The following is a 55,000-nucleotide window of genomic DNA, read 5'->3' as shown; positions in this document are numbered from 1 at the left end:
TGACGTCATCCCCGCCTTCCTCCGGTTTGTCACCGGCAGTCTCGTTAGAGTGCCCAACTAAATGCTGGCAACTAACAATAAGGGTTGCGCTCGTTACGGGACTTAACCCAACATCTCACGACACGAGCTGACGACAACCATGCACCACCTGTCACTCTGCCCCCGAAGGGGACCACTAATCTCTTAGTGTAACAGAGGATGTCAAGACTTGGTAAGGTTCTTCGCGTTGCCTCGAATTAAACCACATGCTCCACCGCTTGTGCGGGTCCCCGTCAATTCCTTTGAGTTTCAGCCTTGCGGCCGTACTCCCCAGGCGGAGTGCTTAATGCGTTAACGGCGGCACTGAAGGGCGGAAACCCTCCAACACCTAGCACTCATCGTTTACGGCGTGGACTACCAGGGTATCTAATCCTGTTTGCTCCCCACGCTTTCGAGCCTCAGTGTCAGTTACAGACCAGAAAATCGCCTTCGCCACTGGTGTTCTTCCATATATCTACGCATTTCACTACTACACATGGAGTTCCATTTTCCTCTTCTGCACTCAAGTTCCTCAGTTTCCAATGACCTTCCACGGTTAAGCCGTGGGCTTTCACATCAGACTTAAGAAACCACCTGCGCTCCCTTTACGCCCAATAAATCCGGACAACGCTTGCCACCTACGTATTACCGCGGCTGCTGGCACGTAGTTAGCCGTGGCTTTCTGGTAAGATACCGTCAAGACGATAGCAGTGACTCTATCGTTTGTTCTTCTCTTACAACAGAGTTTTACGATCCGAAGACCTTCTTCACTCACGCGGCATTGCTCCGTCAGGCTTGCGCCCATTGCGGAAGATTCCCTACTGCTGCCTCCCGTAGGAGTCTGGGCCGTGTCTCAGTCCCAGTGTGGCCGATTACCCTCTCAGGTCGGCTATGCATCATCGCCTTGGTGAGCTTTTATCCCACCAACTAGCTAATGCACCGCAAGGCCAGCGATAAGTGACAGCAGAGCCGTCTTTCAACTTGAAGTCAGGTGACTTCAAGTGTTATGGGGTATTAGCACCCGTTTCCGGATGTTGTCCCCCGCTTATCGGTAGGTTCCTTACGTGTTACTCACCCGTCCGCCGCTAACGTCCGGGGTGCAAGCACCCCTTCAGTTCGCTCGACTTGCATGTATTAGGCATGCCGCCAGCGTTCGTCCTGAGCCAGGATCAAACTCTCATGAAAGAAAGATTTTGATCAGCTCAAAATTTACTGACAGTTTTTTGTCTTGTCTAGACTTGAATTGTTGGGATTTGCCTCAAGCAAATTCCCTACACATTTGGTTCGTCTCTTTGTTCAGTTTTCAAAGGTCACATCTCGTCGCTCTCACGATGCGACTTATTAAGTATATAATACATGATAAGACTCTGTCAAGTCTTTTCTAGTATTTTTTGTGATTCATCATTGGGCGAGTGGCCCGTCTGAATCAACACATTTGATTATACTTAGCTTTCACCCAAAGGTCAACACTTTTTTAAATGTTTTTTACAAAAAAGTGTTTTTATCTTTTTAGGATCATGTTCCTACTACTATATAAGAAGATCGGACAAGGCAATAAAAAATCTAGGTAGTTGCAGATGCTTAACTACCTAGACTGTCATTTTTCACTATTCCTAAGAATAGCGCTTGGCTTGGAGAAAAATGTACCGACAAGGTTTAAGTGACTTGCGGCTAGGGTCCGTCGCCCTAATCAAAACTCTTCGCTTGGTTGGACTCAAACCGTATCCAATATATTTTTCCCTAATCCTATGATAGCCCGTTTACTAATTTTTTACAAGCCTATTTTTAAGAATTATTTTTAAGCTGTAAGCGTTGAGTTTTTCCCTTTTTATGGTATACTTTCATTATAGAAATTTTATTTCTATTTTAGCGAACAACTTACCCTTTGCTTAGGTAAAGGGCGATGTATGGAGAGAAAGGATGTTAGTATGTCAAGTAAACATTTACAAGAATTCCTTGAAAGCAATTTGCAAGAACTCAAGGATCATGGTCTCTACAACGAGATTGATACTATTGAAGGTCCTAACGGTCCAGTGATTACTATTAATGGTAAAGACTTAATTAACATGTCTTCCAACAACTACCTCGGTTTCGCCAATAACGAACGCTTGAAGAAAGCCGCTATTGACGCTACTGAAAAATATGGTGTTGGTGCCGGTGCCGTTCGGACGATCAATGGAACTCAAGACATTCATAACCGTCTCGAAGAACGTATCGCAAAATTCAAACATACTGAAGCTGCTATTGCCTTCCAATCAGGCTTTAACTGTAACATGGGAGCTATTTCTGCTGTTATGGGCAAGAAAGACGCTATCCTTTCCGATGAATTGAACCACGCTTCAATCATTGATGGTTGCCGCCTCTCCCGGGCCAAAATTATTCGCGTAAAACACCAAGACATGGATGACCTCCGTGCCAAAGCTAAAGAAGCTGTTGAAAGTGGCGAATACGAAAAAATCATGTACATCACCGATGGGGTCTTCTCCATGGATGGTGACGTCGCCAAATTACCAGAAATCGTCGACATTTGTGAAGAATTCGATATTATGACTTACGTCGATGACGCTCACGGTTCTGGGGTTATGGGTCACGGCGCCGGTACGGTTAAACACTTCGGCTTAGAAGACCGGATTGACTTCCAAATCGGTACCCTATCTAAAGCAATTGGGGTTGTTGGTGGTTACGTTGCTGGGACGAAGAATCTCATCGACTGGCTTAAAGTTCGCGGCCGTCCATTCCTCTTCTCCACGTCGCTTACCCCTTCCGCTGCTGCGGCTTGTATCGAAGCTTTCGATTTGATGACCGAATCTGATGAATATGTCGATACGCTTTGGGAAAATGGGGACTACCTCAAGAAAGGCTTGAAAGAGCTTGGCTTTAACATTGGCCACTCCGAAACCCCTATTACCCCATGTATCATTGGGGATGAAAAACTGACCCAAGAATTCTCCACTAAATTAATCGAAAACGGTGTGTATGCTAAATCCATCGTCTTCCCAACGGTTCCACGGGGTACTGGCCGCGTTCGTAACATGCCTACCGCTGCCCACACCAAGGAACAATTGGACGAAGTTCTTAAGATTTACGAAAAAGTTGGCAAGGAATTAGAAGTAATCTAAACGCTAATGAGCTTTTAGGAGGATTTTTATGGAAAAGATTTTAATTACCGGTGCCCTCGGTCAAATCGGGACGGACTTAACAGCTAAACTGCGCGAAAAATACGGCAAAGACAATGTCATCGCAACGGACCTAAGAGAAGATCCTGAATCAGCAGTTTGCACCGACGGAAAATTTGAAACCTTGGACGTTATGGACAAGGAAAAAATGCTCCGTATCGCCAAAGAAAACCAAGTGGATACCCTAATTCACATGGCTGCCCTACTTTCTGCCGTTGCTGAAGAAAAACCAGGCATGGCTTGGGACTTGAACATGGGGGGCTTGGTTAACGCTTTGGAAGTTGCCAGAGAACTTGATTTACTCTTCTTCACCCCAAGTTCCATTGGGGCATTCGGTCCGGACACCCCTAAAGACAATACACCACAAAATACTTTGATGCGTCCAACAACCATGTATGGCGTAACCAAGGTATCGGGTGAATTGCTCTGCCTTTACTACCATAAAAAATTTGGCGTAGATACCCGAAGCGTACGCTTCCCCGGCTTAATCAGCTACACTGCTCTTCCTGGGGGCGGCACGACCGACTACGCTGTTGATATCTTCTACAAAGCCTTAGAAGACAAGAAATATGCTTCCTTCATTGACAAAGGCACCTACATGGACATGATGTACATGCCTGATGCCATTCAATTAGTGATCGATCTCTTGGAAGCTCCTGAAGAAAACCTCAAAAACCGTATTGCTTACAACGTTTCGGCGATGAGCTTCGAACCCGAAGAAATCGCTGCTGAAATTAAAAAGCATATCCCAGAATTTGAAATGACCTACGATGTGGACCCTGTTCGCCAAGGCATTGCCGAATCCTGGCCTAACTCACTCGATGTCTCCAAGGCTAAAGAAGAATGGAACTTCTCCCCTCAATACGACCTCGAGAAGATGACTGCTGATATGTTAGAAAAACTCAGCGCCAAAATGAAATAAGCAAACTAATAAGCAAAAAAGGCCTCTGAAATTTCAGATGGCCTTTTTTATTTTTCATAACGAAGCATATTGTATATCCAGGTGCCCTGGTCGGAATGATTGCTATAGGTATGGCGTTGATTGCCGGAAAAACGAACTCCTTCACCCTTCGTGATTTCAAAGTCTCCTTCATCAAGCGTCAAGGTAAAATAACCCTCAATGACAAAGACATACTCCCAAACGCCCTCGCCATGACTCTCAAATTCCTTCGTCATGTGCGGCTCGATATAAATGGTTGACAATTCCATTGAGGAATCCATATCATAATCAAAAAGCATTTGGTACTTGAAATCGCCCTTATAATACGGCTTACTCCCGCGCGACACCTGCACCGTTTTTATCTGCGGCTGCAGCAATGCCTTAAAGGAAATATGAATGCCGGTACAAATCTTATAGAGAATATTAATAGTCGGGCTTTTAGTGCCCCGTTCAATCTCTGACAGCATACTTTTACTCACCTGCGACATCCGACTCACCTCTTCCAGGGAAAGATGCCGGGTTTGCCGGATATGACGTAAATTGCGACCAATGCGCTTGTTCATATCCAGACTATTTTCACGCTGATGCTCGGCCAGCCCTGCTTGTTTCTTAGCCATAAAACACCTCCTTGTTTTTAAGCATAGTCTTATTTTATAAAAGAATCGTCAAAGATGCAAAAATAGGAAGGCAGGCCCGCTACCTTCCTGCTTTGACGTGATGGACTAAGCTTTAGAAGCCTAGTTTTTAATTTTAGTCTGGTAAATTTGATCGACAAAAAAACCCCAAGCGCATGATCACCGGAAATATTAGCCGCCGTTTCAAAGCTATCTTGGGTAATGTACAAGGAAATCATCCCTTGCTGTATAGCAACCGACGTCATGCCTACCATCAACAAGAAAGGCAAGGCCGACATCATCGTGCCAGCTGGACCCCCCGGTGCAGTCACTATGACAACATCATGCATCATAATGAAACCCGGCACGCTGGTAAAGCCCTGCGGTTCTCATACATCAAAAGCAAGGTAAGGGAGCAGGAGACGACGGTAATCATGGAGCCCGTTAAGTGAATCGTTGCACACAGGGGAATGACGACATTTCGAATCACTTTAGACACGCCATTTTCCTTGGCGACTTCCACATTAACCGGAATCGTCGCTGCTGAGGATTGCGTACCGACTACAATAAGGTAAGCCTTCTGCTTGGCGATTGATTAAATGACGAGGATTTTTGCCACTATAGAGATTAAAGACCATAAAGATCAAGCCAATATCGATAAAATGCAGCAGCAAGACAAGCAAAAATACCTTCCAGAAGACCAACAGAAGTGCAAAGACCGCGCCCGTAAACTCGTATTGGAAAATGACCAAAAATATCAAGGGGCAAGAAAGGAATAATGATCAGATTTAAAACTTGGACAATAATATCACCAAAATAACAATAGCCCCTTTGCGTACCCATAAGCTGCTGAAATCGCCTCTTGAGCACAAAAAAGGTGATGAAATGCTTCACCACCTTTGCTATTCCATTCTCTAAGCTGGGGCAAATACCCAAACTTTATGGCTTCGTTTTAATTTTAGATTGGTAAATTTTATCCACGAAAACAGCAATGGCATTATCACCAGAAATGTTGGCAGCCGTCCCAAAGCTGTCTTGGGTAATATACAAGGAAATCATCAATTGCTGCATGGCTTCGGATGTAATTCCCACCATCGGCAAGAATGGCAAGGCGGACATAATTGCCCCCCCTGGAGCCCCGGGCGCAGCCACCATGGCAATCCCAAGCATCATAATAAAGCCAAGAATCATCGTAAAGCTATGCGGCATATCATACATTAAAAGCAATGTCACGGAGCAACTGGTGATCGTAATCATCGAACCGGCTAAGTGAATCGTCGCACAGAGGGGGATAACGAAATTCCGAATATCTTTTGAGACACCATTCTCACGTGCCACATCGACGTTCACTGGAATCGTTGCGGCTGAAGATTGCGTCCCAACCGCGGTCATGTAGCCCCGAGCTTGGTGCTTGATTAAATCCCAAGGGTTTTTCCCACCATAGATGCCCATGACCACAAACATGAGGCCAATGTAAACGAAGTGGAGAATTAAGACGACAAGGAAAACCTTCCAGAAAACCGATAACACGGCAAAGACGGAGCCCGTGTAGCTCATATTCGCAAAGTTCCCGAAGATATAGAAAGGCAGTAAAGGAATAATAATTAAGTTCAACACTTGGACAATGATATCCCCAAAGTCGGAGAAGCCTTCATACAAAACTTCCCCTTTGCCTTTAGAACGTAGCCAAGAGATGCCAAGGCCCATCATAAAGGCAAAGACAATGGCACCGGTCACGTCGAAGAAAGGCTCCAATGGGATAGTAAAGAATGCCTCTAAACCATCCCCCGCATCACTGATCGTCTTCACCAGGTCACTGGTGATGAACATAGGGAAAAGATTAATAGCGACTAAGTAAGCAAAGCAGCCGGCAATAATTGTGGACACATAAGATGTTAAGGCCGTGATACCGAGCAGTTTACCCGCACCTTCCGTTAAATCGGCAATCCCTTTGACCACAAAACCTAAAATCATGAAAGGAATAATAAAGTTCAAGAAAGCACTGAATAAGGACGAGAACGTCACAAAAATGCGCAGCACCCCCGCAGGAATAAAGGATAATTGACCTGCAATCACCCCTAAAACAATCGCAATAATCAGGCGGGGGACCAAGCCCAGGCCTTTCTTTTTCTTTTCTTCCGACATATTAAACCTCCTAAATATACACCATTTGGTCTGTCCACTATAATATACCAATTAACGCTTACAAATACAAGACGCCTGCCCAAAATGGTTCATTTTTAGGTTGTTTTTCGAATTCTGCCTTAAAAAGAAACAATAATTGTTTAAAAATAGCTAATTTAGCTTAAATTATTCTTTTAATGCATATATAAATGCTTATTTGTACAAAATATTGTTTATTTTTTCACAAATGCTTTTTCCACTTAAGTGAACAATTCTGCATATGAAAAAACCCAAGTCCAAAGACTCGGGTAGCATATTTCCTTATTTTAAGGCTGCTTTGGCTTGGTCACAGACGGCGGTGAAGCCTTCTGGATCATTGACGGCCAAGTCAGCAAGCATTTTACGGTTAATATCAATCTCAGCTTGTTTTAAGCCATTGATCAATTTGCTGTAGCTCAAACCATTCAAGCGAGCTGCGGCATTGATCCGGGTAATCCACAAGCGACGGAATTGACGTTTCTTTTGACGACGGTCACGATAAGCGTAGTTATGTGACTTCATCACTTGTTGCTTGGCTGTTTTGTAAAGTTTAGATTTTGCTCCAAAATAGCCTTTTGCTAATTTTAAATATTTTTTACGACGTTTACGTGTAACGGTTCCACCTTTAACTCGTGCCATTCAAAATTCCTCCTTTGTGCGATCTATTTGTAGGTATCAAGCATTTGCTGGATACGTTTTTGATCGGTCTTGTGTACCATAGCAGGTTGCTTGTGTTGACGACGTTGTTTTTTCGTCTTGCCATGGAAACGGTGAGAACGTTCAGAATGGCTGCGTTTAAACTTTCCAGACGCAGTACGTTTGAAACGTTTAACTGATGCACGGTGTGTTTTTTGTTTAGGCATAGTGATATCCTCCCATTTTTTGTTTTTAGTTTAGTCATCTTGACTAGGGGCCAGCATAAGTTGCATGGAGCGCCCTTCCATTTTTGGCTTTTGGGTCACGCTTGCCACATCGGCCATGTCCTTAGCAAAGCGTTCCAAAACCTCACGACCCAAGTCTTTGTGCGTAATAGCCCGGCCCTTAAAACGAATGGACACGCGCAATTTATTGCCCTTGTCGATGATGTTTTTAGCTTGACGCAATTTCGTTTCGAAATCATGGTCATCGATCGCTGGGCTTAAGCGAATTTCTTGGGTTTTAATGGTTTTTTGATTTTTACGCTGTTCACGCGCCTTCCGCTGTTGTTGGTAGCGGAATTTACCATAATCTAAGATGCGGGCAACTGGTGGCTTAGCTCCAGGTGAAACTAAGACCAAATCCAAATTAAATTTCTCCGCAGCTTTTAAGGCGTCTTCCTTCGATAAGACCCCTAATTGTTCGCCGTCAGGGCTAATGACGCGCATTTCCTTAGCTCTGATTGAGCGATTAACAATGTTATCATGCTCTCTTGCGATAATTATCCCCTCCATATAAACCAAGTAACAGCAATTTGGAGAATAAGGCAGCAAAAAACGGCGAGTCACCCCGCCGTTCCCAAGCACACCAAAAACAGTGGCTTCAATAGATTCAACCCGAGGACTCAAGCGTCAACTCAGGTGAGAAACGGCTGGTTTCTGCTTCTTTTCTCACGCTGTATAGTCTACCAGTCTAAGCCCTCGCTGTCAAGTCAAAATCTGATTTCATTCAGGTCAATGCTTAAATATCGAGCTTTAAGTCACCAAATTTAATCCAATTTATTTTCCGCATACCCTCACTAACGACCCAAGTAATGACCGCAGGTAGGAGGAAGCAGAGAACTAAAATCTTCAGTAAAATACTCCCTAAAGGCTCCCCTTGGCTAATCATATCCGAGTAAATCCCCAAAGGTGTGACAAAGCCTGAGGTACCGGTTCCACTGGCAGCAGCTAAGCAGGTAACCTTCATCACGGTTGTCGATAAGGCTCCCACGACCGCTGCAGCTATAGCGGGTGGCAGAAGGACAAGGGGATTGCGAATAATATTAGCAACCTGAATCATGGGTGAGCCTGGAATTTGAGCCCAGATTCCTTTCATGCCATTCTCCCGGTAACTCATTACCCCAAAGCCCACACAAACCGCACAGCAGCCGACTGCTGTCGCTCCCGTGGCTATGCCAGAGAGGTGAATCATGATGACAATGGCGGTGGAACTGGTCGGCATCACTAAAAGGATAGCCATGATAACAGCAACGATCATGCCCATAAAGAGCGGCTGAAGTTCCGTCGCATGTATGATCAGCTGGCCAATGCCCCGCATAAATTGGTCAATGGGCCCACCAACCCAATACCCTACAAGAGAACCCGTCAGCATAGTCACAATGGGCGTCAAAACGACATCAACACTTGTTTCACCAGCAATGGCTTTACCAAATTCCGCACCGACAACGGCGGCGATAAAGGCACCCACGGGCCCACCCAAAGCGGAGCCAATCATCCCATTAATAATGGAGCCATAAATGACTAATTTGGGGGCCTGCAAGCTCATAGCGACCGCAACAGCAATCCCGGCCCCACCTAATTCGACGGCTTTCGGGCCTAAAACATCCGTAAGAAAACTGATGCCTGCCTGCTCACCAATCGTTCTTAAAATCACTCCCGTAATGAGCGTGGCAAATAAACCCATGGCCATCGCCCCCATCGCATCGATTAGGTAGCGCTCAAAACTAATTTCAATGTTTTTCCGTTTGAGAAATGCTTTCATTCGAACCTCCCCTTTCTTCTCCCTCCAGCTTAGCAGAGTTTCTATTCAATAGAAATAGCCAAAGTGCCAGTCTTAAGCCGGCACCTTAGCCTCTCTTCACAAGCCGCTAGTTTCCCAAGAGGGAATTTTAGCGTATAGTAGTGTGGAGGTGATGCACATGACACATCGTTGCTCCTGGGTCGGAACCGATCCATTATTAAAAACTTACCACGATGATATTTGGGGCCGCCCTGTCCAAGACCCTGAAAAACTTTTCCAAGCCCTCTCCTTAGAAATCTTCCAAGCCGGCCTCAGTTGGCGAACCATTTTAGGGCGCGTAGGAGCTTTAAATTGCGCTTATGAAAATTTCAATATTGCAGCCGTTGCCCAATTCCCCCAACAGAAACTCACTCGTCTAGCTAAAGATCCCCAACTTATCCGCCATCCAAAAAAAGTTCTAGCTATCCACAATAATGCTCAAAAAGTCTTGGCACATTGGCCAGAGACCACAGCCTTTGCTGCTTATTTGTGGACTTTTGCCTTGCCCCAAACGGCCAGCCCAAAAGATAAACAGCAGCAGGCCAGACTAGCCGAAAAAAGCCTCAAGCGTCGCGGCTTCCGTTTCCTCGGCCCGACGATTTTGACCTCTTTTTTTGAAGCGGTGGGTATTTTTCCAGCCCACGAGCCGACTTGTGACTGGGCAAAATAAAAGCGCCCTAGCGGACGCTTTTTTAATTTACTTGTAGGCTTTGATATCAGCCAGCACTTTTTCCACAAAATCAGTGATCGCGACAGTTTCCATTTTTTTACTTCCGTAGCGGCGAACGGTGACAGTGTCTTCCGCAATTTCCTTGTCGCCAAAGACGAGTTGGTAGGGAATCTTATGGGTTTGAGCTTCACGAATCTTGTAACCCATTTTCTCATTACGGTCGTCAACACGCACGCGTAAGCCTTTTGCTTTCAATTGCTGTTGAATGTCATAGACATAATCCGCGTGAGCTTCTTCATTAACAGGAATTAAAACGGCCTGTGTGGGGGCTAGCCAAGTTGGGAAGGCACCTTTATACTCTTCAATTAACCAGGCCACAAAACGCTCCATGGTGCCGACGACCCCGCGGTGAATCACCACTGGCCGGTGGGTATTTTGCCCGTCCTCACCCACATAAGTGAGATCGAAGCGTTCCGGCAAGAGGAAGTCTAATTGGACGGTAGACATGGTCTCTTCATTGCCGAGGGCGGTTTTAAATTGCACGTCCAATTTAGGACCATAGAAAGCCGCTTCCCCTTCGGCTTCGTAGTAGTCTAGGCCTAAGTCATCCATCGCTTCCTTCAACATGCGCTGGGCATTGTCCCACATCTCATCGTCGTCAAAGTATTTTTCCTTGTCTTCTGGGTCACGGTAACTCAAACGGTAGCGGTAATTCGTGATGTTGAAGTCCCGGTAGACCTCCTGAATCAATTCCAAGACACGCGTGAACTCTTCCTTAATCTGATCGGGACGTACGAAAATATGAGCGTCATTAAGGGTCATTTCACGAACACGCTGTAAGCCACCCAAGGCACCTGATTTTTCATAACGATGCATCATGCCTAATTCAGCCAAGCGAATCGGTAATTCCCGGTAGGAGTGAATATCCCGTTTGTACACTTCCATGTGGTGGGGACAGTTCATGGGCCGTAAAACAAATTGCTCACCATCACCAAAATCCATCGGTGGGAACATGTCATCTTGGTAATGCTCCCAGTGGCCCGATTTCTTATACAAATCCACATTCGCCATGATCGGCGTGTAGACGTGCTCGTAACCGAGGGCAATTTCCTTGTCGACAATATAGCGTTCCAATAGCCGGCGAATAGTCGCGCCATTGGGGAGCCAGAAAGGCAGACCCTGGCCCACTTCAGGCGTGACCATGAAAAGGTCCAATTCCTTGCCTAAGCGGCGATGGTCTCTTTCTTTAGCTTCCGCTCGCATTTTAAGTTCTGTTTTCAGGGCTTTTTCATCGAAGAAAGCTGTCCCGTATACCCGCTGCATCATGGCGCGGTCAGAATCCCCCCGCCAGTAAGCACCGGCTAGACTTAAAAGTTTGAAATGTTTAATGTAGCCTGTGGAAGGCACGTGCCCGCCCCGGCAAAGGTCAAAGAATTCTCCTTGGCTGTAAACCGTAATGGGTTCATCAGCGGGTAGATCTTGAATTAATTCTTGCTTATAGGGATCGTTTTTGAAGAGTTCTAAGGCTTCTTCGCGCGTGACGACCCGACCCTTGATCGGGAAGTCCTCCTTGACAATTTTCTTCATTTCTTCTTCAATGCGCGGCAAGTCCTCGTCTCGAATCTGTGGGCCATCGGGATTGTCCGTATCGTAGTAGAAACCCCGTTCAATAGCCGGCCCAACCCCAAAGCACATGTTTGGGAATAGACGACGAATCGCTTGCGCCAGCAAGTGGGCCGCCGAGTGCCGTAAAATGGCTAAAGCCTCTTCGGGGGACTGTTTGGGGTCAATCAGTTCGATTTTCCCCCCTTTCTTAATGCCTTCGTCCAAGCCAAACAATTGGCCGTCCAAGCGATAGGCTAAGACCCGTTTCGCCAAACTATTACTGATGCCCTTGGCCACTTCCCGGCCAGTCACACCAGGCTCATAGGTTTTTTTAGCCCCATCAGGAAAAATTAGTTCCATCCTATCCACCTCATTTTTAAAAATCCTTAAGTTAAACAGCTAGAAAAGAAAAAGTCCCTATCGGCTACAGCCAATAGGGACGACTTTGCGTGTTTCCACCCTGATTCAATACAAGCATTGCATTCTCATTGCTGCGATATCGGCACAGGCCGGCTTGGTTACCCAAGCCTTCTCCAAGAGTGGTCCGCTCCTTATTTTGCAGATTTTCCACCAAAGCCTCTGTCTCTAGGTCAAAATAAGGTTAAGTCTCTTTTCAGCGAAGTTTGTTTATAATATTATTGAAGCATGTTTCCACCAAAAATGCAAATAATAATAAAAAAAGGTTAGTGTCAAGCAATGCTCGGTCAATCATAAAGAACTCTATCTCGTATCTAATTATTCAAAAGTCACTTCGTTTTTGTGCTAAAGGACGCTGCGTTGAAAAGCAGTGGCACCGGCTTACGCTTCATAGAAGCTTACGCCTGACCGTCCTATTCTGGCTCTATGTCGTTGGATAGGCCTCGCTACGCTCACCCTATCGGCACTCCGAGAGCCAGATATACGGACGGCCTGCTAACACTGCTAACGCAGGTCTTTAGCACGCACTCCGTGTCTTTTGGCGAAGCAGCTAACAAAATGTATGGTATAATTTCCCGACCATACTGCTTGACACTTCACTTGGAATCGTGCCCTGATGGGCACCACAAGAACTTTGTTGCGGCCTGTGACATAGTATTGCCCTAACAATCTCTGGATATTCGGGTATAAATGGGCTTGTATTAGCTTCAATATCTGATCGAACAGCTTCTTCAAAACAATGATTAGATTGAGCGGTGATAATGGCAGCCATTGCTGCTGCGCCTTGACGGGTCCAATTTCGTCCTTGCTTTTTCATGCGATAAGTATAAAGCCGATGGCCTGCTTCACAAACGCCACCGGAAAAATGGTTTGGTAAGCCTCGCTGCTCTGCTGGTTTAATGAGTAACCAATTCCTTTGAAGATAAGCTCTTAGAGCTTCAATTTCAGCCAAAAACTCCTGATGATGGTGCCAGCGACTTTCACAGGTCTCCAAAGTAACTTGAACTCCTTCGAAATCATAAGCCTTCACTTTTTTAATGACCAATTGACGTATTTTATGATCAAAAAATAGGCGCGTTCTGATTTTTTGAATGACATGAAATTTATCGCAGAAATGTTCATGCCGAAGGCATACCCCAATCATCTCGTTAAAATCTTCCTCCGTATAACCACTGCCACCATCCGAATTAGAAATCACAATCGTTTGATGTAAATCATAGTAGGAGTTAAGAAATCGGCTAACTTTTTCTCGAAGGGCTGCACTAGATTGAACAGAAGAAAAATAATGAGCTTGAATAAGTTGATGCCGCGAAGTGGATCGATCGACGCCTTCATAGAGAGTCACACGGTGTAGTTGAAGATGTTTTGTCCTTTTCCCTTTTTTCTTCTTCTTAGTGATTAAAAACCCATCCCCTTCAATGTACAGAAAAGGAACGGATCGTTTTTGAGAGTAAGCCAGTTCCTTCTCTTCTGCTTTTTTATTCTCAAAGCTTAAAATTTTTTGCCCAATTTCTTGAACAATATGATGTGCGGTCTGATGCGAAATACTAAAAGGCATTAAAGCATTGAAGGCTTCTGCAGTCGCACGAAAAGTTTGCTTCGTACAAAGCTGGGCAATTTTTTCTTTGACCTGAGAAGAAAGATGACTTCTTGCTTCTAGTCCTAAACACAAATCTAGGGGAAGAAAGCTAGAGTGACCTTCTTTTTTCATCCGACAGCGTCTGAAAGTGACGGCTCCAAACATAAAACATAGTGTTCGTGGTTCATAGCGAGCAATTTTCCAGCCTTCGGCTTGGTATCTTTGAATTAATTGCTGATCAAGTTGAGTAAAGGTCGCTGCAAGACATTCACAGCAAAAATTGCTTAATATCGGATAAACAAGATCTTCAAAGTCACCTAAAGATGAGCAATTTTCCGTCTTTTTTAGAATATCTGTGATAATATCATTCATGAGGACATCTTCTTTCTTTTTATTGTTCAACTTAAAGATAGATGTCCTTTTTTTTATTTTTCAAGTCTTACCGAGCATAATTTTACACTAAGTAAAAAAAGAAAAAAAGCTCCTAGGTAAAACCTAGAAGCTTGGTAGTTATTATTGGACGCGGGAGCCGTCAGTGTATTCACCGGATTGGTTGGCACGACGACGTTCTTCGGCAGCGCGACGTTCTTCTTCGTGTTGTTTTCTTTCGAATTCAGCACGGCTTACAACGTCGTTAACGTTCATGTTGACTTCAACAACTTTTAAACCTGTCATTTTTTGGACATTATCAGAAATTTGTTTGATGGCTTTTTCAAAAGCGGCAGGAATGTTTTTGCCGTATTCACCAACAACTTCTAAGTCGAGAGCCACTTCTTTTTGACCAACTTCAGCGTTAACACCTTTTGTGTCGTCTTCGCCTGTACCAGAGAAGAAGCCTTTCAAACCAGATGTTAAACCACCTTTAAGTTCGAGAATACCTTCGATTCCTTGTACAGAGTAGTTCGCAATTTTTTCGAGAACACGATTTTCAAAGGAAAGACGGTTCTCGTGTTGTACATGTTGTTGTTCAACATTTTTTTGTTCTGCCATTATCATCAACCTCCAAATTATTGATTAAGTTAATCATACCTGAAATTTAGAAAATTACAACTCATATCTCCCGTTATTTTTGGTCAATATAAGTACCGGCCCAATAGCCGAGTCCAGCGAGGATCATAATAAAAATCGCCTTACCTACACTCGTGTACGTTGCCAGTAAGATAAAACTTAAAGCCAAAGTAAGGCAGAGAATTCGGTAGCGATAAGGCTGCCAAGATTTGGGTGGTCGTCTCATCTTATTCCCTCCTTTAACGAACACGTGGTGCATTGCTATTGTGATCATCATGAATAGATTTCAGATGAACATTAATGCTTTTTGGCGAGGCGGCTAAGACACGCTCAACAGCTGTACTTGCCTTCTCTTGTAATTGCTGACTCAATTCATTTTGCTCAGTCTCTTCATCACACACCACATGCAAGTCAACGACAGTTTGTTCCGGTTGACGGCCGAGCTTAACGCTCGCTTGCGGTGCTTTCGCTCCTTCAACTTCACGGCAAGCGGCATTGATATCATTTTCCACCACCGAACGATCGACCGTAATCTCTCCGTTTTCAGTCGTTAAGCGCAGTTTTTTTGCCTTTGATTGGGCAAAGCAACTGTATAAAAAGAAAATAAATGCCAAGCAGGCCAACAAGCCAAGAATTACAGCAACCACCATGCTCACATCCCGATTCTGAAGAACATACTTCAGCACAAAAGGCGAAAGCCTTGGAACGGGATACAAGGTAGCCATCGCAATAACGAGAGCCGCTAGTGCGAGCAAGGCTGCAATTGCTTGGAGAAATTTTCGAAAACCAGGCATAGAAATTCCTCCCAACTTTTAATAATCTATAGACAAAGCATAGCCTTAAAAATTTTGATATGCAACTGATTAAACTCAGACAAAGGTAAATAATTTAGAAAGCTAGGAATGGCGACGATTTCGACCCGTTAAGGCCACAGGTTTAGCTAGCATATGGATCCGCTCCATAATGCGACTGGCCTTCACGGGTTCAATGGCCTGTGAGCCGGAGCGGGCCAGATGCTTTTCCAATTCCTCCAGGGTGAAATTAGAAGTAAACAAGGTCGGTAATTCCTCATTCATCCGGTATTGCAAAATAACCCCTAAAATGTCATCACGGACCCAGGCACTATTACTCTCTGCGCCAATATCATCCAGCATCAAAACAGGGGTTTTTTGGATGGCAGTTAAATCCTCCAAGGGGTCATCTTGGCCAATAGCTTGCTTTCTAAGGGCGACATATTGGGGGTAGTGAATCAGCGTGCTCTCATAGCCGGCTTTGGCCAAGTCGTTAGCGATTGCTCCCAGCAAATAAGTTTTTCCCACACCAAAAGGCCCATGAATATAGAGGCCTTGGTGGAAGCGGTGCGGTTCCTTTCGGAAGCCCTCCGCAAAATCAAAAGCCGCCGTTGCTGCCTCTTCTCGGCCTTCTTCAGCTAAGTCGAAGCGGCTAAATTCCGCCTTTTTCAAGGTTTTGGGTAGGGCAATTAATTGAATACGCCGCGCTTTAGCCCGTTCTTCTTGCTGACGCAACATTTTTTCTGTCGGTACATAGGTGACATCAATGTAATTGATATTCATGACTAGTTCAGGATAGTAGCCGGGAAATTTCTCATTTTGCTTCCCTTGAGCTCGGTCCTTTTCCTGGACAAATTCATAAAGTTTGGACAAGCTGCGCTCGACCACTTTGCTATCGGCCGTAAGCTCTTTTTGGGCTAGGAAGTCTCTGACATCCGAATCCGCGAGGACTTTTTCTTTAATACTTTTAAGCTCTTGATTCAAGTGCCCCCGGTCCAGCATATTTTGCATCGCTTCTCCTACATTTCTCATTCTTCCTCTCCCTCCCTTTCTCGTGCCTTAATGCGCTCAATGAGCGAGTGGCGTGCTTGCTCTTGGCTCGCCCTATCGGAAACTTCTCTTCGCGACTGGCCATTTTTTTGCTCTTTTTTTGCTTTAATGAGCCAGTCAGGTTGCGTTTCTTCATAAACATAGCGTTTTTTATAGCGTTCCGCTTGCTCCTTTTGCTGCTTTGTTTTTTGGTCTTGGCGGTTTTTAATATACAAAAAAGCCTCTAGGGAATTTTTCAGGCCCTGCTGCTGCCAATCATCGGCCAAGCGTTGGAGAAAGCCCCAATTTAAGGTTGAATTATCCAATTCAATTAAATAGTAGTAAATCATGGCATTATATAGACTCTCCGGCAAATGAAAGCGCGTCAATAAATCCGTGAGTAGCTTTCGCTCCTTGGGGAGGACTTGACCTTGACGCTGGCGTTTAATGCTAGTGAGAAATTCATCGGGCGCATAATTTTCACAGGCGGCCACGACTTGGCTAGCTGCTTGGGGTAAACCAGCTTCAGCCAAAGCGGCCTCAATTTGGTCAGTCTTAGTCTCTTCAGGTGCTATGGGAGAACTTTGCCTTCTGCTTGAACGTGTAGCTTCCGCATACTCCTGGGCTCGGCGTTTGAGCATGTCGGCATCCAGCTTTTTCTGGTGGAAATCATAGGCATCAAAACACAAGCGAAATAGCTCTGTCTCATCATAGCCGTAAAGCTTGTGCAGGGTTAGCACGAGATCTTGCAAGCTGCCAGTGAGTGCTTGCTGGGGAAGCAAGCTATCTTGGAACAAAGCTTTGAAGTAGGACCAAGAAAAAGTACGGGGACCCGAACTAGTAGTCAATGGCGGCCGGCCTTGGTTGGAATGCAGTAAGTGCTGACTCGCCGCTTCTTCCAGATGTTCGCTGGGCAAGCGGTAAACATCTTGGAAACTTAAAGTTTCTTCTTCCCAAGCTATGTTTTTCAAATGCTCAGGCCAGATATGGGAAAAGCGTGCCTCTAAGCGCTCATAAGTTTGCTGGCCCAGGCGGTCAAGGAGTAGAGTTGAAAGCAAACTATCCCGGAAAAAGCGTTCTGGGCGTAAGGGCGCATAAAGGTCATAGCGGTAAGCGAGTTGCTGGCCTGCCTCTTGTTGCCGGAAGACCCGTAAAAGCCCTAGGGCCTCAAGACGCGTCCTGGCCTCATAGTATATCTCTTTACTGATCACCAAACGTTCCAGAATATCCCGGTGCCTAGTTTCCAAAGACAAATGGCTTTCAACTTCCACCAAACTGAGTAAGGCCTGGTAGAGGGCATAGCCACTGGCATGGATTAAAGGTTGGTACAAGTAAGCCAAGACTTCCTGATCCAAGGCCTCTACCCATTCACGCTGGACGACAATAAAACTCGTTTGACTGTCCAAAGTTTGCCAGCCACGCTCCATAATCTCCTCCTAATTCTTGTCATCTAAATCTAAATTCGTTTGCCCATCGGCTTGATTTTACTGCAAATTTTTCAGACGTTCAATTTCATGCAGAAAAACGGTGGGGTCCTCGAAACGGCGGTAAACACTGGCATAGCGAATATAGGCGACATCGTCAATTTTAATCAATTTATCCATGACCATTTCACCGATATCTAAGGCCTTCACTTCTGTTTGACCTTGCTCTCTTAAGGTCGTTTCAATGTCAGAAACCACCCGCTCCAACGTCTCCAAGGCAATCGGCCGTTTTTCACAAGAGCGAATCAAGCCGCGCAGTAATTTCTCCCGGGAGAACTCCTGACGGTTGCCATTGCGCTTAATCACCAGTAAGGGTGACTGTTCCACCCGCTCAAAAGTCGTAAAACGGTAATCACATTGAGGGCACATCCGCCGCCGCCGAATGACTCGCCCTTCTTCTGTGGGGCGCGAGTCGACCACTTTGGTATTCGAATAATGGCATTTTGGACATTGCATCAATCCCCACTCACCTTCCGTTATTATTGGGATATCTTCTTCAGTACGCTAGCTTAATTATAGCATAGCTCGCCTTTATTCTGGCCAGTCTTCATAACCATTGAAGAGAATCCAAGCTTCGATTTGCCGTCTTAAATAGGCTTCATCTTCATTATTATCAATGACGATATCGGCCCACTCAACCTTCCGTTCAATATTAATTTGAGAGAAAATTCGCTCCAAAGCTTCCTTTCTCGCTAAATGATCCCGTGCCATGAGGCGCTCTAATTGAAAAGTTTCCCGCGTGTACACCACCATAACCTGGTCCACCAAACCCTGTAAATTTTTCTCATAGAGCAAGGGGATATCCATCACCACTAAGGACGGGTGATTGACTTTCGCTAAAGTGCGCTCCTTAATGAGCCATTGGCGGAGCAGAGGCTGCATGAGCTGATCTAACTGCTTGCGAGCTTTTTCGTGTCTGAAAATAAGCGCAGCTAATTTTTCCCGATTCAAACAGCCATTTTCAAACAGAAACTCTTCCCCAAAAATCGTTCGTATTTTATCCAAGGCGGGGCTAGGAGGCTCCACCAAGCGTCGAGCCCCTTCATCTGCCGAAATAACGGGGAAGCCTTTTTCCTGAAAAACACGTGCTGCACTGGATTTTCCGGTCGCTATCGAACCTGTTAGCCCTAATATGAGTGTCATGTTCTCCTCCTTGTGCTCCTAGATCATGGGTTTTTGGCAATGGGGGCAAAAGGTTGTCCCGCGCCCCGCTATTTTTTCCTTCACCAAGGGGCTTTTGCAAACGAGGCAAGGCTCACCAGCCCGACCGTAAACCTGCAACTGATGCTGGTATTGCCCGGCTCGTCCAAAGGAATTCGCATAAGTCCGAACGGTCGTCCCGCCTGCTTTTATTGCCGCTTTTAAAACACTTTGGATATGTTTGAGCAAAACTGCCACCTGGCTATCCCTTAAGGCCCGCGCTGGCGTAGCCGGATGCAAGCCAGTTTGGAAAAGAATTTCATCCGCATAAATATTACCGATGCCTGCGAGGACATGCTGGTCCAAGAGAACAGCTTTAATGTTTCGGCTTGTTTTCTGAAATTCCGTCTTTAAATAAGGCACTGTCAGAGCTTCTGGCTCCGGCCCCAAGCCTAAGGCCAAAACTTCTGCATCAGTTTCTTCCCTGGGGAAGGCTTTGAGCCGGCCAAATTTACGCACATCCCGATAGAGTAATTTTAAATCGTCATCTAAAGAGAAGCGCAAATGCGTATAAGCATCTTCGTCAGTTTCAGCGGCCACAAGCAGGAATTTACCTTCCATGCGCAAGTGAGCCAGCCAAGCCCAATGCGTCCAGTAAAAAATTAAATACTTCCCGCGGCGGTCGACTTCTTCTAATTTTTCTCCCACCATCAACTCTTTAAAACGTTCAAGTGCCGGTTTTTCAATAATTGGTGGCCAGCCGACCCAGACCTTCTGCACCTGATGGCCCCGGGCATAGGTGTTGAGGCCGCGCCGTACATTTTCAACTTCAGGTAATTCGGGCATGCGTCCCCTCCTTTCTTTTAATCGGCATCGTACCAGGTCGAACCATGCTTCGTTTCTACGGTCAGAGGGACGGTTAAGTCGACCGCTTCAGCCATCACTTGGGGCACGAGTTCTTCCAGGCGAGCAATTTCTTCGGCGGGGGCTTCAAAAATTAATTCATCATGCACTTGCAAGAGCAAGCGGGCCTGTAAATTTTCTTGTTTAAGGACTTCCGCCATCTTCACCATGGCCAGCTTAATAATATCAGCAGCGGTTCCTTGGATGGGTGTATTCATCGCCGTTCTCTCAGCAAAACGCCGGCGGTTAAAATTCTTGGCCTTGATATCTGGTAAGTAGCGCCGGCGATGGAATAAGGTCTCTACATAACCCGCCTCGCGGGCTTCTTCAACAATTGCCGTCATATATTTTTTTACTCCCGGGAAACTCTCGAAGTAACTATCGATAAAGTCCTGGGCTTTTGGCCGGCTAATCCCTAAGTTTTGACTCAAACCATAATCACTAATGCCATAAACAATGCCAAAGTTCACGGCCTTCGCACTCCGGCGTTCATTAGCCCCGACTTCAGCAGGTTCGATGCCAAAAACGCGGCTGGCCGTCGCCCGGTGTATATCCTTGCCCGCCTTAAAGGCTTCCTGCAAATGCTTGTCTCCAGAGATATGGGCCAACACCCGTAACTCGATTTGGGAGTAGTCTGAGCTATAAATTTCATAGCCTGGCTGGCTGGGGACAAAGGCTTGGCGAATTTGCCGGCCTTCTGGGGTTCGGATCGGAATGTTTTGCAGGTTAGGGTCCTTCGAACTCAAGCGCCCCGTCGTGGTTAGGGTTTGGGTGAAACGCGTATGAATCTTACCATCGGCTAAAATATAATCCTGCAAGCCTTCAATATAAGTCGACTGCAATTTAGCTAATTGCCGGTAGGTCAGTAGGTATTCGATAATTGGTGCCTGCCCGGCTAATTTTTCTAATTCTGCCTGGGCCGTTGAATAGCGGCCGCTCTTCGTTTTCTTGCCCCCAGGCAGGCCCAGCTCTTCAAACAAAACATCACTCAATTGCTGGGTGGAATTGACATTAAATTCATGACCGGCTTCTTGGTGAATGGCAGCAATTAATTCATCAAGTTTGGCCTGCAATTTTTCCTGCATGGCACTGAGGCAAGCCCGGTCCACCTGCACCCCAGCTTCCTCCATACCTGCTAAGACAAAGGCCAGCGGCAATTCCATCTTGGCATACAAGTCGTGCATATCTTGCTGCTTAAGTTCTTCCAAAATGGGCTCGCGAAGGTTTAAAATCGCCTGGCATTTCCTAGCCAAATGCTCAAGAAGCTCCGCATCTTCTGGCAATTGCTGTTTCTTTCCTTTGCCGTAGATCGTTTCATCATAGGCTAAGGCCTGCTGCTTAAATTCCCGGGCAACTTCAGTTAAGTCATCGGCATAGTCACGCGCGTGCAGTAAGTAAGCCCCAATTAAAATATCATCCGAAACCCCAGCTAAGGTTAAGCCTTGCCGGACAAGGAGAATAATAAGCCGCTTCACATCAAAAACGATTTTCTCCTGGCTGTCATCGGCCAGCCAGGCTTTGACACTAGGGCTTTCCCAGGCCAGGTCTGGTTCAGCCACGAGACAAGCCTCCTCGCTCGCAAAGGCCACCGCTAAGGGCTCCGCCACATGGTAATTGGCCTCAAAACTCTCAATGAAGAATGTCTTCACTACTTCTTCCTCAAAGAAAGCTTTTAAATCCGCTTCGTCTTCGGCCCTTTTGACATGAACGGGAGGCCGGTCCTCCATCTCGGGATCCTGAATATCGTGCTCTTCTAGCAAATTTGTGGTAAATTGCTCAAAATCCATCTCCTTATAAAAAGACAGGAGAGCTTCCACATCACTGCCCTCATAAGTGGTGTCGGCTAATTGAACCTTTACCGGGACGGACGTATCAATCGTCGCTAATTTTTTAGACAGGAAGGCCTGTTCTTTCTCCTTCCGCAAATTTTCCTGGCGTTTCTTCCCAGAAATATCAGCAAGATGCTCATATACCCCTTCCATACTGCCGTATTCATGGAGCAATTTCAGAGCCGTTTTTTCACCAATACCCGTAACACCGGGATAATTATCGGAGGAATCTCCCATTAGACCTTTCATATCAATGATTTGCTGGGGGCTGAGACCCAGTTCTTCCTCGATTCTCGCAGGGGTATAACTCTCCAAATGGGTCACCCCACGGCGGGTAATATCCACGCGAACCTGCTCGCCGGCTAATTGAATCAAGTCACGGTCCCCGGAAATAATCACCACTTCATAGCCGGCTTCGGCGCCTAAGCGAGCAAAGGTCCCGATAATATCATCAGCTTCATAATTGGCTAATTCCGTATGGCAAACCCCAAAAGCATCCAAGAGCACATTAAAATAAGGCATCTGCTCGCGGAATTCGTCCGGAGCACTCTGCCGGCCGCCCTTGTAATCGGCATACAACTCCGTACGGAAAGTAGTTCGTGAAGCATCCCAAGCCACTAGGGCGTGGGTCGGTGCTTCCTGCTCCAATACTTTTTGAAACATTAAATGAAAGGCATACAAGGCATTGGTATGTAAGCCTTCAGAATTTGTAAAACGCTCAATATCTCGAAAAGCATAAAAAGCCCGAAAGGCTAAGGAGCTGCCATCAAATAATAGAATTTTTTTCTTCATGGAAATTATATTCTCCTTCAAATACTAGCTCTCACTAGACCATAAAATTGGGGCATGAGCTTAGAAAAAATCACTGCTCCCTATTCTTACAGTTTAGCAAAGGCTGGCATTGAAAACAAAAACGAGCAAAAAAAGAGCCCGAAAGCTCTTTTTAAAGTTCTAGATTTGCTTATAGTGAAGGCGATGGAAGTCTTCTTCCTTCATAATGTTTTCAACACGCACCGTGATGTCCGCATCCCCATAGCCAGTTTTTTCGCGCAGGGCTTTTTGCACATTACTAATAATTTTTTCATATATTTGGGGAATATTTTCCCCATAGGCTACCACAATACCAATAGTCATGGTTAAACCACGGGTGGGCGTGCCCTGAACGTCAACACCAGACGTCATTTCCTCTTCTGAAATTTTCTTGTCCAGCTTCACCTCATCATACTGGGTGCCGCTCACTTCACGTTGTTTTTCTAGGGCTTTTTGCACCATTTCAGCTTCAGCTTCCTGGAAGGCAGAGCCGCGGGTCGCAAGCACCCCTTGAACCTCTAAGGCAGCTTTGGCAGCGAGGCTTTCCAATTCTTTAGGCGATAAATCTGTTGACATCTGCTTGGCTTCTACCATTGGCTTCACTCCTTATCGAGCTTTAGGCCGGCCTTTGCCAGAAATTTAGTCATCCAAAGATGACGGGTAAAGGCGGACATCAGCTTTCTCTTCTTCTGGTAATGCTTGCTTTAACTGTAACACAGTTTTGGAAAAGCCGGGCACTAGACGCTCAGGAAGAATATCCGCTAAGGGAAAGAGCACAAAAGCGCGCTCCTGCATGCGGGGGTGGGGGACGGTTAGCCGTTCGGTCTGATAGTGTTCCTGGCTATAGAGAATGATGTCTAAATCAATCGTCCGCGGCCCATTTTTAATGGTGCGTTTCCGGTGCAAGGCTTTCTCAATGGCCTGGCAGGCACTGAGCAAATCATTAGCCGGTAATAAGGTTTCGACTTCTACCACCATATTTAAGAAATCGGCTTGGTCGGCGTAGCCTTTTGGGACGGTTTCATAAATAGGAGAGCTTTGGCTTACTTCAACGCCCGCAACACGACGCAAATGGGCCAAGGCGTCCCTTAAATATTCTTCTCGAGGTTCAATGTTACTGCCCAAAGCAATAACGGCCGACTGCCGTGTTTTACGCATCCTTATCCTCCCCTAAGACGTCAGCTCGCTCTCGATTCAACTCGACAGCCACCTGGTCGTAGTGGCCAGGGATCGGCGGATCGGGTTTAATGACTTCGAGCTGCATGCTTTCTACGAGCGGCTGGCTTTTGAAAATTTCTTGGACGATACGACTGGCTAAAGCTTCGATCAAGGCAAAGCGCTCCTCTAAAACCACGGCTTGAATTGTCTCATAAACTTCCCCATAGTGAACCGTGTCCTTGACTTCATCACTCTCTCCGGCAGCTTTGAGATCGACTCCTAAATGCACATTAACTAGGAAACGCTGGCCGAGTTTTGCCTCCTCGGGGAAGACCCCGTGGTAGGCATAAAACTCTAGGCCTTCTAGATGAATAAAATCTTTTGCCATAAATTAGGACCGAATCATATCGAAGACTTCTTTACGCAATTCCTTATCTGTTTGGAAGCAACCCAGAGAGCACTTCGTGACGGTCTTCGCCCCTTCCTTATGCACACCCCGGATAGACATGCACATATGTTCCGCTTCCAGCACCACGAAGACGCCTTCCACCGGCAGATTATTAGCAATCGTATTCGCGACATCATTCGTAATACGCTCTTGCAATTGCAATTTCAAGCTAATATCTTCTAAAATGCGCGCTAATTTGCTCAAACCCACCACTTTATGATCTTTGGGGATATAGGCAATATGCCCTTTGCCGTAAAAAGGTAGCATGTGGTGTTCACACATGGAGTGGAAAGGAATATCTTTCACGAGCACAAACTCACTATCTGGCGCAGTAAACTGCTTCGCCATATGCTTAGCCGGCTCGCGGCGGTAACCATCGAGTAATTCCTCATACATACGAGCGACGCGTGCTGGTGTTTCAACCAGGCCTTCACGATCTGGATCTTCGCCAACCCCAATGAGTATTTCTCGTACGGCTTTTTCAATTTTTTCCTTATTCACTACGACCACCCTTTAACTGTTTAATAATCAATTCACGCATCAAACCAACATAATAGAAGGAGCCAAAGATCGTAATCATGCTGTCTTCAGCCGAATTTTGCTCCGCTTGAAGAGCGAGATCTAAGGCCTCCTGGTAGGTCGACGCTTCCGTAATTGTACCATATGATTTTTGGCTATAACGAACAATCTGCTTACGCAAATCTTCAGCACTCCAAGCTCGATCGGAATCGGAGCGCACGGTTATTATAGTATCGAAAACCGGCGCAATCTCGGCCACAATATGTTCCGTATCCTTATCCGCTAAGAGCCCCATAATCCCAATGCGACGCTTGTCCTTAAAATAGCGCAGCAAGCTGTCTTTTAAGCCGGTAATGCCATCTAAATTGTGGGAGCCATCGATAATAATATCAGGCTTCGTATGAATCCACTCAAAGCGAGCCGGCCAAGTCACCGTTGCGAGGCCTTCCTTAACTGCTGCTTGGCTAATATCATAACCCTGCTTTTGCAGTTGGGCAATAACTTCTAAGGCTACCGTCGCATTCCAAATTTGGTGCTCCTCTAAAAAGTTTAAGGTATACGTTTCACCGCGGTAAGTGAAGGTTTGCTTGGGCGCCACGTCCAAGTCATAAGACAAGGCGTCAAAATCAGGATAAATGAGCGGCGCCTCACAAGCGGCCGCCTTCTCCTCAAAGACTGGGAAGACGGTCTCATCTTGGCCAGGGTAGGCCACCACGGGGCGATGAGCTTTAATGATTTCAGCCTTTTCCCCCGCAATTTCCGCTAGGGTATGACCTAAAATATCCTCATGGTCCATGGCAATTTTCATAATAACCGATACCAAAGGCTGTTTGACTAAATTGGTGGCATCAATCCGACCCCCCATGCCGACTTCAAGCACGATTAGGTCAACGTCTCGCTTAGCAAAAATCAGCCAAGCCATGGCGGTATACATTTCGAATTCAGTAAACACCAAATCGGTGCCTGCGACCGCTTCACGAATTTCCTGGGCCGCCCAGAGGAGCTCCTCATCACTCACCTCGACCCCATCCACCAGCATGCGGTCATTGAACGTCATAATGGATGGTGAGGTGTAGAGGCCAACCGAATAGCCAGCTTCCTGGAGAATGGTTGCCAGCATTTTACACGTTGACCCCTTGCCATTGGTCCCCGCCACATGAATCGTGGGCAGTTTATTTTCCGGATGGTCAAACAAAGCCATCAATTGGTCAATGGTTTCTAAGCCTAAACGCATAACACCCTTATCCTTTAGAGGAAGGAGGGCTTGTAGTGTTTCATATTCCACTTTTTTACCTCTTCATTATTTATTTTTTGCTATTTCTTCTTGGAAAGCCTCCGCATCCCGAGCCGCTGCTTGGACACCGAGCCGCCAGAAATCAGGCTGGGTTAAGTCCACGCCCAAATGCTTCTTGGCCAAGTCTTCCACACTCATGGCTCCTGTGTCTTCCAGCAAGGCAATATAGCGCTCTTCAAAGGTGGACATGTCTTTCGTTAGAGTTTGGTAAATGCCCATACTGAAAAGATAGCCAAACGTATAAGGGAAATTATAGAAAGGCACATCATCAATGAAGAAGTGCAATTTACTGCACCAGAAATGCGGATGGTAAGTATCCAAAGCGCCGCCAAACGCTTCTTTTTGGGCGGCTTCCATCAGCTCGTTCAAACGACTCTCGCTGACAAAACCTTGGGCTTGCTCCTCATAGAAGGACTTCTCAAAGAGAAAACGCGCGTGAATGTCCATAAACATGGCCACCGGATTCTCTAATTTTCCGCTTAAAAGCTGCAAGTGTTCCTTCGCGGATTCACTGGCCGCTAAGCTCGCATTAGCCACGACCGTTTCCGCAAAGGTACTGGCCGTTTCGGCCACATTCATCGCATAGCCTCGCTGCCACCATGGCCGGCTCTCCCTAAGCATTTCCGTATGGAAGGCATGGCCTAATTCGTGGGCCAGCGTACTAACATCGGAAGCCGAGCCCGTGAAGGTCATAAAGACCCGCGACTCCCCATTTTGTAAGCTGCTCGAATTGTAAGCCCCCGGCCGCTTCCCTGGCCGGTCTTTGGCTTCTACCCAGCCGCTTTTAATCGCGTGCTCAGCAAAGGCCCCCATTTTCGGACTGACTTCACGGAAGTGCGTAATCACAAATTCGCAAGCCTCATCCCACGTATATGTTTTACCAGCCTGATCCGGGAATGTCAATGGGGCCTCGAAATCCTGCCAGCCCAATTCCTCTAAACCTTGAAAGTCCTGCTTGGCACGCAGGTATTTCACAAAGGCTTCCTTGCCTTCGTCCACAGCTTGCCACATGGCTTCTAGCGTCGCTTTTTGCATGCGGCTCATTTCCAAAGGCTCACTCAAAAAGTCCTCATAGCCATGCGCTTTTTGCACGGTGCGCCGGTAGCCTGCCAAGTGATTTAAGATATCTTGGAAGACTTGCCCTTCCTCACTGAAGGCTTTTTCCCAAGCGATAAAGAAGCGGTCCCGCATCTTTGGATCTTCATCCGATTGGAAACGGTTTAAAACTTGGCCCACGGAAAATTCCTGTTCTTCACCGTCAATTTCTACCGGAATCGTCATATTGCTGTTGACGGTATCGTAAATATTGGACCAAGCTGCCAGGCCATCCGGCTTCAATTTCGTTAACAAATCTTCTGTTTCTGGCGCTAATAGACGTTGGGCTTTTTGCCGCATTTCTTCCAAATTAAAAGCCAAAGTATGCAATTTTTCCGACTTTTCAAGGATTTCCGTCCAAGTGCCTTCTGGAATTTCGCCCAATTGCCGGTAGAAATTAAGCAAGGCCAATTCGTACGGCTCCACCAGGCGCGTAAGTTGACTTCTCACTAAAACTGGGGCTTCATCGCGCACATTCACATCGGCACACATTTGATTATACGTAAATAATTCCGAAAGCAAAGGCTCATAATGCTCAATACCTTGCACCAAGGCCTCCAGTTCCTGGCCAACTTCCTGGCTCTTTGCGGAAAAATCCGCCAAAGCTTGGGCTAATTTCTGCCCTTCATCCGCGGCTTTTTGAATTAAGGCTTGGAAGGCTTCTCCTTCGACACCGCCTGGATACATTGCCTCTAAATCCCAAGTATTTGGATAAGTCATGTCCATCCTCCTCAAAAACTAAAACAACAAGCGCTCTTTTAACAAGCGTCGAACCACTGGTCTTAGCACCAACATAAAACCGATATTCCCTAAGGCATGCAAGGTATCAAAAGGCAAGCCATTCAGGTAATAGGGCCAGAACGGCGTCTTCAACCCAAACAAGAAAAGCATTAGCAGGGAGATAATAAAACCATATAAATACCCGGCTAAGCCCGCCCAAAGGACCTCCAACCAGGGCCAACGCTGGGTGAAAAACCGCTCGAGAAAACCAGTGATTAAAACGATCAATGCATAAGACAAGATTTGCGCCACAGTCCACAAGCCAAAGCCGAGTAAAATATTACTGAGCAGCATAATTAATAAAGCTACCAGTATCCCATTCCCTAAGCCAAATAGTGGTGTCGCTAGGATTATCATCACGGTAACCGGCTGCACATTGGGCAGGCCACTGCAGAGCACGCGACCCACAATGGCCGTCGCCGACCACAGACTTAAAATACTCAAGCGATGCACTAAGGGCAAAGCCTTGAACCGCTCCTGGCCGTCTTGCCATCGGTCAATTTCCATGCCCACCTCCTCAATGCCATTATACTGAACAACTGTTTATTATGCACGGTTTAAAAAAGATTTTCGATGTCTTCGATATTTTTCAAAATAATGTTTAAGGTGCCGTCCGGCTGATTGATAATTTCGACCGCGTCTTTTTCATGGAAAAGCTCTAGAGGTACTAGCAATTCAATCCCATTGCCTAGTTTTAATTTTTGCCGATTCATTCGTGCCGACAACATCGTTTTAGGGGCAGGACTTTCTTCGGGCATGCCTAAATTAGCTGTTTCTTCTAAGTAGCTAGCTTGCTTGGCTGGCTCTTCGGGAAAGAAAGCCTGGGCCAGACGGGGGTGATTAATCACTTCATCCGCCATCACAGCGTCCACGGTTTCCTCCTTCGCTCGCGCTAAGACTTCATAGGCGTCTTCATTGAAACTCTGGGCTGTTTTTTTGACCGCTTTTTTGACGGCATTGAGCTGGTCTTTGACCGCGGGTTGCAGGGGCAGCTTCAGAAAAGCTTCACTGAAATAAAACTCCCGCTCACCCGTTTCTTCCATGAGATGCTTCTTCTCCAAAACAAAGCATTCTCGCGTCGGCAGGCAATAGAGAAAGCACTCATCGAGGGCCTGCTTGCCCTTGGGAAGGATACTATGGTGCAGCAGTAATTCATTCACCAAGCCCTCTTCCTTTTGCTGGACGTGGTGGGTCATTTGCTCCTGGTGGTTCAGTTTGAAGCAAGCCACAAAGGGCATATCCCAAAGCAGTAATTTCACCCACAGTAAATCAGCCGGCGGAATATCTGGATTATGGCGGACGAGGGCAAACAGTTGACTGGACATGGCCTGGGACGTGGCTAGGAAATTTTCGCCAAGCTCTAGGGCTTTTTGATGGAAGTCCGCCTCCTCAGCCAACCGGCATTGCTTCTGCTGGGGACTGCTCAGGCACTTTTCCACTTTGGCTTTAATATAGTCAAAAATATACTCCTCCTGTAAATCGAGCCCCGCCACCGAATAGACCGGCTCATTTAAATGAGGATCAAAAATATGTAAAATAGCAGCTTGAATGCGCAAAATAAACCACCTTTCTTGAGGGTTTTTAGTCTCCGTTAAAGACCCATTATGCTAAACTAGCAGCAGGAGGGATAAAATGAATCCAACAAATGTACTCCATTTCTGGTTTGATGAACTTGAGCCTAAACAGCACTTCATGAAAGATAAGCAACTAGACGACGAGATTAAGCGCCGTTTTCTTTCCTTGCACAAAGCGATCATGGCCGGTGAGACGGCGGAATGGCGTGAGCATCTCGATGGCCGCCGGGCTGAAATTATTGTCCTGGATCAGTTTTCTAGAAACATGTTTCGCGGGGAAGGAAAGGCCTTTGCCTCGGATCCCCTAGCTCTTGCCCTAGCCCAAGAATGCTTGCGCCAATGCGACACGAGCGGCTTGAGCGCTGAGGAATACAGCTTCATTATCATGCCTTTCATGCATGCTGAATCCATGAAAATTCAAAAACAAGCCCTGGAATTATTCGACCAGCCAGGCCTGGAGCGCTCCTTAAAATTTGCGCAAGCCCATGCAGATATTATTGAGAAATTTGGTCGTTTCCCCCACCGCAATAAAGCCCTGGGCCGTGAATCGACACCGGCGGAAATTGAATTCATGAAAACTCATGACGGCTTCTAGGAAGCCCACAACAAGAAGAACCCCAAAAGTTAGCAAAGCGCTAGCTCTTGGGGTTTTTAAGTGACCAATGGCCTATAGCTTCTCTTCTAAAGCTTCCTTGTATTTGGGTACATCCCCCGCTCCCATGAAGAGCATAACAGCGTCTTGATGAGCTTTTAATGTTTCAATGTCTTTAAGATGCAGGTGCGCTTTAGGAACCGTGAGCTGGTCCAGTAAATCATCCGCACTCACTTGATGGTTGTCTTGCTCGCGGGCCGAAGAGAAAATATCACAGACATAGACCCTATCGGCTTGATTGAGAGCTTTGGCAAAATCATCCAACAAGGCTAAGGTTCTAGAATAGGTATGGGGTTGGAAAATAGCAAACACTGGCTTTTTGGGGAAGCGCTGGCGGGCAGCCGCAATGGTAGCTTCAATTTCCTTCGGATGGTGGGCATAGTCATCAACCAGGGTATAGCCAGCTTTTTCCGTGATGTTAAAGCGGCGCTTGACCCCTTTAAAACTAGCCAGAGCTTCGGCGACACTGGCTGCTTCAAAGTTTTCCAAAGCACAAAAGCCAATGACGGCCAGGGCATTTAAGATATTGTGATCGCCACAAGCATGAATCTGGAAGTGGCCGTAAAATTCGCCATGCACTAAAACATCAAATTGAGCGCCTGCTGCGGACCGTTCAATATGGATAGCTTGGATCTCATCGTCATCTTGAAAGCCGTAATAAAGCATGTTGTTGAGATCTTGGAATTTCGCCAAGTACGGGTCCCCACTATAAAGGAGGCCTTGAGCCTTTACCTGCCTAGCGAACTTCCGGTTGGCTTCATAGACTTGGTCGATGGAAGCATAGTAATCTGGATGGTCAAAATCAATATTCAAAAAAATAGCATAAGTAGGCTCATAGGCCAAAAAGTGCGCCCGGTATTCATCAGCTTCCAAAGCAAAATATTCGGCTCCCGGTTCGCCATGACCGGTGCCGTCGCCAATGAGGTAATTCGTAGGGCCTTGAGCCTTCAAGACATGGCTCAAAAGGCCGGTCGTACTGGTTTTCCCGTGTGAACCAGTCACCGCCACACTCGTGTAATTTTTAAGCAAGGCGCCTAAAAATTGATGGTAGCGGGCCATGGGCAGGCCTAATTTCCGCGCAGCAACAGCTTCTGGATGGTCATCGGGGAAGGCATTGCCTAAAATAACTTCCCAGCCCGGCTCCAGATTGGCCGGCGAAAAAGATAAGATCGGAATACCCGCTGACCTGAGGCCGTCCTCAGTGAAAAAATATTTTTCCACGTCCGAGCCACGCACCTCATGCCCCATCCCATGCAAGAGCAAGGCCAAGGCACTCATGCCTGAGCCCTTAATGCCAATAAAATAAAAACGTTTCTTCTCTGTCATTTTTGACTCCATTCCAAAATTCCCTAGTCCTTAGCCTGCTGACTCCCTTGGTCGCCACGTGGGGACTGGGCTTTTTTTTGTACATTTTTCGCTTGCTGGGCGAGTAAACTGGGCACATAGGACCGGCGGAAAGGCCGGCGATGCTGGAAAGCTTGAAACATGGCTAAGTCTTCCCGAATTTTTTCATATTTCTGCTGTTTTTTCTGCAAATGGCGGGCCTTGGTAGCTCCGCTGCCTGCCCCTTCTCCCGCGGCACCTTGATCCGAATCGGCTTCCCCGCTTGCCAAGTCTGCGTTTTTTCATAGTAGGCCGGTTGACGCCGCCGCTCAGGCTTCAAGTACGCTTTTTGGGTGAGGAGACGGCGCCCCTGCCGGCTTAAATAATTGGGAAAAGGCGGGGGTGCTTGGGGTCCGTCCGCCTTGGGAGTATCCTTTTGGCCTTCATGTCGGTAGAAAGGGACAGAGTTTTTGGACCAAGTGTGTTGGTGCTGCTTATTGGTCATCACTAACCCTCCCCTAGTCTTATTCGTCCTCGCCGCTCACAAAGGAAACAGAAGTTAATTGATTAAAAGGCGTGCCGACTTCGATATTGGCCTTAACTTCGGCAATGCCCTTGATACGATGCTCGGGATCTAAGCCTAATTCATATTGGGAGCAGAGCATGCCCTTGCTCTTTACGCCCCGTAGTTCGCCCGGCCAAATAACGAGGCCATCGGGCATAACAGCTCCTGGCAGGGCCACGACCACTTTCATGCCGGCCCTAACATTCGCCGCACCACAAACAATTTGCGCTGTTTTTCCGGGCGCATATTCGGTTTCTGTAATGGATAAGTGGTCGGAATTTTCGTGGGGCACGCAAGTTTTCACCTCGCCCACGACGAGGCGGGAATCAGTATTCAATTCAATCGTCTCAAAGCCTTGCTCATACAAGCGTTGATTGAGAGTATCTAATTGACTTTGACTCAATTCCACTTGCCCTTGGCCCTCCAGACTGATTTCCTTAGAAACATCATGGAAATTATAGCCCATCGTTTCATCAGTGTCTCGGTTATAGAGGCGCGTAATCCCCGCCATCGTCTCCCAAGCCAACTGCTTTTTATCCAATTCGCCACGCGTTAGCATTAAAACATCGCCAACGCCTTTAGGATTATAGATCCCAATCCACATTCGATAACTTCCTTTCACCACATGCTCTCTTAAATATTGCCTAAATAAACTGCACCTATTGTATCATAATTCCTAACAATCCTTAAAGCGATGCTCATAAAATTAACGATTCCTTTAGTCTCCCTATGGGTCTAGCTTCACCGAAGTTCTATCAAGGCCACTCATAAGACAAGGCGCTAAAAATATGATATACTGGCCAAAAATGAGGGAGGTTTGCTCATGTTCCTAAAAAACTCATCAACCGACAAAAGAAAAGCTTATGCCTTAGCCGGCAGCCTCTTCCTATGCGGCCTAGCCTTAGGAGGAAGCGTCGCTGCTTTAGCTTTAGATGCCTGGTTGACTAACCAAGCCGTCACGGGCCAGGATGTTTTGGCCCAAGTCAAAGAAGAATTTGAGAAAAAAGGCCCGATTGAAGGCTCTTGGGTGGAGATGAATCCACGGTCAACCCAGCGTTTTGGCCAGGAACAACTGGTGATCTTTGGCGGCATTTCCCGCAAGGAAGACGGCCACCTGGTTCAATACGAATTTATCGCCGACGCCAAGAGCGGCAACATTATTAGCCTCGCACCTCTAACTTAAATTTGAGCCCCCAGCGGGCTTTTTTTATGCCTATTTTTCCGGAAAATGGGCGCGTAATTTATAAATGGGCTGGCCTTTTGCCATAAATTTCTCTTCGTACTCGGTTTTGACTTCTTCCTGGGCACTCGCCTCTTCGGCATGCAAGTCGAGCTGGACGTCTTCAAAATAAAGGCCCGCATTAGCCCACGTCATGAGCGTATATTCAAAAAGCGAGCGATTATCCGTCTTAAATTGCAAAACACCTTTGGGCTTTAGAATCCGTTGGTAGACTGCTAAGAAACGCGGATGAGTCAGTCGCCTTTTCGCGTGCCGGCGTTTTGGCCAAGGATCCGAAAAATTCAAATAAATGGTGGCAATACTTTGGGGAGCAAAAAATTGGTCCACATCTTGCCCATTCGACCACAAGAGGCGCAGATTAGGGAGGGCTTCGTCTTCCGCTAGGATTTTCTTCAAGGCCATCACTAATACATCACTTTGCAAGTCGAGACCAATGAAGTTGGTTTTGGGCTGGCGCTTGGCCATCTCAACAATAAATTGCCCCTTGCCTGTGCCGATTTCTAAGGCCAAGTCCTGGTCATTATTAAAAACCTCCGCCCAACGGCCTCGGTAAGTTTCCGGCTCCCCAATAACGATATCTTCATGTTCCTCTAGCATGGGAATGGCCCAAGGTTTATGTTTGACGCGCATGGTCCACCTCTCTTTCTAATAAAAAGAACGCCCGTTGAATAACGAGCCTAAGTCACCGAATGAAATGATCGGTATTGGTAAATGATTTTTAACTTTTGAAAATGAGCTTGGAGAGCCTCTTCCTCACGCGCTTCCCAAGCTTGGTTAATGGAAAACAGCAAGGTCAGTATCGCGTACCAAATCAGGCGCTGGTAGCTTTGGGGTTCAATCGCTAAGGGATAAGCCCTAAGCCAATCTGTCCAAGCCGCTAGGGGGATATAGTGCACGAGTAATTGGCCAATGTCTAAATAGGGATCTGCCAATTGGCAATTATCCCAGTCAACCAAGTACAAACGCCCATCATCCGCCAAGTAGAAATTCTCCGCACACAAGTCCCCATGGCTCACGGTGAGCGGAGCCGCCTGCAAAGCCTCCTGCTCTTCTTCTAAATAAGCTAAAGCTTCTATCACCAGCGTTTCCGACCCTAAAGTGGGCGCCAAAGCCGTCTGCAATTGGGCTAATAAGCGCGGCGCACGGTAGCGTTCGCCCCCAATCTTCTCTAGCATGGCCCGCAGGTAATTGGATTCTTGGTAATGCCTGATTAAGGCTTGAACTTGTGGCTGGCGGACTTCTTCATCCTCTAGCGTGCGCCCCGGCAGCCATTCTTGGGCGGAATAAGTTGAACCATCACTTGTGCGCTTGGACTAAACTAAACGTGGGGTCAGCCCTTCCGTCGATAAGGCAGCCAGAAAAGGAGAAGAATTCCGCTTCAAAAAGACTCGCTCCTGCTTGTGCTGGCCCATAAAAGCTTGGCCACTATCGCCGCCTGCCGGATGCAGGATCCAATCTTTGTCGAATGTTTGCTTCATCTTCCACTCCCCCCTATTGCCTTACAATGTCATTGTAAAGAGCATTTTTTAATCGTCAATCAAGTTTCCTTACTGAGTAATGCGCCCAAATGATTTATTTCAAGCGCCAGTACCATGGAAGATAAATTTTAATAAAAAATCCGACAAAAAGCAAATCACACACACCAGCTAGAAGGCCCCAAAACCAAGCCCCACGTAGAATGAAGACGATTAAAAAAATGAACATCTGCAAGCCCAAGGGACGCCATAGAAAATGGCGGAAAGCTCGGGGACGGTCTTTTTCTTCGAGTGGAGCGCTGAGAATTAAGGGATGCTGGCGATAAAGTTTTCCCAAAGGCAAAAGCTGCACTTGGCTCAAAAAAGTAAACACAATTAAAACCAGTAAAGCCAAGAGACCAAGGGGCAAAAGAGCTAACAGAACAACTCCAAGCAAAGTCAAACGAAGCCAAAGCAGCACGTATTCCGGCCCCCGCCAAAAGTGCCGGGAGAAGAGATAGGCCAAGGCTTCAGGTTTTTGCTCAGCCCGTATCAGGAAGACATCAAAAATTTTCCGGCGCTTGCTGGGGGTTTTTTGCTGGGGCAGATCGATAAAAATAGCCAGGAAACGCCGCAAACGATCTTCAGCTTCCTCCTCTCGGTCAAGAACCCTTAAGAAAGCAAAACGACGCGCAGAAAAAACAGGCCGGTAGTAAAGTAGGCTCAATATAGTGAATAGTAGTAAAGCCCCCAGCCCCCACATAGGCCCGTAAGCGAGAAAAAGTGCTAAGAGGAAAAAAGCCAAGAAAAATGAAAGTAAGCCGGTGTGCTTCCTTTTAAATGGCCAAGTCAAGGCAGCCCATTCACTGAGCAAGCTTAGCGCTTTTAAACTGAGCATGCAAAAAAGTAAGAGGAAAAAGCCTAAGCCTGAAACAGCAAAGACGCGATTCAAAAAGGGCCAGCTCGCCAAGCCAAACAAGAAAAGCACAAGGCTCGGGAGGACTAGGCTTTGGCAATAAGCGGCTTGGAAGTATTTCTGCCAGTAAGGTTCCAAGGGCGTTAGGTAGTGAATATCCGCCCCTGTAAAATAGGTGCGCAAGTGGCCAAATTGTAATAAGCCTGCCCCCAAAGCGGACCACAAGAGGAGTAAAGCCACACTCGGCTCAGGCTTTTGGGCCAACCAGCCGGCGTAATAGTAAACCAAGGCCCCTAAAATAAACAAGAGGGCAATCAGCAAATGATCATTCATGATGTATTTGAGATGCCGGAGGAGCCAATGCCACTCACGCTGCCGTCTTTTTTTAAATAGCGCCTTGAAGTCCATTAGGCCTCCCTCCTTGCCCGTTCCAAGTATAAATCAGCCAAGGATAAGCCTGGTGCCTGGAGCTGGTCTTGCAAGTCCGCCAAAGTTCCATAGGCTTCAACTTCTCCCGCTGACAAGAAGGCAAAACGGTCACAATAAGCTTCCGCATTCGCTAAAATGTGCGTCGATAATAGAATGGCACTGCCGGCCGCTTTCTTTTCCGCTAATAAGTCAATAAAATCAGCTGTCGCTAAGGGATCCAAGCCTAGGAAAGGCTCATCTATCACATACAAAGGCACGTCCACCATCAAAGCAGATACCAGCATCACCTTCTGCTTCATTCCCTTAGAAAAATGCACGGGCAGCCAATCCAAACGATCTTCCAAGCGGAAAAGCTTCAATAGCGGCTCACTTTTTGCCCGAGCTTCTTCCAAAGACATCTGATAGGCCAAGGCGACAAATTCCAAATGCTCAGCCAAGGTCAATTCCTCATATAAGACAGGTAACTCCGGAATATACGTAAATTGCTGGCGGTAGGCGAGGGGATCCGTTTCGAGATTAGTAGCGTTCACTAAAATTTCCCCTTGCTGGGGTTTCAGTAAGCCCGTCACGTGCTTGATGACCGTACTTTTGCCGGCCCCATTCAAGCCAATCAGCCCTAAAATCTCCCCAGGCTGGACTTCCAGATTAATATCATGGATCACGGGCACCTGGCCGTAACCTCCCGTTAAATGTTTAATTTGTAAACTCATCGTAAACCTCCTCCATGCCCACTGGGCTCTAAAAATATCATACCATGATCTCGCCGTCTGAGCTTCATGGAAATAAAAAACTTACCAGTAAATAAAATTTGCCAAGGCTTTGCGAACTTAACGAGCAGACTTTGCGCTTGCGTTACTGAAGTTTTTATCATATATCCCAATAACGGGCTGCTCTGTGATTGAGTTCGCGCCTGCTGGTTGAGCTTCGCCTTCTTATTTTTGTGCTCTTGTTAATTTATGCTAAAATGAAGGCAAAAGATAGAAAGAGTTGATGACCATGGATGACTGTGTATTCTGTAAAATTGCCAACAAAGAAATCCCTTCCCACATTGTCTATGAAGATGAACATTTAATGGCTTTTCTAGATTTGACGCAAGTCACTAAAGGCCACACTTTGCTGATTCCAAAGAAACATATTCCGGATATTTTTGCCTATGATGACGAAGATGCCCAAGAAATTTTCAAGGTCCTGCCTCGTTTGGCACGCGCACTGGACAAGGCTTTCCCGGATATGAAAGGCTTGAATATTCTAAACAATAACCGCGAAGCTGCCTACCAAAGTGTCTTCCACACGCATATTCACCTCATCCCACGCTACAGCCGTGATGATGACGACTTCAAATTGCACTTCCCTGAAAATGTTAGTGAACCTGATCATGAGAAAATGGCTCAGGTCAAAGAACAAATTGCCCAAGCTATCAAGGAGACCAAATAATGAATTCATTTCTCAAAGGCCTAGTCCTCGGCAGCCTGGCTGGCGCTGGCTATGCCCTCTTAAACACGCCACGGCCCGGCCGAGAAAATCGTGAGCTTGTCAAACACTACTTAAAAGACGTCAGTGCTTCCATGAAGACCATGCAGGCAAGCCTAATCGACACGGAAAAAGCAGTCAGTGACCTGGCTAACCAAGGCATGAAAACAGCCCAGGTTTTTAAGGTGGATATGCAGAAAGCCATGGACGACTTCCAGCATGAAACAGCCCCACACTACAACCGCATGCAGGAAAAATTAGCCGCCATGGATGAGCATCTGAACGATGCCAAAGTCCGTATTGCGCGCCAGGAAAAAGACTAAAATACTCTAAAAATATTCATTTTCTGGCCCTGAAGGCCTTGTCTTGTGTTATATTAAAGCATGACACTAAAGGACAAGGAGAGTCAAGATGAAAACTAGTCAATTTTTACGTCGCTCCCTACTCGTATTGAGTGCCGGCATTGCTCTTGCAGCTTGCCAGCCCACCAATAAGAATGGCGACAAAATTGTAGCCAAAGGTGACGGCATTGAAATTACCGACAATGAACTTTACAAGGAATTGAAGGAAAGTGCCGGCAAGGCTGGGGTTCAGCAACTTGTATTTGAAAAAATCTTCGAGGCTGAACTCGGCAAAGATAAAGTCAAAAAATTGGAAGATGAGGTCGAAACAGATACAGCGACCCTCATGGCCCAATATGGTGGCCCAGAGAAATTCCTCCAAGTGGCCAACCAAAGCGGCTACCACACCGTGGACGAATACAAAAAAGCCGTTCGCTACTACAAATTAATGAGCGAAACTTTGATGAAAAACATTGATATCAAAGACGATGATGTCCATGTCGCTTACGATGCTTACCAAGCACCACGCGAGCTTTCCCATATTTTAGTGGACAAGGAAGACGAAGCGAAAGACTTGATTAAGCAATTGGACCAAGGCGCTGACTTTGCCAGCCTAGCCAAAAAGCATTCCAAAGATAAGGCTTCTGCAAAAAAAGGTGGCTCGTTGGGAGAAGTCCCCAAAGGGAAAATGGTAGCCGAATTTGAGGAGGCTGCTTTCAAATTAAAGGAAGGGGAATACTCTAAGAAACCGGTCAAATCACAATTTGGCTATCACATTATTAAAGTTGATAAGATCAAAGAAAAAGGCTCCTTCGATGAGGAGAAAGACCAATTGACCCGCCAATTGAAGCAAGAAAAACTAGGTAATGGCCAGCAAATTCAAGCCATGATGATGGATATCTTGAAACGCTACAAAGTGAAAGTGACCGACAAGGAATTGGAGGGCGCTTTGGATAACTTCCTCTTCAACAATCAGCAAAGCCAAAAAAACCAAGCCCTGCCAAGCGGCCAAGGTCAAGAGGCTGGTAGCGAGGAAAAAGCGGACCAAGAAAAGGACGCCAAAGAAAAACCTCAGGAAAAAACAACTGACGAAGAAAAATAAGCATTTAAAAAAACCGTAACGCTAAAATGTTCTCAGCGCTACGGTTTTTTCTTAATTTAAATGCTCATAACTTTTCTCTTCATTGGGTTTGAAATGCTCGAAGTAGGCTAGAATACGGTCGAGGTCATCCGAAAAGCATACGGCCTCATAATCTTCCCGACTGAGGAAGCCTTCTTGGACCATTTTTTGGAAGAAAACGGCTAAGGGTTCATAGTAATTTCTGGCATTGTAGAAGGCACAGGGCAAGTCACTCTGGCCTACGCGCAGCCAGGAAATGGCCTCACTGATCTCTTCCAAGGTACCCACGCCGCCCGGCAAGGCCAAGCAAGCGTCCCCTAGGCTTAGCATGCGCGCCTTTCTCTGGGCCATGGTATCCACGTATTCTAATTCTGTCAGATGGTCGTGCGCAAGTTCCCGCGTGGCCATAAAATGCGGCAGGACCCCATGCACCTCGCCCCCAGCTTCCAGGCAAGCATCCGCTACGGCTCCCATTAAGCCCGTTCCGCCACCCCCATAGACCATGTCATGGCCTGCTTTGGCAATGCCGGTCCCGACAGCTTGGGCAACTTCCTTGTAAAAAGAATCAAAGCCGGTATTGGCTCCACAATAGACAATAACTTTCATTTGACGCCCTCCTTTACTGCTGGCATTTAGGCCGGTAGAATTCCCGCCCGCCCATGCCGACGAGCCGGGTCGTAAATTCTCCGGGTTCGGTCGCTTCCAAGGCCGTGCGCATCATCTGCATGGACGCATCGAAGTCGTCCAAGCGGTGTAAAACTTCAGCCTCCATGAGTCTCGGCACCACCGGACTTCCGTACTCCAGCTTCCCGTGATGGCTTAAAACCATATGCTTTAAGAGCACAATTTCCTCATCGGTTTGGTCAAAGCCTAATTCCTCGCAAGCCACCGCGAGCATCTCCGACACAATACTAATGTGCCCGAGCAAATTCCCCACGGTCGTATATTCGGCACTTAAGGGATCCGATAATTCTACTGTTTTTCCCAGATCGTGGAGAATAATGGCCCCGTAAAGCAAGCTCATATCCAAGCCCGGATACAGGCGGCTAACGGCTTCGGCTAGGCGAAGCATGGTCACCGTATGAAAGCCTAAGCCGCCCAAATAAGCGTGGTGCAAGCGTTTGGCAGCGGGAAATTGGTAGAAATCATCCCCCACCTTAGCGAGTAAATGCCGAACCAATTTTTCAATTTTGGGCCGGCTAATGACTTGCAAGGCGGCCTCAATATCCAAGGCAATATCATCGGCGGACAAAGGCGCTGCCTGGGCATAAAGTGTAGGATCCGTAGGCTCGCCCTCCTCCGCCAGGCGAATATCGTGAATTCGAAATTGCGGTTGTTTATTAAATAATTCGCGTTTGCCGTAGAGGTAGACCACCCGTCCAGCTTGAAAAGCTCTGATATCTTGGCTGGTTACCCCCCAAAGCTTAGCTTCTAGCAGTCCAGACTTATCTTGGAGGGTAAAGGACAGGTAGTCCTTTCCGTTTCGGTCTTTTCGAACTTCAGAATTTTTCAGTAAAGCATAGGTATAGAAGTTTTCATCCATGGGGGCATCAAATAAGGCAAGCGTGTCCATACAAATTTTGCTCCTTTATGCGTTGAATCGATAGCGATTGACCTCATCTAAGTCCCTAAAACCAGCCTCATCAACCGTTAGTAGGATAATTTGCTGGTCTTGGGCCATCTTAGTGAGGAAATGATAAACCAAGCGACGCGTCTCGGCATCCAAGTGGGCAAAGGCCTCATCAATAATAATAGGCAATTTATTACGCTGCATTTGCGCTTCTAAGAAGGCAAAGCGCATGGCCAGATAGAGTAAGACCCGTTCACCGCGGGAAAGTTGCCGGACCGTGAAGTCTTTTTCCCCTGCGACTTGGACGTACAATTTCCCCTCTTCAAAGCGCAATTGCCCCAAGCGACCAGCGGAAAGCTGAGTGAGTAGGTCATTGGCTTGGTTTAAAACGCGCCCTAAGATGTCACTATCCTCGGCATAAGTCGCCTTTTCCAAAGCTTTAGCCGCCAATTGATGGGCCAGCCAGTCCACACCGAGGTCATACACTTTCGCAGCTTGCTCCGCAAAGGCCTGCTCTTCCTCTTGAACGAGGCCACTTTGGCGAATGCGGGTAAGCTGGGCGTCCAAATCCGCCAGCTCGGCAACCAAGCTTTCGATCGCTCCCTCTAAATCATGCAACTCCGCGTGTACTTGCTCTAATTGCTCATCCACACTCACATCGCGGTCATGCAAGGCTTCCACGTCCGGATTAATATTTTCGGCCAGCTGGTCAAATTCTGCCTTTTTAGCCAGCATTTCTTCTTCCTGGGCCAAGGCTGGTGCCACCTCTGCCAGGGACGCAAATTGGTATTTTTCCAGTAAGGCGTCTTGCTTTTCCTTGAGTGCTTGGTAATGGGTGCGCAGGCGTTTTGTGGCTTCGGCTTGGCGTTCGCGCTCGCGCTCCTCATATTGCCAGGCGGTGCCGGCATCCCGAATGCGGTAGTAGTCGTCTTCAAATTGGGCCATGACTTCCGTTAGCCCAGCTCCTTTTAGGCCGGCTGCTTCTTGGTAAGCTTTCCAAGCATTGGCATAGGTTAACTGCTCACCAGCCAAACCGGTTTGCTGGAGGGCTTGTTCAATGTCCGCCTCAAGAGCCCGGATATAAGCAGCATAGTCCTCCTCCAACCACACCAGCGGTTCGATATAAGAACTCCCGCCCCGTTCTTGGACAAGGTTTTCCAAGTCTTTCATAAATTGAGCGGATTCCTGCTGCAATTTTTCTAACTGCTCGTTTTGCAAGTCAATGCGGCGGGAAATTTCGGCCTGCTCGCTCTCAATGTCCCTTAGGTCCAGGGAATAAGCTTGCATTTCTTCCTTCACCACTCGTTTACTATAAGCACTCTGGGCAAAGCCAATGACGGCAAAAACAAGGCCCAAGCCTAAGGATGCAAAGCCACTGCCCATGAGAAAAGCCCGGTGGACTAGGACGTAGTAAACCCCAAGAAGCAAGAGGCCAATAATAAACAAGGTGACCCCAAATGTTCTCAGCCAGCTGCTGGTTCGTTCGCTGACGGTCGCTTTGAAGTCATGGAATTTGCTTTCGACATCTTGATGCTCATCTTGGAGATCTTGGTTATCGGCCAGCAATTTTTCCAAATCACTTTTGGTGTTTTCATAGAAAATCCGCCGATTATCCAATTCCGCTTTCTTTTGCTGCCAGTGTTCCCGCTCCTCATCGCTTAAGTCGCGCGGCAACTCACTGACCTTTTCCGCCCCTAGTGCTTTTAGGAGGCGTTTCATATCATAGCGTTTTTCGGCTAAATAAGTTTGCAGATTTTCATCTTGATTGAGCTTGTCCCGGTAGGCTTTCGCTTCTTTGAGCATGCCGCCCGTTTCTCCGGAATGATCATACAACCAGTGGTCTGCCTGACTGCGTTTTGGCTCCTCGGTGGGACTGGGCTCTTCTCCACTACCGATAACGAGAAAATCTTCCTTAGCTTCCACATCAGGGCCGAGTTCCTCTTCCAAATGTTCAATTTCCCGCGTCAACGCCTGCCACTGATCCTTAAAGTTAGCCGGTAAATTTCTAAAATTATAGCGGGCCAATTCAAAGCCTAATTGCTGCTTTTTCTCGACAATATCGGTGTTTTGATTGGCCACTTGCAGGCGAATCTCCTGACTGCGGAGGTTTTTCTCTTCTTTTCGCCATTCTTCCAAACGCTCTTCTAAACGTTCTTTGTCCTTGGCCAAATCATAGTAGACTTCCTCGTGGCCCTTCGCCCGATTCAGGCGATTTTGCTCCTCATCCAAGGCGGCTAACGCCTGATTCAAAGGCGGGCGCTGCCCTTGCGGCCGGTATATTTCATCTGCTTGGGCCTCTAATTCTGGAGCGATTTCCCCGAGGACATGCTGGCCACTCGCCCCCGTGCTCAGCAGGGTTTTGGTATAGGCTTCTTCATCCGACCAGGTCACATCGAGTAAATCCCCTTCGTCAAAGCCAAAGTAATTCAGGTATTCCTGCTTGGTCAAACCAGAGAACAGCGGCGCAAAGTCCCGCACTTCTTCCTTGGGCTCCTGTCCAATCTGCCAGGCACATTGCTGGGTGCTGCCTTGGCGGGTCCGCTCCAACATTACGTCCCCATAGAGGGTCTCACTCAAATACAAGCGGCCTCCAAAAGTGACATGGGCATTGGTATCATACTGGCGCTGACCCTTCCGACGCATGTCTGGAAAGCCAAACATGACACTTAAAATAAAGCTTTTCAGGGTGGATTTCCCTGAGCCATTCCGCCCAATGAAGGCATTGAAACCATCTTCGAGGAAAAAGCTCTGTTCAATCCATTTACCATAGCTAAAAATTTCAATTTTATTAATCTTCATTGCAGTCTATCCTCTCTAAGCCTCATGCTGAAGCTTTTGGGTGGCAAGTAAGGCCTCGGCACGTTTCAAGGCGTCCGCCTTAAAGTCCGCCCGGTTGAGATCCTGGGCAATCAGCCGCTGCCATTCCGCTTGTTCCATTAGGGGCTTGGCCACCGCGTTAAAAACTTCCTCTTCAGCCAAAGTCCTAAAAGCGGCACTGATTGCCTTGGAGAAGTCGGGACTGAGGGTCCAAGTGAAATCTTCGGCCAATTCCAAGCTGAGGCGGAGGAAGTAAACCTCTTGGCGCCTATAAGCCGCTTGATTATTTAAGCTCCATTGCAATTGTTCCAGCAAGGATTCATGGTAATTGTCCCACCAGTAGAGGCTCTCTTCATCCCCTGAACAGGTGAACACTAATTCAACCACCGTGTTGATATTTTCATTTTTGGCCCGCATCACTTCCACATGCAAGGCCTCTTCCACTGCTTGCCGCAAATCCTCTAAGCTGCGGAGCTTGGGCAGCCCTTGTTTTTTCTTCCGGAATTGCCAGTCGGTCGTTTCAAAAAATTCCGCTTGGGCCACCTGGTGTTTTTCCAAGGTCACCAAGTAGGCCCCCTTCGGACCGGCTTCCTTAAATTTGCTGCCCTGAATATTGCCTGGATAAAGCATGGGTGGCTCCTCATTTAAACTTTGCCGGGCATGGATATGGCCCAAAGCCCAGTAGTCGTAATTCAAGGCCCGTAAATGACTCACTTCAAAGGGAGCGTAATGCTCGCTATTACCAAAGCGAGTGGGTGCCCCGTGCAGGAGGCCGATGTGGTAATCATATTCCTGGTAGCGGCTTGGATACTGCTGGCTCATATCCTCATCAACCCAGCGTTTCCCATAGCTAAAGCCCGTCACGGCGACGGTTTCCCCTGCTTGGGTCGTCACCTTCAAGGAAGATACCCGCTCTCCAAACACATGCACATTTTTCGGCAGGGCGAGACGATTTTTATCGCTGGCTAAGAAATCGTGGTTGCCATAAGTGACGAGCACTTCAATATGAGCCTCTGCCAAACGTTCCATCCCCGCCTTAAAGGCAAATTGGGCTTTCAAGGAAGGTGGGCTTTGGTCATAAATATCACCCACAATGACCATAAAATCAACTTTTTCATTAATGGCCGTCGTAATCAAGTTATCAAAACTCTCATAAGTCGCCGAAGCTAGTTTGTCATGCAGGGCTTCATCCTGGCCATAAATTTGCTTAAAGGGCTGATCTAAATGTAAGTCAGCTGTATGTATAAATCGAACCATTGCTGTCTCCTTCTCTTCCCCTTTTTATTAGGTGTTCGTTCTTTCAGTTTATCATAACTCTAAGCGAGCTCCTAGGCCGACTTATAAAAGGTTAGTGTCAAGCAATGCTCGGTCAATCATAAAGAACTCTATCTCGTATCTAATTATTCAAAAGTCACTTCGTTTTTGTGCTAAAGGACGCTGCGTTGAAAAGCAGTGGCACCGGCTTACGCTTCATAGAAGCTTACGCCTGACCGTCCTATTCTGGCTCTATGTCGTTGGATAGGCCTCGCTACGCTCACCCTATCGGCACTCCGAGAGCCAGATATACGGACGGCCTACTAACACTGCTAATAAGGAAGTGGGACCAGAACAGCAGTCGGAATCACTGGAAGAAAATGTGAAGACATGCAGAGCATGTCCAACATTTTCTGAAGTGGATGTCCAGACTGCCTGGTCGAACTGAACTGGCAGGTCTTTAGCACGCACTCCGTGTCTTTTGGCGAAGCAGCTAACAAAATGTATGGTATAATTTCCCGACCATACTGCTTGACACTTCACTTGGAATCGTGCCCTGATGGGCACCACAAGAACTTTGTTGCGGCCTGTGACATAGTATTGCCCTAACAATCCCTGGATATTCGGGTATAAATGGGCTTGTATTAGCTTCAATATCTGATCGAACAGCTTCTTCAAAACAATGATTAGATTGAGCGGTGATAATGGCAGCCATTGCTGCTGCGCCTTGACGGGTCCAATTTCGTCCTTGCTTTTTCATGCGATAAGTATAAAGCCGATGGCCTGCTTCACAAACGCCACCGGAAAAATGGTTTGGTAAGCCTCGCTGCTCTGCTGGTTTAATGAGTAACCAATTCCTTTGAAGATAAGCTCTTAGAGCTTCAATTTCAGCCAAAAACTCCTGATGATGGTGCCAGCGACTTTCACAGGTCTCCAAAGTAACTTGAACTCCTTCGAAATCATAAGCCTTCACTTTTTTAATGACCAATTGACGTATTTTATGATCAAAAAATAGGCGCGTTCTGATTTTTTGAATGACATGAAATTTATCGCAGAAATGTTCATGCCGAAGGCATACCCCAATCATCTCGTTAAAATCTTCCTCCGTATAACCACTGCCACCATCCGAATTAGAAATCACAATCGTTTGATGTAAATCATAGTAGGAGTTAAGAAATCGGCTAACTTTTTCTCGAAGGGCTGCACTAGATTGAACAGAAGAAAAATAATGAGCTTGAATAAGTTGATGCCGCGAAGTGGATCGATCGACGCCTTCATAGAGAGTCACACGGTGTAGTTGAAGATGTTTTGTCCTTTTCCCTTTTTTCTTCTTCTTAGTGATTAAAACCCCATCCCCTTCAATGTACAGAAAAGGAACGGATCGTTTTTGAGAGTAAGCCAGTTCCTTCTCTTCTGCTTTTTTATTCTCAAAGCTTAAAATTTTTTGCCCAATTTCTTGAACAATATGATGTGCGGTCTGATGCGAAATACTAAAAGGCATTAAAGCATTGAAGGCTTCTGCAGTCGCACGAAAAGTTTGCTTCGTACAAAGCTGGGCAATTTTTTCTTTGACCTGAGAAGAAAGATGACTTCTTGCTTCTAGTCCTAAACACAAATCTAGGGGAAGAAAGCTAGAGTGACCTTCTTTTTTCATCCGACAGCGTCTAAAAGTGACGGCACCAAACATAAAACATAGTGTGCGTGGTTCATAGCGAGCAATTTTCCAGCCTTCGGCTTGGTATCTTTGAATTAATTGCTGATCAAGTTGAGTGAAAACCGCTGCAAGACATTCACAGCAAAAATTGCTTAATATCGGATAAACAAGATCTTCAAAGTCACCTAAAGATGAGCAATTTTCCGTCTTTTTTAGAATATCTGTGATAATATCATTCATGAGGACATCTTCTTTCTTTTTATTGTTCAACTTAAAGATAGATGTCCTTTTTTTATTTTTCAAGTCTTACCGAGCATAATTTTACACTAAGTTATAAAAGAAAGAGCCTGAGGTATGCCTCAAGCTCCAGGTCAGCCAAATTACTTAGCTGCTTTTTGGTAGATGTCAACAATCGGTTGGGTGACCACTTTATTAATTTCATCTACCACTTGATTTAATTCTTGTTCTGCTTGGAGTAAGCCTTTGATGGTCTCATTTTCGTCCATAATTTTTTGTAATTCTTGGGCACGTTTGATTTCATCTTCGGAAACTTCTTGGCCTTGCTGGGCTTTCGTTTGAACCGACATTTGAATGTCACGGAATTCTTGGTAAAGTTTCAAAGCTTCCTCATCAGCAATCACAGCGTCCATGGCTGCTGCCAATTTGTGGTAAGCGTCATGATCTCTGAGGTCACGTTCCAATTGATTAATGGTGTCATAAATATTATTAGCCATAAATTCACTCCTTTTTAGTCTTCTTAAAATATAACATGCTAAGCCCCTGGGCGCAAAGATGAGCCTCGCTAGCGAATTTTCTCCCACCAGGCTTTGACACCGTCGATGGCCTGCTCCCAAAGGCTTGGCCCGTTATCTTCTGCATGTTCACTGACTTGGCCAAAATCACTGCCGCCAGGAGCTTCCCAGCCGCCTGCTTGGTAGCGTGCTGAGGCCGGTTCTAAAGTAAAGGGCGTGTTGGGAGTTTGGGGGAGGATACTGGCCATGATTTGGTAAAAATTCTGCCCGGAGCGAACGGGAGAGTCACTCCACAGGTAATGCCCCTCATCGGTATGGTCAAAGCCATACCAGGAAGAGATCACAAAGTCGGGCGTATAGGCCACGTACCATTCATCATTGGTCCCGCGCCCTTCCCGACTTAATTCCACGGTCCCTGTTTTCCCCGCCAATTGATAGCCGGCCGGTTCCATCCCAGCCCCGGTGCCCCCCTCATTGTAGACATCGAGGAGCATGCTGCTCATTTCACGGGCAATTTTAGCATTGGTCACCCCTTGACGCTGGGCTTTCACTTGGTCCACCACGACTTTACCGTCGGAAGCCACAATGCGGCGGATAAATTGCGGCTGGGCCCGCTGGCCATCATTAACAAAGGTGGTATAAGCACTCGCCAATTGCAAAGGAGATGCTCCTGTCGTCAGCCCACCCAGAGCCGTTGACAAGGTTAAATCCTTATCGCTAAAAGGAATGCCAAAAGCCTTCAGTTTATCCATCGCGTTGTTAATGCCCACCTGATCCATTAGCCAAACGGCTGTCGTATTTTTACTCTGGGCCAAAGCCTGCCAGAGGGGCAGTTTGCCTACTGTTTGGTGGTCATGATTTTCCGGACGGTAGTCATTGGGCGCATAGCTTTTCACTTTGTCCATCACGATATCGTCATAGTGGAAGCCCGCCTCCAAGGCCGGCGTATAGGCCACCAGGGGCTTTAAAGTTGAGCCAGGCTGGCGTTTCATCTGCGTGGCCCGGTTAAAGCCGCGGAAACTGTGGCCACTATTCCCTCCCACCACCGCCATGACGCCTCCTTGGTATGGGTCCATCATCACACTGGCACTCTGCGCCGTGTCCCCGCTTGGCCCAATCGGGAAGAGGTTCGGCTGGCTGTAAATCGACTGCAGGGTATTTTGATAGGCCTGATTTAAATTCGTTTCAATCCGGTAGCCGCCCTTCATAATATCATCTTCTGATAGGCCATATTTTTGAATGGCTTCTTCAATGACGGCATCGAAGTAATAAGGATACTGGTAAGAGTCGGTGGTGACGGGGAAATTATTCACCGGCACCGGCAAGGCCATCGCTGCTTCTGCATCAGCTTGGGAGAGGACATGATTATTTTCGAGTAAGGTGAGCACCGTGTCCCGCCGATTTTTAGTGGCTTCCACATCATCAACAGGATTATAGAGACTCGGCCCCTTTAAGGCCCCAGCAATAATCGCGGCTTGACCGTAACCCACTTGGCTAGCGGACTGGCCAAAGTACTTCTGGCAAGCGTCTTCCACCCCATACACCCCATTACCAAAATAGGAGTGGTTCAGATACATTTCTAAAATTTTATCCTTCGTATAATGCTTCTCCACCTCGAGAGCGAGCATCAATTCCTTAAATTTACGCAGCAGGGTCTGCTCATTCGTTAAAAAAGAGTTCTTCACCAATTGCTGGGTCAAGGTAGAGCCCCCGCCGACCACCTTAAAACCATGCGTCACGTAACCCACTGCAGCCCGGCCCATGCCGATTAAATCAAAACCCGGGTGCTGGTAGAAACGCTTGTCTTCCGTGGTGACGACAGCATCCTTAAGGGCTTGGGAGATCTGATCCCCCTTCACATAAGTCCCATGCTCACTGGATAATTTCCCCGCTAATTGCCCTTCGGCATCATAAACTTCCGTTTGCACTTGCAGGCGCTGCTCTAAATTTCCCACCAAGGTGGTTTTGGCATTGATGTATAAATAAGTTTCAAAAATAAGGGCCACACTTAAAAGCAATAAAAGCAAAATCTTGGTCAGGCGGTAGCGATGCCAGAAGGCCTTCAAGCCCGCCTGCCAGCCCAACTCATTGCCCAAACGGCTGGCTGTCCTTCTATTTTGCTCATTCATTGTCATCGCTCCTTACCAATTTAGACTTCACCCATTGTGCCACGTTTAAAAAATCAAAACAAGCGACTAAAGGCCTAGGAGGTAATTTTTCCTAAATTTAAGGAAAAGCCTGGCCTAGCCTTTTAATTTATCATGGGCATAGCGGTGCGTTTTTTCTAGGCCGGGGAAACATTGCTGGCGCAATACTTCATAGATCACTAAGGCAGCGCAATTGCTGAGATTTAAAGCCCGCACATGCGTATCATCCATAGGAATTCGTAAGCAAGCTTCGCGATGGGCCTGCATGAAAGCTTCGGGTAGGCCGGTGGTTTCCTTGCCAAACATGAGGTAAATATCTTCCCTAATCGCCTGGTAGTCCACTTCGGAATAAACACGTTCGGCAAATTTACTGATGAGAAATAAAGGGCCCGGCCCCTTAGCCTCTAGAAAAGCTTCCAAGCTGGGGTGGAGGGTAATCGCCACCTCTGACCAGTAGTCCAAGCCGGCCCGGCGTAAATGCTTGTCGTCAATGGAAAAACCCAAAGGCTCAATCAGATGCAAGTGGGTATCCGTGGCCGCACAAGTGCGGGCGATATTTCCCGTATTAGGGGGAATTTCAGGTTGGTACAACACAATATGATTTGTCATTTTACTTCCTTCTTCTTTTTCTCTTGGGTCTTTTTTTCTGCAAACGTTCCAGAGCTTTTTGAAATTCTAAAACCGTCTCAGAATCCGGTTCATCCTGTCCTTCTTCCTTCTCTAATTGCCCACTAACGGCCTCTTCTAAGGCCTCATTTTGATAGCGCTCAATTAGACTTAGCGCATAGGCGGCTGTTCCGCGGATTACGGGACGCGGATCTTCTTCCATTAATCGAATGAGTAGAGGCATGGCGGTGCGATCCCGGTAATTCGCCAGCGCTAAAATCGCATTCCGCTGCAAGGGCTTCTTCCCCCGCCAGGCCCCAGCGAGGGAGCCAAATTTCTCCCGAAACTCCCGATTCGACATGGTCAGCATGGGCTGTAGTTCCGGTTCCACCTGCTCCCGGCTCGGCTCTAAGGCCGGATGGTAGTGACTGTCAATCCCTTGGTTATAAGGGCAAACTTGCTGGCAAATATCACAGCCATATAATTGCGTCCCCACCAAGCGCCGGTATTTTTCCGGGATATAGCCCTTGGTTTGCGTCAGATAACTCAAGCAGACTTGGGCATTCATCCGCCCATCGCCTAAGAGCGCTCCAGTCGGGCAGAAATCGATACAGCGAGTACAATCCCCACAGCCATCCGGCAGGCGTTCATCCGGGGGAAAAGGTAGATTCGTAATAATTTCCCCTAAATAAACATAAGAACCGAACTCTTCCGTAATAATGAGGCCATTTTTCCCACGAAAGCCCACGCCGGCTCGTTCGGCTACTGCCACATCGCCCAAAGCCCCCGTATCCACCATGGTGAGAGCTTCCAAATCGGCATAGCGTTCCGTTAAACGCTCGACCAGTTTCTTGGCGTAACGGTGCAAAACACTGTGGTAGTCCTCCCCCCAGCTCGCCCGTGCAAATTGCCCGCGCCGTTCCCCAACTTCATGGTCACGCTCATAGAGGGGCTTGGCCGGATAAGCAATCGCAAAGGAAATAATTGACGAAGCTTCCGCTAAATGCTCGCTAGGGGAGAGACGTTCTTTGATATTGTGGTGTTCAAAGCCACTCGTCTGCCCCAAGTCCTCGGCCTCACGGAGCCGCTCTTCAATATAAGTAAAAGCCTCGGCGGTCGTAAAGCCCACCACATCCATGCCCACGACCTCTTGGGCCAAGGTTCTCACGGCTTCTTTTTCTACTTGCCAGTCCATCATAACCTCCCCCTTTATCATAGCAAAACTCACCCCAGCCTTTAATTTTCCTGGCTGTTCCCTTTTCCCTCCCTGTTGTGCTATGATGATGTTAACTTATCAGAAAGGGTTGGAACCGTGTCAGTATTAAAAGACCGTATTCTTAGTGAAGGTAAAGTATTTCCCAATAATGTTCTTAAAGTCGACTCCTTCCTCAATCATCAAATTGATCCTAAATTGATGACGGAATTAGCCGATGCTTTCTACCAACAATTCAAAGACGATGGCGTCACCAAAGTGATGACTGTGGAAGCTTCTGGCATTGCGCCCGCTATTTTGGCCGCCTATAAATTAGGGGTCCCCATGCTCTTTGCCAAGAAGCAGCAACCCAGTAGCATGGCCAAAAAAGAATTTCTCCATGCCATGGTTCACTCCTACACCAAAAATATCGACAGCCGCGTGATCGTCAGCAAAAAATACCTCAAGCCGAGCGATCGGATTTTAATCATCGATGACTTCCTCGCCAATGGGGAAGCTGCCATGGGCCTCATTAATCTCGTTGAACAAGCCGAAGCCACCGTGGTGGGTGTCGGTATTTGCGTAGAAAAAGCCTTCCAGCCCGGCCGCCAGCGCCTCGAAGATTATGGAGTGCGCGTCTACTCCGAAGCCCGCATCAAAGCCTTAGACAATGAGGAAGTGACCTTCCTCGAGGGCCATTAAATATCAGTCGCCTTATTTTAGAGTAAAGAAAGCCGTAAGCCAGCTCCCCAACGGAAAACTGGCTTACGGTTTTTTAACTTGTGCCTTTTAATTAACGAGGTTTTCTGGCTTGCCATTAATGAAGGCTTCCGTATTTTTGAAGGCAATTTCCGCCCGCATTTGCATGGCTTCATCGGTAAGGAAGCCAATATGAGGCGTTAGTAGCGTGTTTTTCGCCTCTAAGAGCGGGTAGTCATTAGGCAAGGGCGGTTCCATATCGAACACATCAATGCCCGCGCCCGCAATTTCTTCCTCATTAAGGGCCTTGGCAAGCGCATCATTATCGACCACGCCACCCCGAGCCAGATTCAGGAGAATAGCTGAATTTTTCATCTTCTTAAGACTAGCTGTATCAATTAAATGCTTTGTTTCCTCGGTCATTGGCAAGTGTAAGGACACAATGTCACTTTCCCCAAGCAAGGTATCCAAGTCGACATAGGTCATGCCCATTTCCTTGGCTTCGTCCTTTTTTGAACGGTTGTAGCCTAACAGTTTCACTCCAAAGGCTTTGAACAATTGGGCTGTTCTCAAACCAATCGTCCCAGTTCCCACGATACCCACTGTTTTTCCGTGAATTTCGGGGCCTTGCAGGGGAGCCTCAAAAGCCTCGCCTTGGTGGACAGCTTTTTCATTTTCGGAAAGCTTACGGTAGAGCCCTAAAGCCAAACCCACCGCGAGTTCAGCGACCGCTGTGGTGGCATAGCCGCTCGCATTGCAAACTTTAATGCCCTTTTCCTTAGCCACATCCATGCCCACATGGTCAAAGCCCGTAAAGGCAACATTGACCAATTTAGCATCGGGCAAATCCTTGAGCACTTCACCGGGCAGGGGATTATTGGCAATCATAATGATCTGGGCCCCTTCAGCCCGCTTGCGCAATTCATCTGGATCCGTGGTTTTTTCCTCATAGTAGACAAATTCATGGCCAGCATCATGTAAAGGCTGGCTTAATTCCTTAATTTTTTCCTTGCTGACACGCAAAGGTTCCATGAGTACGATTTTCATTTTATCACGCCTCCTACTTCATTATAAACAGAAGCGACTGATTTTTAAAGCAATAACAAAAGGGAGAGGTCTCCCCTCCCTTTTAATTGAATACAACGACTGGCATGCCCACATAAACTAAACTGTACACGGTCGGCATGAGGTTTGGCGGTATATTAATGCAGCCGTTAGAGCCATGCTGATGGTACCAATTGCCACCGTAAACAGGCTGCCACGGCGAATCATGCAGGCCCTGACCAGCATAATCAAAGGCCGCCCAATAATTCACCTTTGTTTCATAATCTTTCTTAATTTTCGGGTCGTACGCCCGTAAAATTGAAGGACTTTCCATGTTGTTAATCACGTAAGCTCCCGGCGTCGTTGGTGTAAGATCGTGCCCGCTCACAATATCACATTGGAACTGCTGGACACCAGCAATATAGATAAACATTTTCTGCTGAAGCATATCGACTTCCACATAAGTGTTGCCAAAGAAACTATCCCCATACCCTTGACCAGCAATTTCCGGTTCAAGCGTTTGATCCTTACCTGCCAGGACGGCTTTGGCCAATGCGGGGGCCGCCACTTCGCGATTAATGTACCAGCCATAAGTTCCCGGCTGCACTTTTACCGTGCCAGACAGGGTGCTCTTGAATTCATGCGTAGTGAGGAGGCCAGAAATTTTTTGATTTAATTCTTGAAGGTAAGCATTCACCTGCTCCTCGTCGACCTCCAAATCCCCCTTATCATTGAGGGAAAGCCAAGCACTACGTTCTTCCTTAGGGACTTCGTAGTCCTGACCATTGACCTTTAATTTCAGATCCGCATTTTTAATTTTTTCAATATGAGCCATTTCTTCCTTAATTTTCGGATCATTTTCCGTCAAAGTTGGCTGCAAGTAGTATTTCTCTACCGAAATTTCATCTTCACCTTCATTCAAGGCCGTCTCAATACCTTGACTCAGCAGACGAGTCGATACTTGCTTACCAATTTTAGAAGCTTTAATTTTAAAGCTCCCCGCCTCGTGCACTAACCGCGCATTCTCTGGCGCCTGGCGCTGGCTATTATCAATCCCAAGCTCTGCAAGCAATTGGCTCATCTTATCCGCATCCAAAGCCCCTTTAAACAAAGGCTCCGTCACCGGACTTTCATAAACATAAGCCAAGGGCCAAAGCCAAGCTTGCTGATGGCTTAGCACATGGCCTAAGACCGGCTTGGGTTGAATGGTGAGATCCAAATCCTTCATCGCCACTTGGCCAAGAGTTTCTTGACCTTCCACAAAGCTTAATTGCTGGTGGGTTAAGTGATCTTCAACAACTTGACTGGCCGCGTCCAAAGGCAATTTACCAATGTCTTGGCCACTCACAGTCGTCTGCGGTAGGAAGTGATCCTTGTAATAATAAACTCCTCGGCCATATAATAATAAAATGGCTATAATAATAACACTAAATATACTGACCACAACCCAGGGCATGGCCCGACGCTTGTTCTTCATTCTTTCCCCCTGTAAAATAGATATAGCAACGGCATGAGTAAGGAAGGAGGCTCTATGAAACTACCTAAAAAAGCAAAAAGCTTCACCCACTTGGCCTTGGCACTCGTCACCAGTTCCTTGATCGCAATTTTGGGCCTGGGAATTCTAAAAACCCAACCCCGTCTGCTCGTACGCTGGCTGACTTATGGGCTATTTGCCTTGAGCCTATTTCTTATCGGGATTACTTTTTACTATTTCCAGCAACAGGATTAACCTCGACGCTGGCTTTTTTCATATTCATTGAGTGTCATACCGTCATGCGTATTGATAAAACGCGTCCGGCTTTCTTCCCGATAGGAGCTCATTTTTTGGTTAAATAATTCTGCACTGGTGGGTGGCGCCCAGGATACCGCATTCGCTCCGGCTTCAATCACCCCGCGAATGGATTCCTCTGTACGCCCGCCTGTGGCAATAATTGGGACATTAGGATAGCGCTGGCGAATCCAGGCTACGACATCCTTCGTTTGTTTGCCACTGGCCACATTCAAAATATCCACA

At 47.0% G+C, this 55,000-nt stretch carries 58 protein-coding genes, 1 rRNA gene and 1 pseudogene (2 of these 60 only partly in view); 11 read left to right on the top strand and 49 right to left on the bottom strand.

All coding sequences use genetic code 11. The annotated features are described in order from the left end of the window. Positions 1–1,203: ribosomal RNA gene (locus WF803_RS06735) — 16S ribosomal RNA — on the bottom strand (it extends 346 nt beyond the left edge of the window). A 743-nt stretch (positions 1,204–1,946) separates the two neighbouring features. Between WF803_RS06735 and WF803_RS06730 the strand changes: the two genes are divergently transcribed. After that, positions 1,947–3,137 (top strand): glycine C-acetyltransferase, encoded by a 1,191-nt coding sequence (locus tag WF803_RS06730; RefSeq protein ID WP_489610761.1) that lies wholly within the window; start codon positions 1,947–1,949, stop codon positions 3,135–3,137. A 28-nt stretch (positions 3,138–3,165) separates the two neighbouring features. Then, positions 3,166–4,116 (top strand): L-threonine 3-dehydrogenase, encoded by a 951-nt coding sequence (locus tag WF803_RS06725; protein WP_489610760.1) that lies wholly within the window; start codon positions 3,166–3,168, stop codon positions 4,114–4,116. Positions 4,117–4,163: 47 nt separating this feature from the next. On the opposite strand, the gene WF803_RS06720 is transcribed toward WF803_RS06725, so the two are convergent. Genes WF803_RS06720 through WF803_RS06710 form a run of 3 tightly spaced genes read right to left on the bottom strand, consistent with a single transcriptional unit; the run spans position 4,164 to position 5,271 of the window. Beyond that, on the bottom strand, positions 4,164–4,751 hold the full coding sequence (locus tag WF803_RS06720) for a helix-turn-helix domain-containing protein (protein WP_489610759.1): 588 nt from the start codon (positions 4,749–4,751) through the stop codon (positions 4,164–4,166). Positions 4,752–4,780: 29 nt separating this feature from the next. Then, positions 4,781–5,101 carry a hypothetical protein gene (locus tag WF803_RS06715; protein WP_489610758.1) on the bottom strand — a complete coding sequence of 107 codons (321 nt, stop codon included), beginning with the start codon at positions 5,099–5,101 and terminating at the stop codon, positions 4,781–4,783. Beyond that, positions 5,098–5,271, bottom strand: coding sequence for a cation:dicarboxylate symporter family transporter (locus tag WF803_RS06710; RefSeq protein ID WP_489610757.1), 174 nt, complete (start codon positions 5,269–5,271; stop codon positions 5,098–5,100). The genes WF803_RS06715 and WF803_RS06710 overlap by 4 nt, the downstream gene beginning before the upstream one ends. 76 nt (positions 5,272–5,347) lie before the next feature. On the opposite strand from WF803_RS06710, the gene WF803_RS06705 reads away from it, so the two are divergent. Then, positions 5,348–5,527 (top strand): hypothetical protein, encoded by a 180-nt coding sequence (locus tag WF803_RS06705; RefSeq protein WP_489610756.1) that lies wholly within the window; start codon positions 5,348–5,350, stop codon positions 5,525–5,527. 160 nt (positions 5,528–5,687) lie between these two features. Here WF803_RS06705 and WF803_RS06700 read toward each other — a convergent pair whose 3' ends face one another. From WF803_RS06700 to WF803_RS06680, 5 genes are all read right to left on the bottom strand, one after another. Next, positions 5,688–6,893 carry a dicarboxylate/amino acid:cation symporter gene (locus tag WF803_RS06700; protein WP_489610755.1) on the bottom strand — a complete coding sequence of 402 codons (1,206 nt, stop codon included), beginning with the start codon at positions 6,891–6,893 and terminating at the stop codon, positions 5,688–5,690. A 300-nt stretch (positions 6,894–7,193) separates the two neighbouring features. Next, positions 7,194–7,550 carry a 50S ribosomal protein L20 gene (gene rplT / locus WF803_RS06695; RefSeq protein WP_489610754.1) on the bottom strand — a complete coding sequence of 119 codons (357 nt, stop codon included), beginning with the start codon at positions 7,548–7,550 and terminating at the stop codon, positions 7,194–7,196. 23 nt (positions 7,551–7,573) lie between these two features. Beyond that, positions 7,574–7,774, bottom strand: coding sequence for a 50S ribosomal protein L35 (gene rpmI, locus WF803_RS06690; RefSeq protein ID WP_489610753.1), 201 nt, complete (start codon positions 7,772–7,774; stop codon positions 7,574–7,576). Positions 7,775–7,804: 30 nt separating this feature from the next. Next, positions 7,805–8,341, bottom strand: a complete 537-nt coding sequence (infC, locus tag WF803_RS06685; RefSeq protein WP_489611908.1) for a translation initiation factor IF-3 — start codon at positions 8,339–8,341, stop codon at positions 7,805–7,807. A 226-nt stretch (positions 8,342–8,567) separates the two neighbouring features. Continuing rightward, positions 8,568–9,590: a PTS sugar transporter subunit IIC gene (locus WF803_RS06680; protein ID WP_489610752.1), complete on the bottom strand. Its 1,023-nt coding sequence runs from the start codon at positions 9,588–9,590 to the stop codon at positions 8,568–8,570. A gap of 157 nt (positions 9,591–9,747) precedes the next feature. Here WF803_RS06680 and WF803_RS06675 point away from each other — a divergent pair, with 157 nt between their 5' ends. Further along, complete coding sequence (locus WF803_RS06675; protein ID WP_489610751.1) at positions 9,748–10,278, top strand: DNA-3-methyladenine glycosylase I; 531 nt, start codon at positions 9,748–9,750, stop codon at positions 10,276–10,278. 27 nt (positions 10,279–10,305) lie between these two features. On the opposite strand, the gene thrS is transcribed toward WF803_RS06675, so the two are convergent. The 19 genes from thrS to WF803_RS06580 form a co-directional block, all read right to left on the bottom strand. Further along, positions 10,306–12,243, bottom strand: coding sequence for a threonine--tRNA ligase (gene thrS, locus WF803_RS06670; protein ID WP_489610750.1), 1,938 nt, complete (start codon positions 12,241–12,243; stop codon positions 10,306–10,308). 607 nt (positions 12,244–12,850) lie between these two features. Then, a complete protein-coding gene (locus WF803_RS06665) occupies positions 12,851–14,281 on the bottom strand; it encodes an ISLre2 family transposase (RefSeq protein WP_489610749.1) in 1,431 nt (476 codons plus the stop codon). A 111-nt stretch (positions 14,282–14,392) separates the two neighbouring features. After that, positions 14,393–14,869: an Asp23/Gls24 family envelope stress response protein gene (locus tag WF803_RS06660; RefSeq protein ID WP_489610748.1), complete on the bottom strand. Its 477-nt coding sequence runs from the start codon at positions 14,867–14,869 to the stop codon at positions 14,393–14,395. Positions 14,870–14,942: 73 nt separating this feature from the next. Next, positions 14,943–15,113 (bottom strand): DUF2273 domain-containing protein, encoded by a 171-nt coding sequence (locus tag WF803_RS06655; RefSeq protein WP_489610747.1) that lies wholly within the window; start codon positions 15,111–15,113, stop codon positions 14,943–14,945. Between the two features lie 13 nt (positions 15,114–15,126). Then, positions 15,127–15,681 carry an alkaline shock response membrane anchor protein AmaP gene (gene amaP / locus WF803_RS06650; RefSeq protein ID WP_489610746.1) on the bottom strand — a complete coding sequence of 185 codons (555 nt, stop codon included), beginning with the start codon at positions 15,679–15,681 and terminating at the stop codon, positions 15,127–15,129. Between the two features lie 102 nt (positions 15,682–15,783). Beyond that, a complete protein-coding gene (dnaI, locus tag WF803_RS06645; protein ID WP_489610745.1) occupies positions 15,784–16,710 on the bottom strand; it encodes a primosomal protein DnaI in 927 nt (308 codons plus the stop codon). Then, complete coding sequence (locus WF803_RS06640) at positions 16,707–18,134, bottom strand: DnaD domain protein (protein WP_489610744.1); 1,428 nt, start codon at positions 18,132–18,134, stop codon at positions 16,707–16,709. The genes dnaI and WF803_RS06640 overlap by 4 nt, the downstream gene beginning before the upstream one ends. A gap of 57 nt (positions 18,135–18,191) precedes the next feature. Next, positions 18,192–18,647 (bottom strand): transcriptional regulator NrdR, encoded by a 456-nt coding sequence (nrdR, locus tag WF803_RS06635; RefSeq protein WP_489611907.1) that lies wholly within the window; start codon positions 18,645–18,647, stop codon positions 18,192–18,194. 75 nt (positions 18,648–18,722) lie between these two features. Beyond that, positions 18,723–19,334, bottom strand: coding sequence for a dephospho-CoA kinase (gene coaE / locus WF803_RS06630; RefSeq protein WP_489610743.1), 612 nt, complete (start codon positions 19,332–19,334; stop codon positions 18,723–18,725). Positions 19,335–19,352: 18 nt separating this feature from the next. Continuing rightward, entirely contained in the window at positions 19,353–20,177 is an 825-nt protein-coding gene (gene mutM / locus WF803_RS06625; RefSeq protein WP_489610742.1) for a bifunctional DNA-formamidopyrimidine glycosylase/DNA-(apurinic or apyrimidinic site) lyase, read from the bottom strand. Positions 20,178–20,194: 17 nt separating this feature from the next. Next, positions 20,195–22,855 carry a DNA polymerase I gene (gene polA / locus WF803_RS06620; protein WP_489610741.1) on the bottom strand — a complete coding sequence of 887 codons (2,661 nt, stop codon included), beginning with the start codon at positions 22,853–22,855 and terminating at the stop codon, positions 20,195–20,197. A gap of 159 nt (positions 22,856–23,014) precedes the next feature. Beyond that, positions 23,015–23,467 carry an Asp23/Gls24 family envelope stress response protein gene (locus WF803_RS06615; protein ID WP_489610740.1) on the bottom strand — a complete coding sequence of 151 codons (453 nt, stop codon included), beginning with the start codon at positions 23,465–23,467 and terminating at the stop codon, positions 23,015–23,017. A 45-nt stretch (positions 23,468–23,512) separates the two neighbouring features. After that, on the bottom strand, positions 23,513–24,031 hold the full coding sequence (folK, locus tag WF803_RS06610; RefSeq protein WP_489610739.1) for a 2-amino-4-hydroxy-6-hydroxymethyldihydropteridine diphosphokinase: 519 nt from the start codon (positions 24,029–24,031) through the stop codon (positions 23,513–23,515). After that, the gene (gene folB, locus WF803_RS06605; protein ID WP_489610738.1) at positions 24,024–24,419 is read right to left on the bottom strand and encodes a dihydroneopterin aldolase; all 396 of its coding nucleotides are present in this window, start codon (positions 24,417–24,419) and stop codon (positions 24,024–24,026) included. The genes folK and folB overlap by 8 nt, the downstream gene beginning before the upstream one ends. A gap of 3 nt (positions 24,420–24,422) precedes the next feature. Beyond that, positions 24,423–24,980 (bottom strand): GTP cyclohydrolase I FolE, encoded by a 558-nt coding sequence (gene folE, locus WF803_RS06600; protein ID WP_489610737.1) that lies wholly within the window; start codon positions 24,978–24,980, stop codon positions 24,423–24,425. Next, a complete protein-coding gene (locus WF803_RS06595) occupies positions 24,973–26,283 on the bottom strand; it encodes a bifunctional folylpolyglutamate synthase/dihydrofolate synthase (RefSeq protein WP_489610736.1) in 1,311 nt (436 codons plus the stop codon). Before WF803_RS06595 ends, folE begins: the two co-directional genes overlap by 8 nt. A 15-nt stretch (positions 26,284–26,298) precedes the next feature. Continuing rightward, positions 26,299–28,107, bottom strand: a complete 1,809-nt coding sequence (locus WF803_RS06590) for a M3 family oligoendopeptidase (protein WP_489610735.1) — start codon at positions 28,105–28,107, stop codon at positions 26,299–26,301. Between the two features lie 18 nt (positions 28,108–28,125). Continuing rightward, entirely contained in the window at positions 28,126–28,674 is a 549-nt protein-coding gene (locus WF803_RS06585; RefSeq protein ID WP_489610734.1) for an ECF transporter S component, read from the bottom strand. Between the two features lie 50 nt (positions 28,675–28,724). Next, the gene (locus tag WF803_RS06580; RefSeq protein WP_489610733.1) at positions 28,725–29,723 is read right to left on the bottom strand and encodes a nucleoid-associated protein; all 999 of its coding nucleotides are present in this window, start codon (positions 29,721–29,723) and stop codon (positions 28,725–28,727) included. A gap of 76 nt (positions 29,724–29,799) precedes the next feature. On the opposite strand from WF803_RS06580, the gene WF803_RS06575 reads away from it, so the two are divergent. Next, positions 29,800–30,336 (top strand): DUF924 family protein, encoded by a 537-nt coding sequence (locus tag WF803_RS06575; protein ID WP_489610732.1) that lies wholly within the window; start codon positions 29,800–29,802, stop codon positions 30,334–30,336. Positions 30,337–30,408: 72 nt separating this feature from the next. On the opposite strand, the gene murC is transcribed toward WF803_RS06575, so the two are convergent. Genes murC through ytpR form a run of 4 tightly spaced genes read right to left on the bottom strand, consistent with a single transcriptional unit; the run spans position 30,409 to position 32,885 of the window. Beyond that, entirely contained in the window at positions 30,409–31,719 is a 1,311-nt protein-coding gene (murC, locus tag WF803_RS06570; RefSeq protein ID WP_489610731.1) for a UDP-N-acetylmuramate--L-alanine ligase, read from the bottom strand. Positions 31,720–31,742: 23 nt separating this feature from the next. Beyond that, the gene (locus WF803_RS06565) at positions 31,743–31,880 is read right to left on the bottom strand and encodes a hypothetical protein (RefSeq protein ID WP_489610730.1); all 138 of its coding nucleotides are present in this window, start codon (positions 31,878–31,880) and stop codon (positions 31,743–31,745) included. 2 nt (positions 31,881–31,882) lie between these two features. Then, on the bottom strand, positions 31,883–32,221 hold the full coding sequence (locus WF803_RS06560; protein WP_489610729.1) for a hypothetical protein: 339 nt from the start codon (positions 32,219–32,221) through the stop codon (positions 31,883–31,885). Between the two features lie 19 nt (positions 32,222–32,240). Then, positions 32,241–32,885 carry a YtpR family tRNA-binding protein gene (gene ytpR / locus WF803_RS06555; RefSeq protein WP_489610728.1) on the bottom strand — a complete coding sequence of 215 codons (645 nt, stop codon included), beginning with the start codon at positions 32,883–32,885 and terminating at the stop codon, positions 32,241–32,243. A gap of 219 nt (positions 32,886–33,104) precedes the next feature. On the opposite strand from ytpR, the gene WF803_RS06550 reads away from it, so the two are divergent. Next, positions 33,105–33,464, top strand: a complete 360-nt coding sequence (locus tag WF803_RS06550; RefSeq protein ID WP_489610727.1) for a hypothetical protein — start codon at positions 33,105–33,107, stop codon at positions 33,462–33,464. Positions 33,465–33,494: 30 nt separating this feature from the next. Here WF803_RS06550 and trmB read toward each other — a convergent pair whose 3' ends face one another. From trmB to WF803_RS06525, 5 genes and pseudogenes are all read right to left on the bottom strand, one after another. After that, on the bottom strand, positions 33,495–34,151 hold the full coding sequence (gene trmB / locus WF803_RS06545) for a tRNA (guanosine(46)-N7)-methyltransferase TrmB (protein WP_489610726.1): 657 nt from the start codon (positions 34,149–34,151) through the stop codon (positions 33,495–33,497). 47 nt (positions 34,152–34,198) lie between these two features. Further along, a pseudogene (locus tag WF803_RS06540) lies at positions 34,199–34,804 on the bottom strand (phosphotransferase family protein); the annotation flags it as partial. A gap of 30 nt (positions 34,805–34,834) precedes the next feature. Next, positions 34,835–34,999 carry a hypothetical protein gene (locus WF803_RS06535; RefSeq protein ID WP_489610725.1) on the bottom strand — a complete coding sequence of 55 codons (165 nt, stop codon included), beginning with the start codon at positions 34,997–34,999 and terminating at the stop codon, positions 34,835–34,837. A 94-nt stretch (positions 35,000–35,093) separates the two neighbouring features. Next, the gene (locus WF803_RS06530) at positions 35,094–36,299 is read right to left on the bottom strand and encodes an ABC transporter permease (protein ID WP_489610724.1); all 1,206 of its coding nucleotides are present in this window, start codon (positions 36,297–36,299) and stop codon (positions 35,094–35,096) included. Continuing rightward, a complete protein-coding gene (locus WF803_RS06525; RefSeq protein ID WP_489610723.1) occupies positions 36,299–37,030 on the bottom strand; it encodes an ABC transporter ATP-binding protein in 732 nt (243 codons plus the stop codon). The genes WF803_RS06530 and WF803_RS06525 overlap by 1 nt, the downstream gene beginning before the upstream one ends. Before the next feature lie 286 nt (positions 37,031–37,316). Between WF803_RS06525 and WF803_RS06520 the strand changes: the two genes are divergently transcribed. From WF803_RS06520 to WF803_RS06510, 3 genes are all read left to right on the top strand, one after another. Beyond that, positions 37,317–37,754, top strand: a complete 438-nt coding sequence (locus tag WF803_RS06520; RefSeq protein ID WP_489610722.1) for an HIT family protein — start codon at positions 37,317–37,319, stop codon at positions 37,752–37,754. After that, positions 37,754–38,113, top strand: coding sequence for a YtxH domain-containing protein (locus tag WF803_RS06515; RefSeq protein ID WP_489610721.1), 360 nt, complete (start codon positions 37,754–37,756; stop codon positions 38,111–38,113). The genes WF803_RS06520 and WF803_RS06515 overlap by 1 nt, the downstream gene beginning before the upstream one ends. An 88-nt stretch (positions 38,114–38,201) precedes the next feature. Beyond that, positions 38,202–39,233: a peptidylprolyl isomerase gene (locus tag WF803_RS06510; RefSeq protein ID WP_489610720.1), complete on the top strand. Its 1,032-nt coding sequence runs from the start codon at positions 38,202–38,204 to the stop codon at positions 39,231–39,233. A gap of 51 nt (positions 39,234–39,284) precedes the next feature. On the opposite strand, the gene WF803_RS06505 is transcribed toward WF803_RS06510, so the two are convergent. From WF803_RS06505 to queG, 9 genes are all read right to left on the bottom strand, one after another. Beyond that, on the bottom strand, positions 39,285–39,857 hold the full coding sequence (locus tag WF803_RS06505) for an LOG family protein (protein WP_489610719.1): 573 nt from the start codon (positions 39,855–39,857) through the stop codon (positions 39,285–39,287). A gap of 13 nt (positions 39,858–39,870) precedes the next feature. Further along, positions 39,871–40,824: a 3'-5' exoribonuclease YhaM family protein gene (locus WF803_RS06500; protein ID WP_489610718.1), complete on the bottom strand. Its 954-nt coding sequence runs from the start codon at positions 40,822–40,824 to the stop codon at positions 39,871–39,873. Between the two features lie 15 nt (positions 40,825–40,839). Beyond that, on the bottom strand, positions 40,840–43,620 hold the full coding sequence (locus tag WF803_RS06495) for an AAA family ATPase (protein WP_489610717.1): 2,781 nt from the start codon (positions 43,618–43,620) through the stop codon (positions 40,840–40,842). A gap of 15 nt (positions 43,621–43,635) precedes the next feature. Further along, positions 43,636–44,895, bottom strand: a complete 1,260-nt coding sequence (locus WF803_RS06490; RefSeq protein WP_489610716.1) for a metallophosphoesterase family protein — start codon at positions 44,893–44,895, stop codon at positions 43,636–43,638. Between the two features lie 490 nt (positions 44,896–45,385). Then, entirely contained in the window at positions 45,386–46,816 is a 1,431-nt protein-coding gene (locus WF803_RS06485; RefSeq protein WP_489610715.1) for an ISLre2 family transposase, read from the bottom strand. Between the two features lie 110 nt (positions 46,817–46,926). Continuing rightward, positions 46,927–47,280 carry a YlbF family regulator gene (locus WF803_RS06480; RefSeq protein WP_489610714.1) on the bottom strand — a complete coding sequence of 118 codons (354 nt, stop codon included), beginning with the start codon at positions 47,278–47,280 and terminating at the stop codon, positions 46,927–46,929. Between the two features lie 68 nt (positions 47,281–47,348). After that, positions 47,349–49,427 (bottom strand): transglycosylase domain-containing protein, encoded by a 2,079-nt coding sequence (locus WF803_RS06475; RefSeq protein WP_489610713.1) that lies wholly within the window; start codon positions 49,425–49,427, stop codon positions 47,349–47,351. Positions 49,428–49,541: 114 nt separating this feature from the next. Next, positions 49,542–50,054 carry a tRNA (uridine(34)/cytosine(34)/5-carboxymethylaminomethyluridine(34)-2'-O)-methyltransferase TrmL gene (trmL, locus tag WF803_RS06470; RefSeq protein ID WP_489610712.1) on the bottom strand — a complete coding sequence of 171 codons (513 nt, stop codon included), beginning with the start codon at positions 50,052–50,054 and terminating at the stop codon, positions 49,542–49,544. A 1-nt stretch (position 50,055) separates the two neighbouring features. Next, on the bottom strand, positions 50,056–51,246 hold the full coding sequence (queG, locus tag WF803_RS06465) for a tRNA epoxyqueuosine(34) reductase QueG (RefSeq protein ID WP_489610711.1): 1,191 nt from the start codon (positions 51,244–51,246) through the stop codon (positions 50,056–50,058). 117 nt (positions 51,247–51,363) lie between these two features. On the opposite strand from queG, the gene WF803_RS06460 reads away from it, so the two are divergent. After that, a complete protein-coding gene (locus tag WF803_RS06460; RefSeq protein WP_489610710.1) occupies positions 51,364–51,945 on the top strand; it encodes a xanthine phosphoribosyltransferase in 582 nt (193 codons plus the stop codon). 87 nt (positions 51,946–52,032) lie between these two features. On the opposite strand, the gene WF803_RS06455 is transcribed toward WF803_RS06460, so the two are convergent. Both WF803_RS06455 and WF803_RS06450 read right to left on the bottom strand, forming a co-directional pair. Beyond that, on the bottom strand, positions 52,033–52,989 hold the full coding sequence (locus WF803_RS06455; RefSeq protein ID WP_489610709.1) for a 2-hydroxyacid dehydrogenase: 957 nt from the start codon (positions 52,987–52,989) through the stop codon (positions 52,033–52,035). A gap of 82 nt (positions 52,990–53,071) precedes the next feature. Continuing rightward, positions 53,072–54,463 carry a L,D-transpeptidase family protein gene (locus tag WF803_RS06450; RefSeq protein WP_489610708.1) on the bottom strand — a complete coding sequence of 464 codons (1,392 nt, stop codon included), beginning with the start codon at positions 54,461–54,463 and terminating at the stop codon, positions 53,072–53,074. Positions 54,464–54,517: 54 nt separating this feature from the next. Between WF803_RS06450 and WF803_RS06445 the strand changes: the two genes are divergently transcribed. Beyond that, positions 54,518–54,715: a hypothetical protein gene (locus tag WF803_RS06445; protein WP_489610707.1), complete on the top strand. Its 198-nt coding sequence runs from the start codon at positions 54,518–54,520 to the stop codon at positions 54,713–54,715. On the opposite strand, the gene WF803_RS06440 is transcribed toward WF803_RS06445, so the two are convergent. Beyond that, a protein-coding gene (locus WF803_RS06440) for a hydrolase (protein WP_489610706.1) crosses the window boundary here: on the bottom strand, positions 54,712–55,000 show its final stretch. 452 nt of this gene lie beyond the right edge of the window; 289 of the gene's 741 nt are visible here — the last part of the coding sequence; its start codon lies beyond the right edge, outside the window — the gene reads right to left on this strand; its stop codon occupies positions 54,712–54,714. The genes WF803_RS06445 and WF803_RS06440 overlap by 4 nt on opposite strands.

It is taken from the genome of Aerococcus sp. BD502 (assembly GCF_057919555.1).
This window is presented reverse-complemented; position numbering and strand designations above follow the sequence as displayed.

What these genes read in the sequence shown, in the direction of transcription:
- WF803_RS06730 (WP_489610761.1), top strand. Translation starts at nt 1,947, where the DNA reads ATGTCAAGTAAACATTTACAAGAATTCCTTGAAAGCAATTTGCAAGAA.
- WF803_RS06725 (WP_489610760.1), top strand. Translation starts at nt 3,166, where the DNA reads ATGGAAAAGATTTTAATTACCGGTGCCCTCGGTCAAATCGGGACGGAC.
- WF803_RS06720 (WP_489610759.1), bottom strand. Translation starts at nt 4,751, where the DNA reads ATGGCTAAGAAACAAGCAGGGCTGGCCGAGCATCAGCGTGAAAATAGT.
- WF803_RS06715 (WP_489610758.1), bottom strand. Translation starts at nt 5,101, where the DNA reads ATGATGCATGATGTTGTCATAGTGACTGCACCGGGGGGTCCAGCTGGC.
- WF803_RS06705 (WP_489610756.1), top strand. Translation starts at nt 5,348, where the DNA reads ATGACGAGGATTTTTGCCACTATAGAGATTAAAGACCATAAAGATCAA.
- WF803_RS06700 (WP_489610755.1), bottom strand. Translation starts at nt 6,893, where the DNA reads ATGTCGGAAGAAAAGAAAAAGAAAGGCCTGGGCTTGGTCCCCCGCCTG.
- rplT (WP_489610754.1), bottom strand. Translation starts at nt 7,550, where the DNA reads ATGGCACGAGTTAAAGGTGGAACCGTTACACGTAAACGTCGTAAAAAA.
- rpmI (WP_489610753.1), bottom strand. Translation starts at nt 7,774, where the DNA reads ATGCCTAAACAAAAAACACACCGTGCATCAGTTAAACGTTTCAAACGT.
- infC (WP_489611908.1), bottom strand. Translation starts at nt 8,341, where the DNA reads ATGGAGGGGATAATTATCGCAAGAGAGCATGATAACATTGTTAATCGC.
- WF803_RS06680 (WP_489610752.1), bottom strand. Translation starts at nt 9,590, where the DNA reads ATGAAAGCATTTCTCAAACGGAAAAACATTGAAATTAGTTTTGAGCGC.
- WF803_RS06675 (WP_489610751.1), top strand. Translation starts at nt 9,748, where the DNA reads ATGACACATCGTTGCTCCTGGGTCGGAACCGATCCATTATTAAAAACT.
- thrS (WP_489610750.1), bottom strand. Translation starts at nt 12,243, where the DNA reads ATGGAACTAATTTTTCCTGATGGGGCTAAAAAAACCTATGAGCCTGGT.
- WF803_RS06660 (WP_489610748.1), bottom strand. Translation starts at nt 14,869, where the DNA reads ATGGCAGAACAAAAAAATGTTGAACAACAACATGTACAACACGAGAAC.
- WF803_RS06655 (WP_489610747.1), bottom strand. Translation starts at nt 15,113, where the DNA reads ATGAGACGACCACCCAAATCTTGGCAGCCTTATCGCTACCGAATTCTC.
- amaP (WP_489610746.1), bottom strand. Translation starts at nt 15,681, where the DNA reads ATGCCTGGTTTTCGAAAATTTCTCCAAGCAATTGCAGCCTTGCTCGCA.
- dnaI (WP_489610745.1), bottom strand. Translation starts at nt 16,710, where the DNA reads ATGAGAAATGTAGGAGAAGCGATGCAAAATATGCTGGACCGGGGGCAC.
- WF803_RS06640 (WP_489610744.1), bottom strand. Translation starts at nt 18,134, where the DNA reads ATGGAGCGTGGCTGGCAAACTTTGGACAGTCAAACGAGTTTTATTGTC.
- nrdR (WP_489611907.1), bottom strand. Translation starts at nt 18,647, where the DNA reads ATGCAATGTCCAAAATGCCATTATTCGAATACCAAAGTGGTCGACTCG.
- coaE (WP_489610743.1), bottom strand. Translation starts at nt 19,334, where the DNA reads ATGACACTCATATTAGGGCTAACAGGTTCGATAGCGACCGGAAAATCC.
- mutM (WP_489610742.1), bottom strand. Translation starts at nt 20,177, where the DNA reads ATGCCCGAATTACCTGAAGTTGAAAATGTACGGCGCGGCCTCAACACC.
- polA (WP_489610741.1), bottom strand. Translation starts at nt 22,855, where the DNA reads ATGAAGAAAAAAATTCTATTATTTGATGGCAGCTCCTTAGCCTTTCGG.
- WF803_RS06615 (WP_489610740.1), bottom strand. Translation starts at nt 23,467, where the DNA reads ATGGTAGAAGCCAAGCAGATGTCAACAGATTTATCGCCTAAAGAATTG.
- folK (WP_489610739.1), bottom strand. Translation starts at nt 24,031, where the DNA reads ATGCGTAAAACACGGCAGTCGGCCGTTATTGCTTTGGGCAGTAACATT.
- folB (WP_489610738.1), bottom strand. Translation starts at nt 24,419, where the DNA reads ATGGCAAAAGATTTTATTCATCTAGAAGGCCTAGAGTTTTATGCCTAC.
- WF803_RS06590 (WP_489610735.1), bottom strand. Translation starts at nt 28,107, where the DNA reads ATGACTTATCCAAATACTTGGGATTTAGAGGCAATGTATCCAGGCGGT.
- WF803_RS06585 (WP_489610734.1), bottom strand. Translation starts at nt 28,674, where the DNA reads ATGGAAATTGACCGATGGCAAGACGGCCAGGAGCGGTTCAAGGCTTTG.
- WF803_RS06575 (WP_489610732.1), top strand. Translation starts at nt 29,800, where the DNA reads ATGAATCCAACAAATGTACTCCATTTCTGGTTTGATGAACTTGAGCCT.
- murC (WP_489610731.1), bottom strand. Translation starts at nt 31,719, where the DNA reads ATGACAGAGAAGAAACGTTTTTATTTTATTGGCATTAAGGGCTCAGGC.
- WF803_RS06565 (WP_489610730.1), bottom strand. Translation starts at nt 31,880, where the DNA reads ATGTTTCAAGCTTTCCAGCATCGCCGGCCTTTCCGCCGGTCCTATGTG.
- WF803_RS06560 (WP_489610729.1), bottom strand. Translation starts at nt 32,221, where the DNA reads ATGACCAATAAGCAGCACCAACACACTTGGTCCAAAAACTCTGTCCCT.
- ytpR (WP_489610728.1), bottom strand. Translation starts at nt 32,885, where the DNA reads ATGTGGATTGGGATCTATAATCCTAAAGGCGTTGGCGATGTTTTAATG.
- WF803_RS06550 (WP_489610727.1), top strand. Translation starts at nt 33,105, where the DNA reads ATGTTCCTAAAAAACTCATCAACCGACAAAAGAAAAGCTTATGCCTTA.
- trmB (WP_489610726.1), bottom strand. Translation starts at nt 34,151, where the DNA reads ATGCGCGTCAAACATAAACCTTGGGCCATTCCCATGCTAGAGGAACAT.
- WF803_RS06535 (WP_489610725.1), bottom strand. Translation starts at nt 34,999, where the DNA reads ATGAAGCAAACATTCGACAAAGATTGGATCCTGCATCCGGCAGGCGGC.
- WF803_RS06530 (WP_489610724.1), bottom strand. Translation starts at nt 36,299, where the DNA reads ATGGACTTCAAGGCGCTATTTAAAAAAAGACGGCAGCGTGAGTGGCAT.
- WF803_RS06525 (WP_489610723.1), bottom strand. Translation starts at nt 37,030, where the DNA reads ATGAGTTTACAAATTAAACATTTAACGGGAGGTTACGGCCAGGTGCCC.
- WF803_RS06520 (WP_489610722.1), top strand. Translation starts at nt 37,317, where the DNA reads ATGGATGACTGTGTATTCTGTAAAATTGCCAACAAAGAAATCCCTTCC.
- WF803_RS06515 (WP_489610721.1), top strand. Translation starts at nt 37,754, where the DNA reads ATGAATTCATTTCTCAAAGGCCTAGTCCTCGGCAGCCTGGCTGGCGCT.
- WF803_RS06510 (WP_489610720.1), top strand. Translation starts at nt 38,202, where the DNA reads ATGAAAACTAGTCAATTTTTACGTCGCTCCCTACTCGTATTGAGTGCC.
- WF803_RS06505 (WP_489610719.1), bottom strand. Translation starts at nt 39,857, where the DNA reads ATGAAAGTTATTGTCTATTGTGGAGCCAATACCGGCTTTGATTCTTTT.
- WF803_RS06500 (WP_489610718.1), bottom strand. Translation starts at nt 40,824, where the DNA reads ATGGACACGCTTGCCTTATTTGATGCCCCCATGGATGAAAACTTCTAT.
- WF803_RS06495 (WP_489610717.1), bottom strand. Translation starts at nt 43,620, where the DNA reads ATGAAGATTAATAAAATTGAAATTTTTAGCTATGGTAAATGGATTGAA.
- WF803_RS06490 (WP_489610716.1), bottom strand. Translation starts at nt 44,895, where the DNA reads ATGGTTCGATTTATACATACAGCTGACTTACATTTAGATCAGCCCTTT.
- WF803_RS06480 (WP_489610714.1), bottom strand. Translation starts at nt 47,280, where the DNA reads ATGGCTAATAATATTTATGACACCATTAATCAATTGGAACGTGACCTC.
- WF803_RS06475 (WP_489610713.1), bottom strand. Translation starts at nt 49,427, where the DNA reads ATGAATGAGCAAAATAGAAGGACAGCCAGCCGTTTGGGCAATGAGTTG.
- trmL (WP_489610712.1), bottom strand. Translation starts at nt 50,054, where the DNA reads ATGACAAATCATATTGTGTTGTACCAACCTGAAATTCCCCCTAATACG.
- queG (WP_489610711.1), bottom strand. Translation starts at nt 51,246, where the DNA reads ATGGACTGGCAAGTAGAAAAAGAAGCCGTGAGAACCTTGGCCCAAGAG.
- WF803_RS06455 (WP_489610709.1), bottom strand. Translation starts at nt 52,989, where the DNA reads ATGAAAATCGTACTCATGGAACCTTTGCGTGTCAGCAAGGAAAAAATT.
- WF803_RS06450 (WP_489610708.1), bottom strand. Translation starts at nt 54,463, where the DNA reads ATGAAGAACAAGCGTCGGGCCATGCCCTGGGTTGTGGTCAGTATATTT.
- WF803_RS06445 (WP_489610707.1), top strand. Translation starts at nt 54,518, where the DNA reads ATGAAACTACCTAAAAAAGCAAAAAGCTTCACCCACTTGGCCTTGGCA.